General features: G+C 61.4%; 52 protein-coding genes and 1 riboswitch (2 of these 53 only partly in view). Of the genes, 16 read left to right on the top strand and 36 right to left on the bottom strand.

Annotation, left to right across the window (positions count from 1 at the left end; translation table 11 throughout):
* The 17 genes from ACLH0H_RS17425 to ACLH0H_RS17345 form a co-directional block, all read right to left on the bottom strand.
* Nucleotides 1-926: the 5' portion of a sigma-54-dependent transcriptional regulator gene (locus tag ACLH0H_RS17425; RefSeq protein ID WP_411378943.1), read on the bottom strand. 451 nt of this gene lie to the left of the window's left edge; only the first 926 of its 1377 coding nucleotides appear in the window; it begins with the start codon at nt 924-926; its stop codon lies beyond the left edge, outside the window.
* Nucleotides 927-933: 7 nt separating this feature from the next.
* Entirely contained in the window at nt 934-2145 is a 1212-nt protein-coding gene (locus tag ACLH0H_RS17420; protein ID WP_411382430.1) for a sensor histidine kinase, read from the bottom strand.
* A gap of 110 nt (nt 2146-2255) precedes the next feature.
* Nucleotides 2256-3731: a sigma-54 dependent transcriptional regulator gene (locus tag ACLH0H_RS17415; RefSeq protein ID WP_411378942.1), complete on the bottom strand. Its 1476-nt coding sequence runs from the start codon at nt 3729-3731 to the stop codon at nt 2256-2258.
* Nucleotides 3732-3896: 165 nt separating this feature from the next.
* Nucleotides 3897-4193 carry a flagellar protein FliT gene (locus tag ACLH0H_RS17410; RefSeq protein WP_411378941.1) on the bottom strand — a complete coding sequence of 99 codons (297 nt, stop codon included), beginning with the start codon at nt 4191-4193 and terminating at the stop codon, nt 3897-3899.
* Between the two features lie 25 nt (nt 4194-4218).
* Nucleotides 4219-4623 (bottom strand): flagellar export chaperone FliS, encoded by a 405-nt coding sequence (fliS, locus tag ACLH0H_RS17405; protein WP_411378940.1) that lies wholly within the window; start codon nt 4621-4623, stop codon nt 4219-4221.
* 140 nt (nt 4624-4763) lie between these two features.
* A complete protein-coding gene (gene fliD, locus ACLH0H_RS17400) occupies nt 4764-6167 on the bottom strand; it encodes a flagellar filament capping protein FliD (RefSeq protein ID WP_411378939.1) in 1404 nt (467 codons plus the stop codon).
* Between the two features lie 79 nt (nt 6168-6246).
* Entirely contained in the window at nt 6247-6597 is a 351-nt protein-coding gene (locus ACLH0H_RS17395) for a flagellar protein FlaG (protein ID WP_411378938.1), read from the bottom strand.
* A gap of 74 nt (nt 6598-6671) precedes the next feature.
* Nucleotides 6672-8090: a flagellin gene (locus ACLH0H_RS17390; protein ID WP_411378937.1), complete on the bottom strand. Its 1419-nt coding sequence runs from the start codon at nt 8088-8090 to the stop codon at nt 6672-6674.
* A 478-nt stretch (nt 8091-8568) separates the two neighbouring features.
* Nucleotides 8569-9498, bottom strand: coding sequence for a ketoacyl-ACP synthase III (locus ACLH0H_RS17385; RefSeq protein WP_411378936.1), 930 nt, complete (start codon nt 9496-9498; stop codon nt 8569-8571).
* A 276-nt stretch (nt 9499-9774) separates the two neighbouring features.
* Complete coding sequence (locus tag ACLH0H_RS17380; protein WP_411378935.1) at nt 9775-11379, bottom strand: flagellar hook-associated protein 3; 1605 nt, start codon at nt 11377-11379, stop codon at nt 9775-9777.
* A 14-nt stretch (nt 11380-11393) separates the two neighbouring features.
* The gene (gene flgK, locus ACLH0H_RS17375; RefSeq protein ID WP_411378934.1) at nt 11394-13442 is read right to left on the bottom strand and encodes a flagellar hook-associated protein FlgK; all 2049 of its coding nucleotides are present in this window, start codon (nt 13440-13442) and stop codon (nt 11394-11396) included.
* A 10-nt stretch (nt 13443-13452) separates the two neighbouring features.
* On the bottom strand, nt 13453-14724 hold the full coding sequence (flgJ, locus tag ACLH0H_RS17370; protein ID WP_411378933.1) for a flagellar assembly peptidoglycan hydrolase FlgJ: 1272 nt from the start codon (nt 14722-14724) through the stop codon (nt 13453-13455).
* 4 nt (nt 14725-14728) lie between these two features.
* The gene (locus ACLH0H_RS17365) at nt 14729-15817 is read right to left on the bottom strand and encodes a flagellar basal body P-ring protein FlgI (protein ID WP_411382429.1); all 1089 of its coding nucleotides are present in this window, start codon (nt 15815-15817) and stop codon (nt 14729-14731) included.
* Between the two features lie 27 nt (nt 15818-15844).
* Complete coding sequence (gene flgH / locus ACLH0H_RS17360; protein WP_169376323.1) at nt 15845-16540, bottom strand: flagellar basal body L-ring protein FlgH; 696 nt, start codon at nt 16538-16540, stop codon at nt 15845-15847.
* A gap of 53 nt (nt 16541-16593) precedes the next feature.
* A complete protein-coding gene (flgG, locus tag ACLH0H_RS17355; RefSeq protein WP_411378932.1) occupies nt 16594-17379 on the bottom strand; it encodes a flagellar basal-body rod protein FlgG in 786 nt (261 codons plus the stop codon).
* A gap of 66 nt (nt 17380-17445) precedes the next feature.
* Nucleotides 17446-18186 carry a flagellar basal body rod protein FlgF gene (locus ACLH0H_RS17350; RefSeq protein WP_169376321.1) on the bottom strand — a complete coding sequence of 247 codons (741 nt, stop codon included), beginning with the start codon at nt 18184-18186 and terminating at the stop codon, nt 17446-17448.
* Between the two features lie 330 nt (nt 18187-18516).
* Complete coding sequence (locus tag ACLH0H_RS17345) at nt 18517-20079, bottom strand: sigma-54-dependent transcriptional regulator (protein WP_411378931.1); 1563 nt, start codon at nt 20077-20079, stop codon at nt 18517-18519.
* A 256-nt stretch (nt 20080-20335) separates the two neighbouring features.
* On the opposite strand from ACLH0H_RS17345, the gene phhA reads away from it, so the two are divergent.
* From phhA to ACLH0H_RS17330, 3 genes are all read left to right on the top strand, one after another.
* Complete coding sequence (gene phhA / locus ACLH0H_RS17340; protein WP_411378930.1) at nt 20336-21127, top strand: phenylalanine 4-monooxygenase; 792 nt, start codon at nt 20336-20338, stop codon at nt 21125-21127.
* A gap of 99 nt (nt 21128-21226) precedes the next feature.
* Nucleotides 21227-21583, top strand: coding sequence for a 4a-hydroxytetrahydrobiopterin dehydratase (locus ACLH0H_RS17335; protein WP_010208721.1), 357 nt, complete (start codon nt 21227-21229; stop codon nt 21581-21583).
* Entirely contained in the window at nt 21583-22779 is a 1197-nt protein-coding gene (locus ACLH0H_RS17330) for an amino acid aminotransferase (protein WP_411378929.1), read from the top strand. Before ACLH0H_RS17335 ends, ACLH0H_RS17330 begins: the two co-directional genes overlap by 1 nt.
* A 128-nt stretch (nt 22780-22907) precedes the next feature.
* Here ACLH0H_RS17330 and ACLH0H_RS17325 read toward each other — a convergent pair whose 3' ends face one another.
* Nucleotides 22908-23717: a UDP-2,3-diacylglucosamine diphosphatase gene (locus tag ACLH0H_RS17325; protein WP_411378928.1), complete on the bottom strand. Its 810-nt coding sequence runs from the start codon at nt 23715-23717 to the stop codon at nt 22908-22910.
* 137 nt (nt 23718-23854) lie between these two features.
* Between ACLH0H_RS17325 and ACLH0H_RS17320 the strand changes: the two genes are divergently transcribed.
* The gene (locus ACLH0H_RS17320) at nt 23855-24604 is read left to right on the top strand and encodes an AraC family transcriptional regulator (RefSeq protein WP_411378927.1); all 750 of its coding nucleotides are present in this window, start codon (nt 23855-23857) and stop codon (nt 24602-24604) included.
* A gap of 895 nt (nt 24605-25499) precedes the next feature.
* Entirely contained in the window at nt 25500-26384 is an 885-nt protein-coding gene (locus ACLH0H_RS17315) for a DMT family transporter (RefSeq protein ID WP_411378926.1), read from the top strand.
* A 10-nt stretch (nt 26385-26394) separates the two neighbouring features.
* Here ACLH0H_RS17315 and ACLH0H_RS17310 read toward each other — a convergent pair whose 3' ends face one another.
* A complete protein-coding gene (locus ACLH0H_RS17310) occupies nt 26395-26682 on the bottom strand; it encodes a SelT/SelW/SelH family protein (RefSeq protein ID WP_411378925.1) in 288 nt (95 codons plus the stop codon).
* A gap of 84 nt (nt 26683-26766) precedes the next feature.
* On the opposite strand from ACLH0H_RS17310, the gene ACLH0H_RS17305 reads away from it, so the two are divergent.
* Nucleotides 26767-28959, top strand: coding sequence for a patatin-like phospholipase family protein (locus ACLH0H_RS17305; protein ID WP_186694530.1), 2193 nt, complete (start codon nt 26767-26769; stop codon nt 28957-28959).
* Nucleotides 28960-28991: 32 nt separating this feature from the next.
* Here the strand turns inward: ACLH0H_RS17305 and ACLH0H_RS17300 are convergent, their stop codons facing one another.
* Both ACLH0H_RS17300 and recQ read right to left on the bottom strand, forming a co-directional pair.
* A complete protein-coding gene (locus ACLH0H_RS17300) occupies nt 28992-29426 on the bottom strand; it encodes a MarR family transcriptional regulator (protein WP_076952957.1) in 435 nt (144 codons plus the stop codon).
* Nucleotides 29427-29547: 121 nt separating this feature from the next.
* A complete protein-coding gene (gene recQ, locus ACLH0H_RS17295; RefSeq protein WP_411378924.1) occupies nt 29548-31674 on the bottom strand; it encodes a DNA helicase RecQ in 2127 nt (708 codons plus the stop codon).
* Between the two features lie 277 nt (nt 31675-31951).
* Between recQ and ACLH0H_RS17290 the strand changes: the two genes are divergently transcribed.
* The 3 genes from ACLH0H_RS17290 (at nt 31952) to ACLH0H_RS17280 (ending at nt 36630) form a co-directional block, all read left to right on the top strand.
* Nucleotides 31952-32539 (top strand): UPF0149 family protein, encoded by a 588-nt coding sequence (locus tag ACLH0H_RS17290; RefSeq protein ID WP_411378923.1) that lies wholly within the window; start codon nt 31952-31954, stop codon nt 32537-32539.
* Between the two features lie 20 nt (nt 32540-32559).
* Nucleotides 32560-32943 (top strand): YbaN family protein, encoded by a 384-nt coding sequence (locus ACLH0H_RS17285; protein WP_411378922.1) that lies wholly within the window; start codon nt 32560-32562, stop codon nt 32941-32943.
* Nucleotides 32944-33159: 216 nt separating this feature from the next.
* Entirely contained in the window at nt 33160-36630 is a 3471-nt protein-coding gene (locus tag ACLH0H_RS17280) for a NahK/ErcS family hybrid sensor histidine kinase/response regulator (protein WP_411378921.1), read from the top strand.
* A gap of 104 nt (nt 36631-36734) precedes the next feature.
* On the opposite strand, the gene rmuC is transcribed toward ACLH0H_RS17280, so the two are convergent.
* Together rmuC and ACLH0H_RS17270 are read right to left on the bottom strand one after the other, a co-directional pair.
* Complete coding sequence (gene rmuC / locus ACLH0H_RS17275) at nt 36735-38099, bottom strand: DNA recombination protein RmuC (RefSeq protein ID WP_411382428.1); 1365 nt, start codon at nt 38097-38099, stop codon at nt 36735-36737.
* A gap of 175 nt (nt 38100-38274) precedes the next feature.
* Nucleotides 38275-38598, bottom strand: coding sequence for a sel1 repeat family protein (locus ACLH0H_RS17270; protein WP_411378920.1), 324 nt, complete (start codon nt 38596-38598; stop codon nt 38275-38277).
* Nucleotides 38599-39055: 457 nt separating this feature from the next.
* On the opposite strand from ACLH0H_RS17270, the gene ACLH0H_RS17265 reads away from it, so the two are divergent.
* The 4 genes from ACLH0H_RS17265 to ACLH0H_RS17250 all read left to right on the top strand — a co-directional run bounded on the left by ACLH0H_RS17265 (nt 39056) and on the right by ACLH0H_RS17250 (nt 42217).
* Nucleotides 39056-39361, top strand: a complete 306-nt coding sequence (locus tag ACLH0H_RS17265) for a hypothetical protein (RefSeq protein WP_076952950.1) — start codon at nt 39056-39058, stop codon at nt 39359-39361.
* A gap of 443 nt (nt 39362-39804) precedes the next feature.
* The gene (locus ACLH0H_RS17260) at nt 39805-40029 is read left to right on the top strand and encodes a hypothetical protein (RefSeq protein WP_005790139.1); all 225 of its coding nucleotides are present in this window, start codon (nt 39805-39807) and stop codon (nt 40027-40029) included.
* 276 nt (nt 40030-40305) lie between these two features.
* Entirely contained in the window at nt 40306-40788 is a 483-nt protein-coding gene (locus ACLH0H_RS17255; RefSeq protein WP_411378919.1) for a hypothetical protein, read from the top strand.
* A gap of 145 nt (nt 40789-40933) precedes the next feature.
* The gene (locus ACLH0H_RS17250) at nt 40934-42217 is read left to right on the top strand and encodes an OmpP1/FadL family transporter (protein ID WP_411378918.1); all 1284 of its coding nucleotides are present in this window, start codon (nt 40934-40936) and stop codon (nt 42215-42217) included.
* Nucleotides 42218-42282: 65 nt separating this feature from the next.
* On the opposite strand, the gene ACLH0H_RS17245 is transcribed toward ACLH0H_RS17250, so the two are convergent.
* From ACLH0H_RS17245 to cobO, 13 genes are all read right to left on the bottom strand, one after another.
* On the bottom strand, nt 42283-42831 hold the full coding sequence (locus ACLH0H_RS17245; protein ID WP_411378917.1) for a glutathione peroxidase: 549 nt from the start codon (nt 42829-42831) through the stop codon (nt 42283-42285).
* A 149-nt stretch (nt 42832-42980) separates the two neighbouring features.
* Nucleotides 42981-44180, bottom strand: a complete 1200-nt coding sequence (locus ACLH0H_RS17240; protein ID WP_169376557.1) for an MFS transporter — start codon at nt 44178-44180, stop codon at nt 42981-42983.
* 61 nt (nt 44181-44241) lie between these two features.
* Complete coding sequence (locus ACLH0H_RS17235; RefSeq protein ID WP_411378916.1) at nt 44242-44646, bottom strand: MarR family winged helix-turn-helix transcriptional regulator; 405 nt, start codon at nt 44644-44646, stop codon at nt 44242-44244.
* A gap of 42 nt (nt 44647-44688) precedes the next feature.
* Nucleotides 44689-45417: an adenosylcobinamide-GDP ribazoletransferase gene (locus ACLH0H_RS17230; RefSeq protein ID WP_411378915.1), complete on the bottom strand. Its 729-nt coding sequence runs from the start codon at nt 45415-45417 to the stop codon at nt 44689-44691.
* Between the two features lie 2 nt (nt 45418-45419).
* Nucleotides 45420-45995 (bottom strand): alpha-ribazole phosphatase family protein, encoded by a 576-nt coding sequence (cobC, locus tag ACLH0H_RS17225; protein ID WP_411378914.1) that lies wholly within the window; start codon nt 45993-45995, stop codon nt 45420-45422.
* Complete coding sequence (gene cobT, locus ACLH0H_RS17220; RefSeq protein ID WP_411378913.1) at nt 45992-47047, bottom strand: nicotinate-nucleotide--dimethylbenzimidazole phosphoribosyltransferase; 1056 nt, start codon at nt 47045-47047, stop codon at nt 45992-45994. Before cobT ends, cobC begins: the two co-directional genes overlap by 4 nt.
* Nucleotides 47044-47565, bottom strand: a complete 522-nt coding sequence (gene cobU, locus ACLH0H_RS17215) for a bifunctional adenosylcobinamide kinase/adenosylcobinamide-phosphate guanylyltransferase (RefSeq protein ID WP_411378912.1) — start codon at nt 47563-47565, stop codon at nt 47044-47046. The genes cobT and cobU overlap by 4 nt, the downstream gene beginning before the upstream one ends.
* Before the next feature lie 124 nt (nt 47566-47689).
* Entirely contained in the window at nt 47690-49141 is a 1452-nt protein-coding gene (locus tag ACLH0H_RS17210; RefSeq protein WP_411378911.1) for a cobyric acid synthase, read from the bottom strand.
* Nucleotides 49138-50127, bottom strand: coding sequence for a threonine-phosphate decarboxylase CobD (gene cobD, locus ACLH0H_RS17205; protein ID WP_411378910.1), 990 nt, complete (start codon nt 50125-50127; stop codon nt 49138-49140). The genes ACLH0H_RS17210 and cobD overlap by 4 nt, the downstream gene beginning before the upstream one ends.
* Complete coding sequence (cbiB, locus tag ACLH0H_RS17200; RefSeq protein ID WP_411378909.1) at nt 50120-51028, bottom strand: adenosylcobinamide-phosphate synthase CbiB; 909 nt, start codon at nt 51026-51028, stop codon at nt 50120-50122. The genes cobD and cbiB overlap by 8 nt, the downstream gene beginning before the upstream one ends.
* Nucleotides 51025-51675 (bottom strand): 5,6-dimethylbenzimidazole synthase, encoded by a 651-nt coding sequence (bluB, locus tag ACLH0H_RS17195; protein ID WP_411378908.1) that lies wholly within the window; start codon nt 51673-51675, stop codon nt 51025-51027. Before bluB ends, cbiB begins: the two co-directional genes overlap by 4 nt.
* Nucleotides 51672-53075 (bottom strand): cobyrinate a,c-diamide synthase, encoded by a 1404-nt coding sequence (locus tag ACLH0H_RS17190; RefSeq protein WP_411378907.1) that lies wholly within the window; start codon nt 53073-53075, stop codon nt 51672-51674. The genes bluB and ACLH0H_RS17190 overlap by 4 nt, the downstream gene beginning before the upstream one ends.
* A complete protein-coding gene (cobO, locus tag ACLH0H_RS17185; RefSeq protein ID WP_411378906.1) occupies nt 53072-53683 on the bottom strand; it encodes a cob(I)yrinic acid a,c-diamide adenosyltransferase in 612 nt (203 codons plus the stop codon). Before cobO ends, ACLH0H_RS17190 begins: the two co-directional genes overlap by 4 nt.
* 79 nt (nt 53684-53762) lie before the next feature.
* Nucleotides 53763-54011: riboswitch (cobalamin riboswitch) on the bottom strand.
* Nucleotides 54012-54110: 99 nt separating this feature from the next.
* Between cobO and ACLH0H_RS17180 the strand changes: the two genes are divergently transcribed.
* The 3 genes from ACLH0H_RS17180 to ACLH0H_RS17170 form a co-directional block, all read left to right on the top strand.
* On the top strand, nt 54111-55424 hold the full coding sequence (locus tag ACLH0H_RS17180; RefSeq protein WP_411378905.1) for a PQQ-dependent sugar dehydrogenase: 1314 nt from the start codon (nt 54111-54113) through the stop codon (nt 55422-55424).
* Between the two features lie 559 nt (nt 55425-55983).
* On the top strand, nt 55984-56286 hold the full coding sequence (locus ACLH0H_RS17175; RefSeq protein WP_014717988.1) for a transposase: 303 nt from the start codon (nt 55984-55986) through the stop codon (nt 56284-56286).
* A protein-coding gene (locus ACLH0H_RS17170) for an IS3 family transposase (RefSeq protein ID WP_411378539.1) crosses the window boundary here: on the top strand, nt 56283-56720 show its 5' portion. Its footprint extends 399 nt past the window's final position; the window shows 438 of its 837 coding nt (coding positions 1-438); it begins with the start codon at nt 56283-56285; the stop codon falls past the right edge of the window. Before ACLH0H_RS17175 ends, ACLH0H_RS17170 begins: the two co-directional genes overlap by 4 nt.

Here is a 56720-nt window from a genome sequence, read left to right as displayed (position 1 = left end):
ATGATGTCCGCCGGGCGCTCGCGCAACGGGCGCCAGGCCAGGGGGAACACCGACAGCCGGTAGAACAGGTCTTCACGAAAGCGCCCCGCCGCCACTTCGCCCGCCAGGTCGCGGTTGGTGGTGGCGACCACGCGAATATCCAGCTGGATCGGCTTGCGCGCGCCGACACGCTCCACTTCGCGCTCCTGCAATACGCGCAGCAACTTGGCTTGCAGGCCCAGGGGCATTTCCGAAATTTCATCGAGCAGAATGGTGCCACCGTCGGCCTGTTCGAACTTGCCCGCCTGGGCCGCGATGGCGCCGGTGAACGAGCCTTTTTCATGGCCGAACAACGTGGCTTCGAGCATGTTGTCGGGGATCGCCGCACAGTTGATCGCGATGAACGGCTGTTTGGCGCGGGTCGATTGCTGGTGAATGTAACGCGCCAGCACCTCCTTGCCGGTGCCCGACTCGCCGGAGATCAACACGGTGGAATCGCTGCGCGCCACGCGGGCCGCCAGCTCCAGCAATTGTGCGCTGGCCGGCTCGAAGGCAATCGGGCCCTCGCCTTCAGTGGCTGGTATCACGCCCAGGGCATGCCGCGCGACCAGCTCGATCAGCGCCTTGGGCTCGAACGGTTTGACCAGATAATCCGCCGCGCCTTGGCGCATCGCGTCGACCGCGCGCTCCACGGCGCCATGGGCGGTCATCAGCAACACCGGCAACTGCGGCTGGCGCGCGCGCAGCAGGCCGAGCAACTGGTGGCCATCCATGCCGGGCATGTTCACGTCGCTGACCACCAGGCTGAAGGACTCCTGCTCCACCGCCTCCAAGGCGTCCTCGGCAGAACCGACCGCCCGGTAGTCATGGCCCGCCAACAGCAGCGTGTCAGCCAATGCTTCACGCAGGGCGCGATCGTCTTCCACCAACAGAACCTTGATAGCCATATCCTCTTTACTCCGTGCTTGCCGCGCATGAAAACAGCGGCAAGGTCATCAATGCACAGGTGCCACGCCCCAGGCGCGAATGCAGCTGCAATTCTCCCTGATGCGCACGTGCCACGGCCTTGACCACGGTCAGGCCCAGGCCGGTGCCGTTGGTCTTGGTGGTAAAAAACGGCTCGCCCAAGCGGCGCAGCACGGCCGGCTCGATACCGCTGCCGCTGTCGCTGATGCACAAGCGCAGGGTTTGCCCGCGGTTGTACAGGTGCACCTTGAGCCGCGCGCCGGTGCCGCTGGCCTGGGTGGCGTTTTCGATCAGGTTGAGCAGTGAACCTACCAGCGTGTCGCGGTTGCACAGCAGCTCACCGAAGTGGCTGTCGCACTGCCAGCGCACCTGGGCCTCTTGAATATGGGTGGCGGCCGCCGCTTGCAGGGCCTGCATCAGCTCGGCCGGCGTGATGCGCTCGGTCAGCGGCAATTCGCCACGGGCGAACACCAGCATGTCGCGCACCTGGTGCTCCAGCTCATGCAGGCGCTCCTTGAGGCGACCGGCAAAGCGCTGGTGAGTGGCGGCGGGCAGTTGCTCGTCAGTCAAATGACTGGCGTAGATCAACGCGGCCGACAGTGGCGTGCGGATCTGATGCGCCAGGGAAGCGACCATGCGCCCCAGCGACGACAAACGCTCGTGGCGCGCCAGTTGGTCTTGCAAGTGTCGGGTTTCAGTCAGGTCGTTGAGCAGCACCAACTGGCCCGGCTCCGCATCCAGGGAACGGGTGGCGATGGACAAGCGGCGGCCGTCCTTCAGGGAAATTTCGTGGCCATCGTCTTCACGCGGCGCAAAGCAGCGGGTGATCACATGGCGCCAGAGCTGCCCCTCCAGCGGCAGGCCGAGCATGTCGCAGGCGGCCGGGTTGGCTTCGCGTACGCGGCCCTCTTCATCGATGACGATCACGCCGCCCGGCAACAGCGAGAGCAGGTTTTGCAGGCGGTTGGCCAGGCGTTCCTTCTCGGCCAGTTCCTGCATGCGCTGGGCGCTGACCACGGCCAGCTCACCCTTGAGCTCGGAAACCCGGGCTTCGAGCAGGCTGTAGGAGTCGGTCAGTTGGCTCGACATCTGGCTGAACTGCGAGAACGCGTGTTCAAGCCCCTGGCGGGCCAGCGGCTCTACAGACGGAATGAGCCCCTGGATGGCGGGGGTCGAAGCTACTTGGGCGGCGTGGGGCATCATGCTCTCTCGCTTGGCTGACCGTCAGTTAAACGGAACGTTGCGAGGGCTGTAGCAATACCCGTGCCGAAAAAAAACCACTGAGATTTCAGTGGTTTAAAAAACAGGCGTCAATCATCCGCCTGTTCATCACCTTCTTTGCGGCTCATGCCGTACTTGCGCATCTTCTCCACCAGGGTGGTGCGACGGATACGCAGGCGCTCGGCGGCACGCGCGACGATGCCGTTGGCGTCGTCCAAGGCCTGCTGGATAAGGCCCTGCTCAAGGTTGCCGAGGTAGTCCTTCAGGTCCAGGCCTTCGGGCGGCAGCATGGCGGTGGAACCGAAGTCCGGGGTGTGGCCGTTGATGGCGACCCGCTCTTCCATGTCGCTGCGCAGGCTGTCGACCAGTTGCTCGTCTTCGTCGTCGACGTAGCGGAATTTCTTCGGCAACTCGACCACGCCGATCACACCGTAGGGGTGCATGATCGCCATGCGCTCCACCAGGTTGGCCAGCTCACGCACGTTGCCCGGCCAGGCGTGGCGGCACAGGGACATGATCGCGGCGGAGTTGAAACGGATCGAGCCGCGCTTTTCGTGTTCCATGCGCGAGATCAGTTCGTTCATCAGTAACGGGATGTCTTCCACGCGCTCACGCAGCGGGGCCATCTCGATCGGGAAGACGTTGAGGCGGTAGTACAGGTCTTCGCGGAAGCTGCCGACCTCGATCATGCTTTCGAGGTTCTTGTGGGTCGCCGCAATGATGCGCACGTCGACGCTCTGGGTCTTGTTGCTGCCCACGCGCTCGAAGGTGCGTTCCTGCAACACGCGCAGCAGCTTGACCTGCATCGGCAACGGCATGTCGCCGATTTCGTCAAGGAACAGCGTGCCACCGTTGGCCAGCTCAAAACGCCCGGCACGGCTGGTGATGGCCCCGGTAAAGGCGCCCTTCTCGTGGCCGAACAATTCGCTTTCGAGCAGCTCCGCCGGGATCGCCCCGCAGTTGACCGGCACAAAAGGCCCGTCGCGGCGCTTGGAGTGATAATGCAGGTTGCGCGCAACCACTTCCTTGCCGGTGCCGGACTCGCCGAGGATCAACACGCTGGCGTCGGTATCGGCCACCTGCTGCATCATCTGGCGCACGTGCTGAATGGCGCGGCTGGTGCCCACAAGGCTGCGGAACAGGTTGGGTTCGCGATGGCGACCGCGTTCGCGGGCCTGGTCGTACATCTCGCGATAGACCTGGGCACGGTGCAGGGAATCGAGCAATTTGCTGTAGCTGGGCGGCATTTCCAGGGTGGAGAGCACGCGGCGACGCTGGTCTTCCGGCAGGTCGATAGAAGAAATATCGCCCATCAGCAACACCGGAAGGAACTCATCCCAGGTAGACAGTGTCTTTAACAAGCCCAAAACAGCGCCAGGAGCGTTTACCGTCCCGATCAGCACACAGATGACTTCACGGCTCGATGACAACGAGCTGACAGCCTGCTGCCAATCATGGCTGCCGCAGGGTAAATTTTCTTCGCCGAGAAAATTTAAAATCACCGCCAAATCGCGGCGGCGGACGCTATCGTCATCGATCAGCAGAATTTTGGTTTCACGCCACATGCAATAGCAACTTCCCTAGTAAAACTTCCTGCCCGTGAGAGCAATCGAGACGGCTGTAGGACTTCTTACTCTATAGACGTCTGAAATCTTAAAACAGCACTAGTTAAGTCAAAAAAGCTGGCACGGTCAAATTTATGACGCGCCGGTCGGTTTAACCGCGCCCGTTCAACCAAACAGATGGTAGACCTTTGACGCGTTTTTCGCCTGGTTGATCTGCGACATCTCTTCGAAAATCGCCTGACGCTCGCCCGTCGTCACCTCAAGCAGCTGCTGGTACACCGTCAACAGACTCTCAAGCTTCTCGCGCAGCGCATCTTCATCCACCGGCGCTTCGCTGAGCACCTCGTCAATCACGCCACGACAGCCCATGTCCAGTTCGCCGATGGCGTCCCAGTTACGGTCCGCCAGCGCGCCGATCAGCGCCTCACGGGTTTCATCAATGCGTTGCAGTGCTTGGCTCATGGCGTGTTCCTCAAGGCCTGAGGCCTTATTGTGCTGCTGCCTGTGGCGGGTCGATGGCATCCCAACCCTCTTTCACGGTGATCAGCAACTGCGCGACTTCATCAATTATGTCGGCATCATTGTGCAGATTGGCTTCCATCAGCCGGTTGGTCATGTACACATACAGACTTTCCAGGCGCTGAACGTATTCCTTGCTGTCACTTTTTTCTGCATTCAGGCCATCACGCAGACCAATAATGATATCGGTAGCCTTGCCCAACAGAAGGCCCTTCTGCGCAATATCACCACGCGCCAGGGCACCCTTGGCCTGGGCCATCCGGTCCAGGCCGCCTTCCAACAGCAGCTGCACCAGGCGATGCGGGCTGGCTTCGGAGATTTGAGCGTGGGAATTGACCTTCTGGTACTGGCGAAGGGCTCTCATGGGATTCATGTTTCTACCTCGTGGAAAGCAACAGCAAGAAGGGTTTCAATAACAATTATGTCGACTCGATTGCAAAATACTTTAGCCCAATGGCCGCATAAAGAAGAAAGCCCAGGTCAATGGACCCGGGCTTTTTTTCAACCGATCAATCAGTTGTCGCTGTTTTTCGAATTACTGATCGCACTGAGCGTGCCGAGAATACTGCTGCTCTGTTGACGCAGTTGCGCGACCAGCGTGTCCATCGCGGTGTATTTACGAGTCAGGGAATCCTGCATTGTCGTAATACGTTCATCCAGGCTGGTCTGATCCTTGATCAAGTCCTTCAGGCTTTCGGACAACGACGCAGTGCGCGTGGCCAGGATTCCGGTGGAGGGCTTGGCGTAAACATCGGTGGCCGCCGTCATACGTGCCAGCATACCGGTCTTGCCGCTGAAGATACTTGTGATATCGGCAGCATTGGTCAACACCGCCTTGTCCCACCGCTTGGCATCGATGCTCAGCGCGCCAGTGTCCTGGTCAGAGGTCACACCGAATTGCGCCAGCGACTTGAAGGTACCGTTGCCGGACAGCGCGTTGAACTCGTTGCGAATCGCCGACTGCAGCGTGCGCATGGTCGCATCGCCGGTCAGCGTCGCAGCAATGGAGTTACCCGCCGCATCCTTGGTCACCTTGGTCTCGGCGTTCATCGCCTTGAGCAACGCGTTGTAGGTGTCGACGAAGCCCTTAACCCCGGATTTGAGCGCAGTGGTGCTCGTGCTGACCGAGATGGTCAGGGCAGTACGTGTCGTGGAGTTAGCATCCGAGGGCGTGGTCAAAGGCGACACCGTCAGCAATTTGATGCTTACGCCACTCACTGCATCGGAAATGCTGTTGCTCGTGGATTCCGCCGCAATATTATCAATGGTGTACTTGGCGTTCTGAGGCACATCGACCACTTTGTAGCCGGTATCAATCCCGGAGTTGCCCGACAGTGTCAGGTCCGAGCCTACCCCGCCTTTAGTGGACGTCAGGATCAGACGCGAACCGTTGGAGTCGGTGAGGATGTTGGCACTCAGCCCCGAGGTGCCGAACGTTGAGTTGATCGAGTCGCGCACCTGTTGCAAGGTGGCCCCGGCCGGCACTTTCAGGTCGAACTTCTTGCCCGACTGGGTGATGGTCAGGGTGGTTGCCTTGTCGGTGCTGTTGACGACAGTGGACTGGCCACCGGCGTAACTGGCGGTCGACAACTTCGAAGGCATTGCCAGCTGGTTGACGATCAGCGAAAAGCTGCCGTTGGCCGCGCCCTGGTTGGCGGTCATGGTGGCCACCTTTTCGTCCGAAGACGTACCGGTCAAGCCACTGAAGCTGCTGTCGGTGCCCATGCTGGTCAGCGCACCACGGAAGGCGTCCAGAGCAGCCTGGATCTTGCCGATCGACGACAGCTGGGTCGTTGCCTTCTGCGACTGCAGGTTGATCTGCGCTTGTTTCGGCGCTCGTTCGGCATCCACCAGGGACTTCACAATCGCCTGGGTGTCGAAGCCCGACCCCACGCCAGTAATCGTTGTACCCGCCATCATCTTTCTCCTAGTTGGTGGCTGCCGTTATGTTGACGAATATCGCTTCAACGGCGACAGCAACAAGTTTCATGCCAGCTCACGCCTTGTCGTCAAACAACACGTGACTGGCACTGGACAAACTTTGCGCCAGCTTCAGGGCCGTTTCCGAAGGGATCTGGCGAATCACCTCACCGGTGTCGGTGGCAATGACCTTGACCACAACCTGGTGAGTGGAATCATCAATGGAAAAATCCAGATTGCGCTGGGCCGCTTGTACGAATTCTTTAATATCTGTGACCGCTTTTTTCAGATCGTCCTGTGAGGACGGGCCTGCAGTTGGCGCGACCGCTTCAACCTTGCTCTTATCTTTGTCCGCAATCACAGGTGCCGCAGTGCCCTGAAGGGCCAGCGGCGGATAAGACAAGTTCAGTTTTACATTCATGTCCATGCCCAATCTCCTCTGATTGGAAAAGACAAAAGGGCACGTAAACGCGCCCTTCCGTCAGTTACCCGCTACCGTTATTACTGAAGCAGCTTCAGTACAGCGGATGGCAGTTGGTTGGCCTGCGACAGGATCGCGGTGGAAGCCGACTGCAGGGTTTGCTGCTTGGTCAGTTCAGCGGCTTCGGAAGCGAAGTCGACGTCCTGAAGCGTACTACGGGCAGCCGTGCTGTTTTTCTGAATGTTGGACAGGTTATCTACAGTGCTGGTCAGACGGTTTTGTACAGCGCCCAGACCCGAACGGGAGCTGGAGATGGTAGCGATGGCCTGGTCGATCACGGAAACAGCGTTCTGTGCCTTGGTGGCATCGGTCACGTCGGTCTGCGATACGGAAGTCTTGGCCGAAGCTGCCGAAGTGGCGGCACCGAAGACACCGGTCACACCCGCGCCTTCCAGGGAGTAGCCCTTGGAGGAGTTCATGTTTACAGCACCAGTGGCGATCAAGCCGTCAGCCAGGGCGACGCCTGTGCCGAAAGCGCCGGCGCCATCTTTGGTGGCGACGGTGATGGTGCCCGCAGCGGTCGAAGCGCTGAACGCCAGGTTTTCACCGGTATCGGATTTAACCGACAGGGTATTTTTGGCTTCATCGTAGTTAACGCTGATACCCAGTTTGGCGGAGTTCGACTTCAGTTGGTCAGCCAGGCTGGCGGTATCTTTTACGCCAACGAACGTGGTGGCTTGGCCGCCAACGGTCATGGTGAACGAAGCTGGAGCAGCCGCAGCGCCAGCGCCTACTTCGAACTGAGCTTCGGTGCTGGCGGTAGCGCTCAGGCCACCGACGGCGCCGTTCAGTTGAGCGGCAATGGTTTTAGCCGATGCGCCAGCAGCCACAGTGACGCTGGAAGTCTGGCCATTACCGGTAACCGCGATTGCGCCGCCAGCGACACCCGTGGTGCTTGGGGCGATACCCAGGCTGTTGATCTGCTGCGAACCAATGTTGTTGGCTGCAACGTTCTCCAGGCTCAGGCCGATGGTTTCGTTAGCGTTGGCGCCAACCTGGATGGACTTGGTACCGTACGAACCGTCCAGCAGCTTCTGGCCACCGAAGGTAGTGGTTTGTGCGATACGGGTCAGTTCCGAAGTCAGAGCCTGGTATTCGTCGTTGTTCGACTTACGGTCGTCGTTGCTCAGGGAGCCAGTCGCCGAAGACAGAGCCAGGGTACGCATTTTTTGCAGAATGTCGGTCGAAGCCTGCATTGCGCCTTCAGCGGTCTGCGCGATGGAGATACCATCGTTGGCGTTCTTGATGGCTTGACCCAGGCCATTGATCTGGCTGGTCATACGGGTGGCGATACCCAGATCGGCTGCGCCGTCTTTAGCGCTGTTGATACGCAGGCCGGAAGACAGGCGCTGCATGGAAGTGGCCAGGGCGCCGCCAGCTTTGTTCAGGTTGCCCTGAGTAGTGATCGAAGCAATGTTGGTGTTTACTGTTAAAGCCATGACGAAATCCTCGATGGATGGATACTGCGGCTTCCGGCCCTGGCAACCGCCGGGTGTGGCCTGAGAACCTACGTAATAGTTATCGTCGTGGTAGCCGGTTGCTTGAGTCTTTTTTTGAAATTTTTTACTAGCACCGTGCCACCCCTTGCATTTCAATGGGTTACAGCGGCCCAAAGCCCCGGATTCATTGGCTTTTCTGGCGCCAATAAAAAAACGCCGATGATTGCACGATCAGTATCACCACTGAGGCGGACGACATTTCACACCTCTCCCCACCTCCTGACCTATAAGCCTGCCTCGAGTGGACATAACTTTCAGTAGCTGGCGAATCTCTTGTGGCGAGCGGGCTTGTTGTGGCAAGCCCGCTCGCCACAACAAGCCCGCTCGCCACAGACCCACAGAGATGTAGGGCAATCGCCCAATAAAAAACGCCCATGACCTTTCGGTCATGGGCGTTTTTATGCAGCCTATTAGCGTGTCACGGACGGTAAAGAATCGCCGAACCCCACGACAGGCCCACACCAAAACCGCTGATAGCCACGCGCTTCCAGGTGGCGTCCATTACGTGCTTTTCCAGCAACAACGGAATGCTCGACGACACGGTGTTGCCGGTCTCGACCATGTCCTTGATGAACTTGTCCACGGGCGCATCTTCGAAACGCCGCGCCACGGCATCGACAATCGCAGCACTGCCCTGGTGAATGCAGAAGGCATCAATGTCGTCAGCCTTGAGATCCGACTCATTGAGCAACTCGTGCAGATGCGCGGGCACCTTGAGCAAGGCGAAGTTGAACACTTGGCGACCGTTCATGAAGAACACACCGTTGCTGACCTTAAGGTGCGGCGCGCCGGAACCGTCGGTGCCGAACTTGGCCTTGCCCAACACCCATGGGGCGTCTTCGCCCATCCAGGTAGCGGTGGCGGCATCGCCGAACAACATGGTGGTATTGCGATCTTCCGGGTCGACGATCTTGGAGTACGGGTCGGCGGTGACCAGCAGGCCGTTTTTCAGGCCGGCGGCTTCCATGAAGCCCTTCATCGCGTAGATGCCGTAGACGTAGCCGGAGCAGCCCAGGGAAATATCAAACGCCGCGACATGCGTCGGCAGGCCCAGTTTGTCCTGGACGATGGCGGCGGTGTGGGGCAACCCCTCTTCATCGCCGTTCTGGGTGACGACGATCAGCGCGTCAATCGACTCGCGCTTCAAATCCGGGTTGTTGGCAAACAACGCGTTGACCGCTTCGACACACAGATCGGATGTCTCCTGCGTGGCTTCCTTGCGCGGCAGGAACGCCGAACCGATCTTGCCAATGATAAATTCTTCATCCTTGGCGAACTTGGCACCCTGGGCGTAGTTATCGATCCCGTCTACCGGCACGTAACTGGCGATGCTTTTTATGCCAATCATTGTGGCTTCCCAATACTAAATAGCTGGAGAACACCCCAGAGCCTGCGCCCGGAGTGCTGACAATAAAGGGGATAACCCCATAAAAATCTCGCTGAAAGCCGTCCCGCAAGGATCCTGTGACGCCTTATCCTTTTCACACGATACAGTGAAGATGCGCTTTATGACTCGCAGGTCACTCAATTGTGTGTGCTTTACGCAAAACCTTCAAACAATTAAACCCCGCAAACGACAACGGCCCGCCCTGTTTCCAGGGCGGGCCGCTTGACGTAACGCCACTTACATCTTGTTGAACAGGCTCAACTGCGAGATTTTCACGAAAGCCAGCTGCGAAGCCTGCAACATGGTCTGCTGCAGCGACAGGTTGATCGCTGCTTCACCCATGTCGATGTTGGCCAGTTCACTCATGGTGCTGGTGTTGGCAATCGTGAGGCTGGTATTTCCATCGGCCTGAATATCCAGCGCGTTGCCCCGCGCACCGATGGAGCCGCGCACATTGACAATCTGCGAGGTCGAGTTGGCGAGGTTGGCGATGGACGTATCCAGCACATCCTTGAGCTTGACGGTCGCCGCCGGATTGCCATCGGCGGGCATTTCCAGCGCGCGGCGCAATTGGCCCAGGGTGTCCAGCGCATTCTGGGTCTTCTGGGTATTGGCGCCGACGGAGAATTGATCACCCGCCTGCGGTGGCCCGGCACTCACGTCAAAGGTCACCCCGGCCGCCGTTACCGTGGTGCCACCGCCGGTATCGCCCGTGGCAATGGATTTGCTGTCGGAGGTGAAAGGCTGGGCATACACCTCGTAGGCCGTCGCGCTGGTGAACTTGATAATCGCCCCGCTGTTGGTCGGGAACGTGCTGGTGTAATCAGCCTGGCTGGATACGCGAGCGCCGGTCAATTGCGCACTCGACGCATTGCTGGGGGTACGCGAAACGCTGAACGTATCGGGCTTGGACTCCAGGCTGAACGTACGATCCTTGACCAGCACGTCGGAGGGGGCGCCTGGCGCGACGTCCTCGCCAAGTCGCATGGTGATATCGAATTTCACGCCGCGCAGAGCAACACTCGAGCTGCCTTCCTTGGTGGCGTCGAACGTGCCGTTGCCGGGAATCTCGGAGGTGACGTCGATGCCGTTTTTATCCGCCACCTTAAATTGCGTGCTGCTGGTGAACGTCAACTTGTAGGGCTGGCCATCGGCGAATTTACCCGCGTAGTCAGCACTGGAGGTGACCAGGCCAGCCGACAGCGCAACCTTGTTGTCGTTGATGGTCGGCGGCACGGTCTGCGGCACCGGCGCCAGCCATGGGGCCTGGGTGCGACCCGAGTTGGCCGCGCCCTCCAGGACCGTCTTGCCGGTATCGCCGGCGCTGACGGTCAGCGTATTGGAAATTTGCAGACTCAGCGGGGTTTCATCGCCCTGGTAGCTGTAGGTGCCATCGTTGTTGCGCGCATAAGGCGGCGTCTGGGTCTTGGATCCGGAAAACAAATAGTTGCCGGACGAGTCCTTGCTGTTAAGCAAGCCCAACACCTGATCCTCAATCGCACCGATCTCGCTGGCAACCGACCGGCGATCGGCGTCGCTGCCAGAACCACCGGCACGCAGGGCCAATTCAGTGGCGCGCTGCATGGCGTCACTGATCGCGCTCAAGATGCTCTCTTCGTTGTTCAGCGAATTCTTGAGAGTGGTGATATTGGCGCTGTGCTGGGTCAACATATCTTTCTGTTGCTGCAGCATCAGGAGCCGCGCCGCCGCTACCGGGTCATCAGCCGCGGTTTGCACGCGCACACCGCTGCTGGCCTGGTCTTGAGCCTTGACCACACCTGAATAGTTGCTCGAATACTTGGCGGAGCTGGTTTCGAAATACTGCTGAGTAGAAATGCGCATCGTCCCTGGCTCCCTTAAAGACTATTGATCAACGTGCTGAAGGTTTCTTGCGCAGCCTTGATGATCTGCGACGACGCCGTGTAGTACTGCTGGAATTTGATCATGTCACCCGCCTCTTCATCCAGGTTGACCTGGGACACGGAATTGCGTGCGTTCTTGTTGGCGGTCAGCAGTGCGCCTGTGGCCGTGGTGTCGGTGCCGGCCGCAGCGGCCTTGGCGCCGACAGTGGACACCAGCTTACTGTTGGCGCCCACCAGGCTGGTACCGCCGCTGCCATCGGCCGCGGTACCTACGGTCGCCTTGGTCTGCAGGGCCGACAACTGAAGGGCGTTGCGGTTGTCGGACTTGCCCGCGGCATTGAACGAGAAAGAAGTGCTGTCGCCGTCGGCCGGCGAACCGCCCACCGTGGTGTCGAAGCCGAAACTGGCAGCCGGCACCACCAAGGCACCGCTGGCATCACGCATCGGCACATTGACGGTGATTTTGTTGCCCTGGCCTGGAACAATGCTGCCGCTGCCGATCGGGTTACCCTGGGCATCGTTGAGCGCGTACGGCTGCGTGCCATCCGCCGCTGGTTTGCCGAATACCATCTTGACCGGCATCGAATGCTCAATCCCGACCTGCAACTGCGCGGTGGCGGCGCCGCCCTGGATATCCAGAGGAACGGTGAGGGTCGGCGGGGTGAAGTTGCCGGTACCCTGGTTGGTCTTGCTGCCTTCGCCCAGCAGCGGCGCGGCAAAGGCGAGCTTGGTCGCGTCGGTGAGGACGGTTCCGATCTCCTTGGCGCCGTTGGCGGTCGGGCTGACCTTGAAGCTGTCACCGACCTGCATCGCGCCCCCGGTAAGCGCCAGGGTGAAGCCATCGATCACCGCGGGCGGCGTCGCCGAAATATCAAAGTTGCCCATGGCTTTGCCATCGGAGCGCAACACCGTCACTTTGTTGGCATCGGCCGGGTCGCTGAAGGTGACCTTGTAATCGAAATTGGTCAGTTTGCTGGTGTCTTTGATGGTCACGCCCAGGCTGCCGGCGCCCTGGTTGCCTTGCGCGGCCTGACTGCGCAGGGCCACGGCCGCCGCACTGTTGATATTGGTGAACAACGAAGCGCCGAACTCGCCATTGAGGTCCAGCCCCTGGCCCAATTGGCTGTTGACGGTATCAGCCGTCACTACCGCGATGCGCCCCAGGTCATTGATCGCCGGGATCAACGCGTCGCTGCGATAACGCAACAGGCCGCCCATGCTGCCCCCGCTGAGCACGTTGCCCAGGTCGAGCTTGGTACCGCCGGGCGCATTGAGCTCGATGGTGTACTGGCTGGTGTCGCCTCTGCTCGGCACGGCGGAAATGGTGCTGAACTGGTCACCCAAAACCAGTGATTGCCCGCTGCCGGTACTGATACTGAACACACCGTTCTTTTCGGTGGCCGTCACGCCGATCAACTCATTGAGCGAACGCACGGCTTCGGCGCGCGAGTCGAGCAGGTTGGCCGGTGCGGTGTTGGTCGAACCCTGCACTTGATTGATCTGCTTGTTGAGCGAAGCAATCGATGCGGTCAACTGGTTGACCTGATCACTCATCGAGGCCAACTGGCCGTTGATGGTTTCCTTCTGCTGACTCAACTGGCTGGAGATCGTGTTGAAACGGTTGCTCAGGGTCTGCGCGCTGGTAATCAGAACCTGACGGGCGGTCACATCGCTCGGGTTACCCGAAGCCGTTTGCACCGCCGCAAAAAACGAACTGAGCACCGCCGACATACCGGTGGTCTTGTCCGACAGCGTCTTATCCACGGCGCTCACCTGGTCCAGGTAAGCCTTGGCATCGGCGTTGAGCGAGGTGCTGTTCTGGTAGGCCGTGTCCAGGTATTCGTTGTACACCCGGCGCACGTCGGCCAGGGTGGTGCCGCTGCCGATGAATACGCCGCCGAACGGGTTCGACGCGTTCGCGCTCTGGGTGGTCTGCTGACGCGAATAGCCGGCCGTATTGGCGTTGGCGATGTTATTACTCAAGACCGTCAACGATCCTTGAGCGGCGTTAAGCCCCGACATCCCGATATTGAGCAAACTCATGGTTCAGACCTTATAAAAGAGTGGTCGCGCCCGCGGCAGCGTAATTCTGGTAACTGTTCATGTTCTTGGCGATCTGCGAAATCTTGCTGGCGTAGTTCGGGTCGGTGGCGTAACCGGCCTTTTGCAACTCACGTACAAACTGTTCCGGGTTATCGGCCGAACTCAACACGTCTTTATAGCGATCATTGCTTTGCAACAACGTCACCAGGTCATGGAAGCTATCTTGGTAGGAGTCGTAGGAACGGAACTGCGCCGTTTCCTTGACCATTGCCCCGTCACGGAACTCGCTGGTGATTGCACGCGCCTTCTCGCCCTGCCAACTCTGGCCGGCCTTGATGCCGAACAGGTTATGGCTGCTGGTGCCGTCCTGGGCGCGCATCACCGATTTACCCCAACCGGTTTCCAGCGCAGCCTGGGCCACCAGGTACTTGGGATCGACACCAATGCGCTTGGCGGCCGCTTCGGCCATCGGCAACATGGTGGCGACGAATTCATCCTGCGAACTGAAGGCTTTCTTCGCCGGCGCCAACGGTGGCTGGGCCACGGCGCGGCTGTAAACCTGCATGCGGTCGCTGGGCACGCCAACGCGGCGCGCGGTGCTGTTGACCACATTGTCTTGCAAGGCGCTGTTACGCAGCGGCGCGGCCTTGGCTTCGGTGGCGACCTGGGTGGTCGGCACGATGCCGGCGAGCAGACGATCGGTCAGCTTGCTCGGCAAGGCGATACGACGCTGGTTCATCAAGGCGATGTCGTTGCTGTGGGAGGCCGCGGCGCCGCCCTGCGGTTCAGCCACGCGTATCGCCCACAGCGGCCGCTGGCCGTTGGAGCGGCCCAGTGGACCTTGTGCCTGGGTACCGGCGGCAATCTCGGTCGGCACATTGGCCTTCTTCGCAGGCTCAACCGCTGCCGGGCCCTGCAGGGTGGCGGCCTGGGCCTCCACCGGTTTGTTTTTTTGCATCTGGCGCATCAGCACGTCGGCCAGGCCGATACCGCCGCCTTCGCGAGACATCGAGACCGCCAGTTGCTGATCGTACATTTCCTGGTACTGTTTGGCCGCCGACGTGTTCATCGGGTTATCTTTGCCCAAAGTCTCGGTAGCCGAACGCATGGATTTGAGCATCTCGTTCAAAAACAGCGACTCGAACTCCTGCGCCACTTTGCGCATGTTGCCTTCGCTGTTCTTGTCGTCACCGACCTTCAGCTGGTTAAGCCGGTTCAAGTCGGAGTAAGACCCCGAGTCCGCCGTGCTGCTGATACCACTTTTGCGCATATCCATGGCCATGGCCTCAGATCACGATCAGGTCGGCTTGCAAGGCGCCGGCCTGTTTCAAAGCTTCGAGGATTGCCATCAAGTCGCCGGGCGCTGCGCCCACCTGGTTCACCGCGCGGACAATCTCATCCAGGGTGGTGCCGGGGCCGAACTTGAACATCGGCTTGGCTTCTTGCTGTGCATTGACGCGCGAACGCGGGACCACGGCAGTCTGGCCGTTGGACAACGGCCCAGGCTGGCTGACGATCGGGTCTTCGGTGATGGTCACGGTCAGGCTGCCGTGGGTCACCGCCGCCGGCGAGACCTTGACGTTCTGGCCGATCACGATGGTACCGGTACGCGAGTTGATGATGACTTTGGCCACCGCCTGGCCCGGGTCGACCTCGAGGTTTTCCAGGATCGACAGGTAGTCGACACGCTGGCTTGGGTCCAGCGGCGCCGTCACACGGATCGAGCCGCCGTCGATGGCCTGGGCCACGCCAGGGCCAAGCATGTCGTTGATCTTGTCGACCACGCGCTTGGCGGTGGTGAAGTCGGAGCGGTTGAGGTTCAAGGTCAGGCTGTTGCCCTGGTTGAAACCGCTGGGCACGGTGCGTTCAACCGTGGCGCCGCCGGGAATTCGCCCCGCCGACGGCACGTTGACGGTGATCTTCGAACCGTCGCGACCTTCGGCATCAAAGCCGCCCACCACCAGGTTGCCCTGAGCAATGGCGTAGACGTTGCCGTCGATACCCTTGAGGGGCGTCATCAGCAAGGTGCCGCCACGCAGGCTTTTGGAGTTACCGATGGACGACACGGTGATGTCCACCACCTGGCCCGGCTTGGAGAACGCCGGCAGGTCGGCACTGATCGACACCGCCGCGACGTTCTTGAGCTGCACGTTGCCCGAACCCGCCGGTACCTTGATGCCGAACTGCGAGAGCATGTTGTTGAAGGTCTGCAGGGTGAAAGGGGTCTGAGTGGTCTGGTCACCCGTACCGCTGAGCCCCACCACCAGGCCGTAACCGATCAACTGGTTGGAGCGCACGCCGGAGATGCTGGCGATGTCTTTCAGGCGTTCGGCCTGGGCGACGACGCTCAGGCTCAGCAACAATGCGGCCGCCATCAGCTGTTTGAGTTTCAAAGTGGCCACCTAGAAAGGGAACAGCGGGCTGAGGAAGAAACGGTCGAACCAGCCTGGCTGACTCGCATCGGCAAAAGCACCGGTACCGGAGTAGGTGATGCGCGCATCGGCAATCCGCGTGGACGGCACGGTGTTGTCGGTGGAGATGTCATCGGCGCGGACCATGCCGGCAATGCGCACCAGCTCGTCACCGGTATTGAGGGTCATCCACTTCTCACCGCGCACGGCGATGATGCCATTGGGCAATACATCGGCCACGGTCACGGTGATCGAACCGGTCAGGCTGTTGCCCTGCCCTGCCGCGCTCTTGCCGTTGGTGGCACGGTCGCCGCTGTAGCCGGCGTTCAAGCTCAAGTCGCCATCGCCCAGCGGGTTGTTGACGTTGGGCACGGCGCCGAACAGCGAGGTCAGGCTCAGACCGGCCTTGCTGGTCTTGCCGACCTGGGAGTTGGCATTCTTGCTGGCCTGGGTACGCTCGTTCAGGGTGATGGTAATGATGTCGCCGACCCGGAACGCCTTGCGGTCGCTGTACAGGTTCTGCTCGAAACCTGCCTGGTAAATCGAGCCATTATTGGCCGCAGCCGGCAGCGGCGTGCGCGGCAACACCGGCGCATAGTACGGGTCATTGGGTTTTGGCGTCGGGGCGACACAGCCCGCAAGCACGGCGATCCCACTCAATGCCAGAACAGAAACAAAGCGATTCATGACCCTAACCTCACGGTGTTGCCGGCGCCCCCGAGGGCGCCCATAGACTTGATTTACAGATTCTGCGTGACGAACGAGAGCATCTGGTCGGCGGTGGAGATCACCTTGGAGTTCATCTCGTAGGCGCGCTGGGTGGTGATCATGTTGACCATCTCCTCAACCGTGCTCACGTTGGAGGTTTCCAGGGTGCTTTGCAGCGTGGTGCCGAAACCGTTCAGGCCGGGGGTGCCGATTTGCGGCGCGCCGCTGGAGGCGGTTTCCAGGAACAGGTTGCCACCCATGGCCTGCAGGCCGGCCGGGTTGATGAAGTCGGCGGTCTGCAGGTTGCCGATCACCTGGGACGCCGGGTTGCCGGCCACGGTGATCGAGACGGTGCCATCGTTGCCGACGGTGAAGGTCTGCGCATCGGCTGGCACCACAATCGCAGGTTCCAGCGCGAAGCCGTTGGCGGTAACGATCTGGCCGTTGGAATCCAGGTGGAAAGTACCGTCACGGGTGTAGGACGTGGTCCCATCCGGTTGCAGGATCTGGAAGAAGCCTTTGCCGTTGATCGCCATGTCCAGCGGTTGGCCGGTCTGCTGCAGGTTACCGGCGGTGAAGTTCTTCTGGGTGCCGACGATTTTCACACCGGTACCCAGTTGCAGGCCCGATGGCAGCTCGCTGTCCTGGGTCGACTGGGCGCCAGGCTGGCGCTTGATCTGGTAGAGCAAGTCCTGGAACTCGGCGCGATCACGTTTGAAACCCGTGGTCGATACGTTGGCCAAGTTGTTGGAAATGGTGGTCAGGTTGGTGTCCTGGGCGGACAAACCTGTTTTGGCAACCCATAGAGCCGGAAGCATGCTGTTCTCCTCTGCGCGCCTGTTTGTTGGCGGCGCGTTACACAATTAGAATTCGGTGATTGCTCGTCAGCTCATTTGCATGACGCGCGTCATGGCCTGGTCATCTTCCTTGGCGCTGTTCATCATCTTGATGTGCAGCTCGAACTGTTTGGCGAGCGCCAACACTGCGGTCATCTCCTCCACCGCATTGACGTTGCTCGCCTGCAGGAAGCCCGAGTTCAGCGTGACGTTCGCGTCGGCCTGGGCCGGCTGGCCATCCTTGGTGTGGATGGTGCCGTCCAGGCCCTTGGTCATGTTCTTAAGGTCAGGCTGGACCAGCTTGATGCGGTCCACTTCAGCCATCACCCGTGGGCCTTCACCCATGGCGCGGATGCTGATGGTGCCGTCGGCGCCCACTTCGATCTTCTGCTGGGGCGGCACGGCAATCGGGCCACCGTTGCCCATGATCGGCATGCCGTTGCCGGCGCGCAGCACGCCCAGCGCATCAACGTTCATGCTGGCGCTGCGCACATAGGCTTCACCGCCATCCGGGGTCTGCACGGCCATCCAGCCGTCGCCGCTGACGGCCACGTCGAGGTCGCGACCGGTTTCGATCATCGCGCCGGGCGTGAAGTCAGTGGCCGGACGTTCGGTGAGAGCAAAGGCCCGCGCCGGAAAGCTGTCACCGAACACCGGCATCGAACGCGCCTGTTCCAGGTCACGTTGGAAACCATTGGTGGAAATGTTCGCCAGGTTGTTGGCATGGGCCTTCTGCGCCAGTGCATTCTGGCTGGCGCCGGTCATTGCCACATAAAGGTACTTGTCCACGCTTCTTCCTCTTTCTGACGGACGCTTGCCGCCCACCGCTGTACTGATGAGGCTTAAGCAATTTGCGAACCAACTTTGAAGAAGACGGTGAAGTGCAGGCGGGACGGGGGTTTGCGGGCAGGTATGCAGATTTAAGGGTCAGGTGAGAGTCGAAAAAACGGCGGACTACTGCCGCTTACGGCAAGTAGCGGTCCTACAAACGACAAAGATTCAATGTGGGAGCTGGCTTGCCTGCGATAGCGGCACTTCAGCTACTCCTGTAGTGCCTGGTCCATCGCTATCGCAGGCAAGCCAGCTCCCACAGTTTTCTGACCGTGTTCAGTCAGCTGATTATTTGCCAGCCTTGAGAATGTCGTAATCACGCAGCTTGTTGGCGATGGTGGTATGTGACACCCCCAACCGCTTGCCCAACTGCCGGCTGCTGGGATGCTGCGCATACAAACTTTCCAACACCGCCTTCTCGAAACGGCCGACGATCGCTTCAAGCCCTCCCTCCAGCGAAAAATCGCCAAGCGGCTGACGCACGCCGTAATCGGGCAAACGAATATGCTCAGCCTTGACCGTGCCGCCTTCGCACAGCGACACCGCTTGAAACAGCACGTTTTCCAACTGCCGCACATTGCCGGGCCAATGGTAGTGGCTCAAGCGATCCATCGCGGCGGGCGCCAGCTTGGGCAATGGGCAACCGATCTGTCGGCTGGCCTGGTCGAGAAAGTGCTCAACCAAAGGCGCCAAGCCATCCAGGCATTCACGCAAAGGCGGGATATGCAAGGACAGCACATTGAGCCGATGGTAGAGATCCTGGCGGAATTCACCCCGTGCGCAGAGTTCGGACAAGTCCACCTGGGTCGCACAGATCACCCGCACATCCAGGTACACCTCTTCATCACTGCCGACCCGCCGAAAGCAGCCGTCCTGCAAAAAGCGCAGCAATTTCACCTGCAAGCGCGCGCTCATCTCCCCGACACCGTCAAGAAACAAGGTACCGCCCGCCGTCAGCTCCAGCAGCCCCAGCTTGCCTTCGGCGCGTGCGCCTTCAAAGGCGCCGGGGCCGTAGCCGAACAGTTCGGTCTCGGCCATCGACTCGGGCAGGCCGGCGCAGTTAAGCGCCATCAACGGCGACTGCCCACGCGGGCTGGCCAGGTGGCAGGCGCGGGCCAACAGCTCTTTGCCCGTGCCGGTTTCGCCTTCTATTAATAGAGGCGCATCCAGCGGCGCCATGCGTCGGGCTTCACGGACCACGGCGGCCATGACCTTGGAACTTTGGAAGATGCTGTCAAAGCCGCGCAGTTCCTGTTTGCGCACATTGTAGATGCGCTCCCCCACGCGATCGGCACGGTGCAGGGTCAGCACGGCACCGGCCATGGCCTCGCTGTCATCGTGTTCGGAAGACTGCAGCGGCGCGATGTCCGCCAGGAACACGTCACCCTTGACCTTGACGCGCAGGCCATTGATTCGCGATTTGCTCGCTCGCACCAGCTCCGGCAAGTCAAAGTCCTCGGCATAGCGCGACAACGGAATGCCCGGCACCTCATCCACCCGCACCCCAAGCAACTGCGCCGCGGCGCGGTTGGCAGCGACGATGGAGCCGCCCATGTCGATCGACAACACCGGGAACTCCAGGGCACCGAGCAGTGCATTGAGCTCCATGTGCCGGCGCTCGCTGGGCATCAGCCCTACCCTTTTCACGCCAAATACGCCGGCAATCGCCTCGAACTGCGGGCGCAGCGCCTGGAACTGCATGTTCACAAGGTTAGGGCAGTACAGGTAAATGGCGTTGCCATGCTCACCGCCGACCTCGCCCTTGGCAACGTTGACGCCGTACTCCACCAGCAGGTTGAGAATGTCCCGCAGGATGCCGATGCGGTTCTGGCAGTGCACTTTGATACGCATGAAGAGGCTCGAAAGGTGGGTAGGCGCAGTGTCTTTTTGTCGCTGGCGCAGATAGTCGTCAAGATTATGTGACAGTCCCGAGGGATTTCCCAGCCCAACACCACGGTCATCCGCCTAAACGTAACGAATACTTTACGATAATCGGTAATTTTTCCTACATGTTGGCTGTTCAGGCGGATGGAATCTTGCCGCGCACGGGTTATCAATAAGCCCATAGCAGGACATAACAAGAACGAATGCCTAGCAGGAGAGCCGTATGAAGCAGACGCAATACGTGGCCCGCGAACCCGACGCGCAAGGCTTTATCCACTACTCGCCGGAAGAACACGCGGTGTGGAACACCTTGATCACTCGCCAGTTAAAAGTGATCGAGGGCCGTGCCTGCCAGGAATACCTGGACGGCATCGATAAGCTCGGCCTGCCACATGATCGCATTCCGCAACTCGGCGAAATCAATAAGGTGTTGGCCGAGACCACCGGCTGGCAAGTCGCCCGCGTACCGGCACTGATTCCCTTCCAGACTTTTTTCGAGTTGCTCGCCAGCAAGCAGTTTCCCGTGGCGACCTTTATTCGTACCCGTGAAGAACTGGATTATCTGCAAGAGCCGGATATTTTTCACGAGATCTTCGGCCACTGCCCTCTGCTGACCAACCCCTGGTTCGCCGAATTCACCCACACCTACGGCAAGCTCGGCCTGGCGGCCACCAAGGAGCAACGTGTCTACCTGGCGCGCCTGTACTGGATGACCATCGAGTTCGGCCTGGTGGACACGCCCCAAGGCCGGCGCATCTACGGTGGCGGCATCCTGTCGTCGCCCAGGGAGACGGTGTATAGCCTGTCTTCAGAGCCCGAGCATCAGGCGTTCGACCCGCTGGAAGCGATGCGCACGCCGTATCGCATCGACATTCTGCAACCGCTGTACTTCGTGCTGCCCGAACTCAAGCGCCTGTTCGACGTGGCGCAAGAAGACATCATGGGCATGGTCGAGCGCGGCATGCAGCTTGGGTTGCACGCACCGAAGTTTGCGCCCAAGCCCAAGGCTGCGTGAACCTCATATTTTGTGGCCAGGTGAGTCTTCTCCCTGGCCCCGCGTTGCTTTAGGGTGACGCCCACTGATCTTCAATCATTCGAATTCAGGACACCTCCCATGACCACCTTGAACCAAGCCCACTGCGAAGCCTGCCGCGCCGATGCCCCGCAAGTCAGCGATGAAGAGTTGCCGGTACTGCTCAAGCAGATCCCCGACTGGAACATCGAAGTGCGCGACGGCGTGATGCAATTGGAAAAGGTTTTCTTGTTCAAGAATTTCAAGTTCGCCCTGGCCTTTACCAACGCCATGGGTGAAATCTCCGAAGCCGAAGGCCATCACCCCGGCCTGCTTACCGAATGGGGCAAGGTCACCGTGACCTGGTGGAGCCACTCGATCAAGGGCTTGCACCGCAACGATTTCATCATGGCCGCGCGCACCGACGAAGTGGCCAAGGATGCCGAGGGCCGCAAGTAATGCACTTCGATGCCATTGGCCGCGTGCCCGGCGACCCGATCCTCGGGCTGATGGACCTGTACGCCCAGGATGCCAACCCGAACAAGTTCGACCTGGGCGTGGGCGTCTATAAGGATGACCAGGGCCTTACACCCATCCTGCATGCGGTCAAACTCGCCGAGCAGCGCCTGGTCGACACCCAAGCCACCAAGACCTACATCGGCGGCCACGGCAATGCCGCGTTCGGCACGCTGATCAGCGAACTGGTACTCGGAGCCGATTCCGCGCTGATTCGCGAACGCCGCGTCGGCGCCACCCAGACCCCGGGCGGCACCGGCGCGCTGCGCCTGAGCGCCGACTTCATCGCCCAGCACCTGCCCGGCCGTGGCGTATGGCTGAGCAACCCGACCTGGCCAATCCACGAGACCCTCTTTGCCAAGGCCGGCCTCAAGGTCAGCCATTACCCGTACGTGGGCGCTGATAATCGCCTGGACGTGACGGCGATGCTCGTCGCCCTGTCCAGCGTGCCGAAGGGCGATGTGGTGCTGCTGCACGCCTGCTGCCACAACCCGACCGGTTTCGACCTGTCCCAGGCTGACTGGCGCCAGGTGCTCGAGATCGTGCGCGAGCGCCAACTGTTGCCGTTGATCGACTTTGCCTACCAGGGCTTCGGCGATGGCCTGGAGCAGGACGCCTGGGCGGTGCGGCTGTTTGCCGCCGAGTTGCCGGAAGTCCTGGTCACCAGTTCCTGCTCGAAGAACTTTGGCCTGTACAGCGACCGCGTCGGCGCGTTGATCGTGTGCGCCGCGGATGCCGAGAAGCTGACGGATGTGCGCAGCCAGTTGGCGAATACCGCGCGCAACCTGTGGTCGACGCCGCCGGATCATGGCGCGGCAGTGGTCGCGGCCATCCTGGGCGATGCCGAGCTGAAAAAGCGCTGGAGCGAGGAAGTCGAAGCCATGCGCTCGCGGATTGCGCACTTGCGATCAGGTTTGGTGGAAGCGCTGGCGCCCCATGGTTTGTCGGAGCGGTTTGCGCACATTGGGGCGCAGCGCGGAATGTTTTCCTACACCGGTTTGAGCGCCGAGCAGGTCAGGCAACTGCGCGAGAAACACAGCGTATACATGGTCAGTTCCGGGCGGGCCAATGTGGCGGGGGTTGATGCGACGCGTCTTGCGGCGCTGGCTGAAGCCATCGCCGATGTCTGCAACTTGTAGCTGACGAAACACAATAAAACTGTGGGAGCGGGCTTGCTCGCGAATGCGGTGTATCAGCGAGTGCATCTGTAACTGACACACCGCATTCGCGAGCAAGCCCGCTCCCACAATTTGAACCGAGTTCGGCTTTAGCCCGCCACCATCTCGGCTTTCAGCAGCGCCGCTTTCGCCTGCGCATCCGCCAGCCGATACAACTCGATACTCCCGTCCCAGTGCTCGATCAACGCCGTGCACGACTCCACCCAATCCCCGCAGTTGAGGTAATCCACCTCGCCCACCTTGCGAATTTCCGCATGATGGATATGCCCGCAGACCACGCCATGCAGCTCGCGCTTGGTCACTTCGTGGGCGATGGCTTCTTCAAAATCGCTGATAAAGCTCACCGCCGTCTTGACCTTGTGCTTGAGGTACGCCGACAGCGACCAGTAACCGTAGCCATACCGCGCACGCCAATGGTTCAGCCAGCGGTTCAGCGTGAGGGTGAACTCGTAGGCCGAGTCGCCGAGGAACGCCAGCCAGCGGTGATAGCGGGTGATCACGTCGAATTGGTCACCGTGGATCACCAGCAAGTGGCGGCCATCGGCGGTCACGTGCACCGCTTCGTCCACCAACTGGATATTGCCCAGGATCAGCTTGGAGTAACGGCGCAGGAATTCATCGTGGTTGCCGGTGACGTAGATCACCTCGGTGCCGCGCTTGGCCATGGTCAACAGGCGGCGGATCACGTTGGTGTGGGCCTGGGGCCAATACATGCCGCTGCGCAGTTTCCAGCCGTCGATGATGTCCCCTACCAGGTACACCTTGTCGGCATGGTAGCCTTTGAGGAATTGCGATAAGTGTTCGGCCTGGCAATCCCGGGTGCCCAGGTGCACATCGGAAATCCACAGGGTTCGAACCCGTTGCTTGCGGCTGGGCTTGACGAACTCGGCACTGGTCATGGGCATCCCTCGACGGTGTTTTCGCGAGCTTGCGCCACAGCGGTTAATAGCCCATGACAACTGTGCGTCAGTCTGATGACAGCGCTCGACAACCGCGAAGCGTTGTAGATTGGCCGCTTGCCGCCCTGGAGAACGCGATGAGCCCTGCTCTCACGCTACGCCATTACCTCGAAGCACCGATCGTGCACAGCCACGACCATGCGCAATTGGTGTTCGGCCTGTCCGGGCACCTGGACCTGGAAGTCGAGGGGCGTGGCAGCCAGGTGCGCGAAAGCAGCGTGATGGTGCTGCCCTTCAGCGCCCACCATGCGTGCGGCAGCCGTGATGGCAGCCGCTGCCTGGTGCTGGATGTGCCCACCGAGCACTGGGTATTGCAATCATTGGGCGAGCACGCCGACGCCAGTCGCCGCCTGCTCGCCCAACCCGCTCGGTTGACGCTGGACTCGCGGCAAAACCAATTGGTGCAGTGGCTGGCACAGAGCCCGGTGGAGGACCCGCTGATCGTGCAGCAAGGCGCGGTGCTGTTGCTGGCCAGTCTCAATCATCCGCTGGCCCATCCGCCGGCCAGACGGCGCCTGCCGTACGCGGCGTTCAATGCACATATCGAGCGGCACGCGGCGCACCCGCTGCAAGTGGCTGACCTGGCGCGCCTCGCCGACCTGTCGGTGGCGCGTTTGCATGCGCGCTTCATGGTCGAATGCGGGCAGACGCCGATGGACTATATCCGCAGCCGGCGCCTGCATATGGCCCTGGACCTTTTGCGCAAGACGCCGCTGCCTATCGGCGCGATTGCCGAGCGGGTCGGCTATACCTCGCAGAGTGCGTTTGCTGCGGCGATGTTGCGTGAGTTTGGGGCGTCGCCGAGTTCTCTGCCGCGTTATGTGTAGGGATTGTTGCCGTGGCGGCCTTTGGGCCGACCATGTCGTTGGGGGGGTGACCGTGTACATATCCGTTCCTGCGGTCACGGCGGCTATTGGTTCCGCTCTTACAGCGGCTCACTTTTGAAAAGCGCAAAAGTAAGCAAAACGCTCTTGCCCCACCACTCGGTGCCTCGCCTAGGCTCGGCATGCCCTCACTCCGGCTTGAATCCGTGGGCCGCCGTCATGGGCCATCCATGGCCCAGGACGGCTAACCCGGCGTCCTGCCGGGTTACCCACGGATTCAAGCCTGCGTTCGGCCAGCGTGGTTGACGGGGCGCCTGAGATCAAAATCAAAAGCCAGATCAAGAGCCAGAGCCAATCTGAGGTCTATCTGATGTATGGAGATCAAACTGTGGGAGCGGGCTTGCTCGCGAAGGCGGTGTGTCAGCGAGTGCATCTGTAACTGATCCACCGTATTCGCGAGCAAGCCAGCTCCCACAGTTTTAACCGAGCTCGGCATGAACTACCGGTCGGCTCTAAGGCCGCCGCGCTTTTGCTTTTGATCTGGGATCGCCCCGTCAACCACGCTGGCCGTAATTCGACATTGATTTGGGGGGTAAACCGGCATGGATGGCGCGTGGCGGCGGCCCCCCAAATCATTGTCGGATTACGGGCATGCCGAGCCTAGGCGAGGCACCGAGTGGTGGGGCGAGGACTTTTTGGTTACTTTTTGGTCCTTCAAAAAGTGACCCGCTGTAAGAGCGGAACCGCCAGCCGCCGTTACCTAAATAATGGATATGTACACGCTCAACCAACACACGTAGGACGAGCCTGACGCTAAAAATCGCGAGCCGGACGACAGACACCGACAAGCCGCCCCACTAGACTGCGCTTCTGTCACCCGCTCGATACAAGGATCCCAATGACTCCCCGCTCAGCCCTCGGCGCCCTGCACATCGGCGCATTGATGTTCGGCCTTACCGGCGTGTTCGGCAAGCTGGCGGCCGCCTCACCGGCGATCATCGTGTTTGGTCGCGCCGTGTTTGCCGTGGCGGCCCTGGCGATATTTGCACGGTTCGCCAGCAACACCGCCTGGAAAAAGCTGGAGCTGCGCGACTGGCGCCGGCTGCTGGTCAGCGGCGTGTTGCTGGCGGCGCATTGGGTGACGTTCTTTATTGCCGTCAAAGTGGCCGGCGTGGCCGTTGCGACGCTGGGCTTCACGGCTTTCCCGGCCTTTACCGTGATCCTTGAAGGGTTGATTTTCCGCGAGCGCATCCGCGCCAATGAAGTGCTGCTGGTGGTGCTGGTCAGCATCGGATTGGTGCTGGTCACGCCGCACTTCAATCTCGCCAGCGAAGCCACCGGCGGGCTGCTGTGGGGAATCGCTTCGGGGCTGCTGTTTTCGCTGTTGTCGCTGAACAATCGCGCCAGTTCCGGGCGTATTCCGGCGGTGCAGGCGGCGCTGTGCCAGAACGTGGTGGTTGCAGCGTGCCTGCTGCCTGTGGCCGCGCCTGGGCTGGCGGAGGTGCGTGCGATCGATTGGCTGTGGATCGGTTTGCTCGGCGTGTTCTGCACTGGCCTGGCCCACAGCCTGTTCGTGGCCAGCCTTGCGGTGATCAAGGCGCGCACCGCTTCGGTGGTGTTTGCCATGGAGCCGGTCTACGGGATCACCGCAGCCTGGCTGCTGTTTGCCGAAACCCCGACGCTTCGCATGCTGCTGGGGGGCGCGCTGATCATCGTAGCGATTGTGCTGTCGGGGTTGATGGGCAGCGCCAGCCAGGCCAAACAGCCGGCTGCGGCGGCCTGATTGCCGACGGCTATTTCGTACGGTCGTTGTGCCCCAAGTCGCGCGGCGGGTCGATCTGGTCGCGCACGCGCTGCTTGAGCACCTTGGCTTCGGGGAAGCCGCCGTCGGCCTTGCGTTCCCAGATCTGCACGCCATCGCAGGTAATGCAAAACGCGCCACCGGTGGCTGGCGCCAGGGACACTTTGCCAAGATCATCGGCGAATGTGCTCAACAATTCCTGCGCCAGCCACGCCGCGCGCAGCAGCCACTGGCACTGGGTGCAATAGGTGATGACAATCTCGGGTTTGCTCACGGACATTATTTGTCTGACTCCAGGCATAACGAGGGATGAGGATCGAGTGGCTATAATACCGGCCTTTATCGCCCAGCCTCGAGATTCATGATGCGCCGCCTGTTGTCCTGCCTGCTTCTGTGCCTCTTTCCTCTTCTTGCCGACGCCATTGAACCGCCACGTCCGAAAATCGGCCTGGTGCTGTCGGGCGGTGCGGCCCGTGGGCTGGCGCATATCGGCGTGCTCAAGGCCCTGGAGGAGCAAGGTATCCAGATCGACGCGATTGCCGGCACCAGCATGGGCGCGGTGATCGGCGGGCTGTACGCGTCGGGCTACAAGATCGACGAACTGGAAAAGCTGGCGTTGAGCATCGACTGGCAACAGGCGCTGTCCGACGCGCCGCCGCGGGAAGACGTACCGTTCCGGCGCAAGCAGGATGACCGGGATTTCCTGGTCAAGCAGAAACTCAGCTTTCGCGACGACGGCAGCCTCGGCCTGCCACTGGGCGTGATCCAGGGCCAGAACCTGGCGTTGCTGCTCGAAAGCATGTTCGCCCACAGCAGCAACACCCGTAACTTCGACAAGTTGCCCATCCCCTTCAGGGCCGTGGCCACCGATATCACCACCGGTGAAAAGGTGGTGTTCCGCAAGGGCCACCTGCCCCAGGTGATCCGCGCCAGCATGTCGATCCCGGCGGTGTTCGCGCCGGTGGAACTGGACGGGCGGCTGCTGGTGGACGGCGGCATGACCGATAACATCCCGCTGGATGTGGCGCGGGAAATGGGCGTGGATATCGCCATCGTCGTCGACATCGGCACCCCGCTGCGCTCGCGCAAGCAACTGGCCACGGTGGTCGATGTGCTCAACCAATCCATCACTCTGATGACCCGGCGCAACTCGGAAGAACAACTCAAGGACCTGCACCCCAGGGACGTGCTGATCCAGCCGCCGCTGGCCGCGTATGGCGTGACGGACTTCGGCCGCGCCAAGGACATGATCGACGCCGGCTACCGCGCCACCCTTGCCCTCGATGCGCGCCTCGCCCACCTGCGCCCCGCCGGTCAGGTCGACCCACAATTGATGGCCGCCCGCACCCCGGGCGAACGTACGCCGGTCATCACTGCCATCGATGTGGAAAACGACTCGAAAGTCAGCGACGACGTGATCCGCTACTACATCCGCCAACCCCTGGACGAGCCGCTGAACCTGGGCCGCCTGCAGTCGGACATGGGCACGCTCTATGGCCTGGATTACTTCGAGCAGGTGCAATACCGCGTGGTCAAGAAAGGCCAGCAAAATACCCTGGTGATCAGCGCGCGCGGCAAACGCAGCGGAACCGATTACTTGCGCCTGGGCCTCAACCTGTCGGATGACATGCGCGGCGACAGCGCCTTCAACCTGGGCGCGAGTTACCGCATCAACGGCATCAACCGCCTCGGCGCCGAATGGCTGACGCGGGTGCAGATCGGCGATCGCCAAGAGCTGTACAGCGAGTTCTACCAGCCGATGGACACCGGTTCGCGTTACTTTGTCGCGCCTTACATCAGGGCCCAGGCGCAGAACGTGGAGCTGATCCTGGACAACGATCCCATCTCCGAATACCGCCTGGAACGCTACGGTTTCGGCCTGAACGTCGGCAGGCAGATCGGCAACAGCGGCGAGATCCGCTTCGGCGTCGGCGAGGCCTGGGGCAAGGCGGATGTGCGCATCGGCGACCGCGATTTGCCCAGCGTGAGTTTCAGTGAGGGCTTCTATGAGCTCAAGTACTCCTTCGACTCCCTGGACAACGTATATTTCCCCCATACCGGCGAAGACATCGGCCTGGCCTACCGCGAATTCGAACCGGGCCTGGGCTCGGACCAACGCTACCGCCAATGGGAATTCAAGCTGGACAAGGCCATGAGCCACGGCCCGGACACTCTGGTGCTGGGCGGACGCTATGGGCGCACCCTGGACGATTCGGAAAATGTGGTGAGTTCCAGTTTCCTGCTGGGGGGCGCCCGGCAGTTGTCGGGCTTCCGCCAGGATGCGATCTCGGGCCAGAACATCAGCCTGATGCGGGCGGTGTACTACCGCAGGCTCACGCCACGGTCGTATTTGCCGCTGGATTTCCCGCTGTACCTGGGTGCGTCACTGGAACGTGGCCGGGCGTGGAACAACGACAATGAATTCGACAGCGGCTACATCAACGCAGCGAGTATTTTCCTGGGCTTTGATACGCCGTTGGGGCCGCTGAATTTCAGTTATGGGTTCAATGATGATAATCAGAAGGCGGTGTATCTGAACCTGGGGCAAACGTTCTAGAGCCCCACAACCCAATGTGGGGCCCTCACAGATCAGGACTTTTCCAGGTTCGCCAGGATGCGCCCGTGCACGCGCATGCACACGCTCAAATCGGCTTCGTTCACGCCCTCAAACAACTCATGCCGCAGCTCGGTGGCGATGGTTTCGATCTGTTCGATCAACGGCCGGGCGGTGTCACACAACAGGATGCGCTTGGCGCGACGGTCTTCGACCACCGCCTGGCGTTGCACCAGGCCTTGGCCCTCGAGGCTGTCCAGCAGACGGGCCAGTGTCGGCCCTTCGACGCCAACGCTTTGCGCCAGCTCACGCTGAGTGGGCGCTTCTTCGAAACGCGCAAGGTGCAACAGCACCAGCCAGCGTGCCTGGGACAGGCCCAGCCCCGCCAAACGGCGGTCCAGCTCGGCACGCCAACCACGGGACATCTGCGCCAGCTGCATACCAAATCGGTGTTGATCGGTTAACGGCATAAAAAACTCTTGTTTTAGACTGAAAATAAAGTTTGGCTAATTATTAGTCAGCTAAGCATGAGCGTTGCCGCGAGGCAAGAGGTGCTCTGTACTGATCTGTTACATTGTCGTTATTGGCACACTAAATTTCGAATTCCGACTGCAAGGCGGCCCGCACGCAGTACAGGACACCTTCAGGAACACGCCCGGTAAACAGCGGTGCAATCTCCGCAACGGGTGGCAATTCGCCCTCTCCGTCAAGGAAGGCGTCCTGGATCTCGCCGAGCAAATCCTCCGGCAAATCAAGGGCCTGCTCCAACGACAACTGCTGCTTGCCAATGGATTCGGCGAGCAGGGTATAGACGTTCTTCTCCGAGCACTGCAACTGGCCGGCGATCTGGATCGGCGTCATGCCGGCGCGTGCCAGGCTGATCAGTTCGTGGCGTATGTCGGCGACTTCCTTCGGCGCTTCGGCCTGGCCGCCGAGCACTTCGAGGAAGGCCTGCCCGTAACGCTCCAGCTTGCGCGCGCCCACGCCGCTGACCCGCGCCATCTCGGCCATGCTGGTCGGTTGCTCGCGCAACATTTCCAGCAAGGTGGAGTCCGGGAAAATAACGTAGGGCGGCACGCTGTGTTCCTGCGCCAGTTTGCGGCGCAGGGTGCGCAAGGCTTCCCACTGCTCGCGTTCCTCAGAGCGCACCAACTGGCTGGCCTGGCTGGTGCTGCTTTTGGCGGTGGTCTGCGGCTTGAGGTCGCGGCGCAGCTCCAGGGTGACCTCGCCCTTGAGCAACGGCCGGCAACTGTCATTCAGGCGCAGGCCGCCATACCCTTCGATGTCGATGTCCACCAGGCCGCGCGCCACCATCTGCCGGAACAATGAGCGCCACTCGCCTTCGGCGCGGGCTTTACCGACACCGTAGACCGAGAGTTTCTCGTGGCCGAAGCTGCGGATCTTCTCGTTGTCCTTGCCCAGCAGCACGTCTACCAGATGCCCCACGCCATAACGCTGGCCGGTGCGGTAAATGGCCGAGAGGCCCTGACGCGCCGGCTCGGTGGCGTCCCAGGTCTGCACGCCGTCAATGCAGTTGTCGCAATGGCCGCATGGCTCGGGCATGTCTTCGTCGAAGTACGCCAGCAAGGTCTGGCGACGGCAACGGGTCTCCTCGCACAGCGACAGCATCGCGTCGAGCTTGTGTTGCTCCAGGCGCTTATGTCGCTCGTCGCCTTCGGAGTTCTGCAGCATCTGCTTGAGCATCACCACGTCTTGCAGGCCGTAGACCATCCACGCATCCGCCGGCAGGCCGTCACGGCCGGCGCGACCGGTTTCCTGATAGTAGGCCTCGAGGGACTTGGGCAGGTCCATGTGGGCCACGAAGCGTACGTTGGATTTATCGATGCCCATGCCGAACGCGATGGTAGCCACCATGATCAGGCCTTCTTCGTTGAGAAAGCGCTTCTGGTGAGCCGAGCGCGTCTCGTTGGGCAACCCGGCGTGATACGGCAGCGCCGGGTAGCCTTGTTCGCAGAGGAACGCGGCAACTTCGTCGACCTTCTTGCGGGACAGGCAATAGACGATGCCCGCATCGCTGCGCCGTTCGGAGAGGAATGCGAGCAACTGCTTGCGCGGCTGCTCCTTGGGCACGATCCGGTAAAAAATATTCGGCCGGTCAAAGCTCGACAGGAACCGCTCGGCGTTCTGCAGATGCAGGCGCTCGACGATTTCTTCGCGGGTACGCTTGTCGGCGGTGGCGGTCAGGGCGATGCGCGGCACATCGGGAAACAGCTCTGCCAATTGGCCGAGCTGCAGGTATTCGCGGCGGAAATCATGCCCCCATTGCGACACGCAGTGGGCTTCGTCGATGGCGAACAGCGCGATTTCCAGGCTTTGCAGGAAAGCCAGCATGCGCGGCTGCACCAGGCGCTCGGGGGCGAGGTAAAGCATCTTCACTTCACCGCGCTTGATCCGCGCCGCCAGGTCGCGCTGCTGCTCCGCGCTGAGGGTGGAGTTCAAGGCGGCAGCGGCGACGCCCAGTTCTTCCAGGGTGGCCACCTGATCATCCATCAACGCGATGAGCGGCGACACCACCACGGCCAGGCCATTGCGCAACAGCGCCGGCACCTGGAAGCACAACGATTTGCCACCGCCGGTAGGCATCAGGACCAGCGCATCACCGCCACTGGCCACGCGCTCAATGATCGCACCCTGGCGGCCACGAAAACTGTCGTAGCCGAAGATGTCCTTGAGGACGCGTTGTGCCTGCTCGAGCATGTATAACTCCAAAATAGTGCCGCAATTTCCTCTGTACAGGCTGGTCGAAAAAACACGGCGTCAGGAAAAAAAATCCGTAAGCGAAGTTTTCTCGGACTGGCGCTTGGCCTGCAAGGGCATCACAAAACGCGGCAGTATACCCGAGCGTCATCCGGCAAAGGGCGCCGCTGACGAATTGCAGCCCGTCTCTAAAACCTGGCAAATCTGCATGGCGGCTGGCCTGGGCGCTCAAGAAGGCCTAGAATTCAGCATCGTTTATTTCCAAGGTAGTCCTTCAATGTCCTTCGCTGAGCAACTAACCCGCCTGCAAGCCTTCCTCGACGCCGATGAGCTGCATGACGAGGCGCTGGACTACGTGGCCGCCCACGGTTACCTGACCGCCCTGTCGATCTGCTCCGAGGTGGTGCCCGACCGCGAATGGATCGACGCGCTGTTCGCCGAAGAGCCTCACTACACCGACGACGCGCACCGCGAAGAAATCGAATCGACCCTGGTGGCCCTCAAGGCCCACATCGGTCGCCAGCTGGCGTCCGACGAGGAATTCGAGCTGCCGTGCGAGCTGGACCTGGGTGACGACCCGGACGATTCCGACCTGCGCGGCTGGTGCATCGGTTTCATGGAAGGCGTGTTCCTGCGCGAAGCCGCCTGGTTCGAATCCGCCGAGGAAGAAGTCAGCGAGATGCTGCTGCCGATCATGGTCGGTTCGGGTCTGTTCGAAGAAGAAGCAGAGTTCTCCGACATCGCCGCCGACGCCAACCTGATGGATGACATGATCGTACAGATCCCGGAAGCCCTCACCGCCCTGTACCTGCTGTGCAACGCCCCTGACGAAAAACCGGCGATCCTCAAGCCACGTCACCACTGAGCCGCTTGCCCGTGAGACCCATGGGCAATCGCTCGCCGCTCCTGCGTTACGCGCTGCTGGCCATTGGCTGGCTCAGCGTAGCGCTGGGTGTGATCGGCATTTTCCTGCCGGTGCTGCCGACCACGCCCTTCCTGCTGCTTGCCGCCGCCTGCTTCGCCCGCAGCTCCCCGCGCTTCTACCACTGGCTGGTGGAACACCCGCGACTGGGGCCGTGGATCCGAGATTATCTGGACGGCAACGGCATCCCGCTCAAGGGCAAGGTCTACGCAATCGGCCTGATGTGGCTGAGCATCGGATTTTCCTGTTACCTGGTGCCGCTGCCGTGGGCACGGGTGTTCATGCTGACCAGTGCGGTGCTGGTGACTGTCTATATCCTGCGCCTGAAAACCCTGCCACCAAGGTAGGAGCGAGCTTGCTCGCGAAAAACCTGAGAGCGCCGTTGGGTGTCAGGTTCCCCGTGTCATCGTTAACGTTTTTCGCGAGCAAGCTCGCTCCTACAGTAAACATCCTGCGTCATTCGCCCTCACGCGACCTTGGTCGACACTGACTAACCCCAGGCATCATGCGAGACTGTCCGACCGGGCCCGGAATGCCCGGGCGTTCCCATGCTCGGAGTTACCATGACGCTGTCCAGCGGGCTGATCGCCGCCGTTGCCCTGGCCTATATGGCCATTATGTTTGCCATCGCTTTCTACGGTGACCGCCGCCGCGCGCCATTGCCGCCGCGCATGCGTGCCTGGGTGTACAGCCTGTCGCTGGCCGTCTACTGCACGAGTTGGACGTTTTTCGGCGCGGTAGGCCAGGCCGCCGAACAGTTGTGGGCCTTTTTACCGATCTACCTGGGACCGGTGTTGCTGCTGGTGTTGGCGCCCTGGGTGCTGCAGAAGATGATCCTGATCAGCAAGCAGGAAAACATCACCTCCATCGCCGACTTCATCGCCGCGCGCTACGGTAAATCCCAGTCCCTGGCGGTGGTGGTCGCGCTGATCTGCCTGGTGGGCGTCCTGCCTTATATTGCCCTGCAACTCAAAGGCATCGTGTTGGGGGTCAACCTGCTGATCGGCGCGGGCGCCGACACTACGGGCACCCGTGCACAGGACACGGCCCTGATCGTGTCGCTGGTGCTGGCGCTGTTCACCATTGTCTTTGGCACGCGTAACCTCGACGCCACGGAGCACCACCGTGGCATGGTGCTGGCGATTGCGTTTGAATCGCTGGTCAAGCTGTTCGCCTTTCTCGCCGTCGGCGCGTTTGTGACCTACGGCTTGTACGACGGTTTCGGTGACCTGTTCAGCCAGGCCATGTTGGCGCCCCGCCTGGAGGAATACTGGAAAGAGACCGTCAACTGGCCATCCATGGTGGTGCAGACCGGCGTGGCCATGATGGCGATCATCTGCCTGCCTCGCCAGTTTCATGTCACGGTCGTGGAAAACATCGACCCCCAGGATCTGCGCCTGGCCAAATGGGTGTTTCCTGCGTATCTGATTCTTGCCGCACTGTTTGTGGTACCGATCGCCTTGGGCGGCAAGATGATGTTGCCCAGCTCGGTGCTGCCGGACTCCTACGTGATCAGCCTGCCGATGGCTGAAGCCCATCCGGCCCTGGCGGTACTGGCGTTCATCGGCGGCGCTTCGGCGGCCACCGGCATGGTGATCGTGGCGAGCATTGCCTTGTCGACCATGGTCTCCAACGACATGTTGCTGCCCTGGCTGCTGCGTCGTTCCAGCGCCGAGCGCCCGTTCGAAGTGTTCCGACACTGGATGCTGTCGGTGCGGCGGGTCAGTATCGTGATCATTCTGTTGCTGGCCTACGTGAGCTATCGATTGCTCGGCTCCACTGCCAGCCTGGCGACCATCGGCCAGATCGCCTTCGCCGCCGTGACCCAACTGGCACCGGCGATGCTCGGGGCGTTGTATTGGAAACAGGCGAACCGACGCGGCGTGTTCGCCGGGCTGGCGGCGGGCACCTTTCTATGGTTCTACACCCTCGTCCTACCGGTCACGGCGAAAAGCCTGGGTTGGTCGCTCAGCCTTTTCCCAGGCCTGACGTGGTTGCATTCCCACCCGTTCGGTTTGTCCGTCACCTCGCTGACTCTGGGCACCGTGTTTTCCCTGGCCGGTAACTTCACGCTGTTTGTCTGGGTATCGATGTTCTCGCGCACGCGGGTGTCCGAGCACTGGCAGGCCGGGCGCTTTATCGGCCAGGAGATCAGCCAGCGCGCCAGCGCCCGCTCGATGCTGTCGGTGCAGATCAGCGACCTGCTCAGCCTGGCCGCGCGTTTTGTCGGCGAAGAGCGCGCCCAGCAGAGCTTTATCCGCTTCGCTTATCGCCAGGGCAAAGGCTTCAACCCCAACCAGAATGCCGACAACGATTGGATCGCCCACACCGAACGCTTGCTGGCCGGTGTACTTGGCGCGTCGTCGACCCGGGCCGTGGTGAAAGCCGCCATCGAAGGGCGGGAAATGCAGCTGGAGGATGTAGTACGCATCGCCGACGAAGCGTCGGAAGTGCTCCAGTTCAATCGCGCATTATTGCAAGGCGCCATCGAGAACATCACCCAGGGCATCAGCGTAGTCGACCAGTCGCTCAAGCTGGTGGCCTGGAACCGGCGCTATCTGGAGCTGTTCAACTACCCGGAGGGGCTGATCAGCGTAGGCCGGCCGATTGCCGACATTATCCGCTACAACGCCGAACGCGGACTGTGCGGGCCGGGCGAGGCCGAGGTGCATGTGGCGCGACGACTGCATTGGATGCGCCAGGGCCGTGCGCACACCTCCGAGCGTTTGTTCCCCAATGGACGGGTGATCGAGCTGATCGGCAACCCGATGCCAGGCGGCGGTTTCGTCATGAGTTTCACTGACATTACTGCATTCCGCGAAGCCGAGAAGGCGCTTACCGAGGCCAACGAAGGCCTGGAGCAACGCGTCACCGAGCGCACCCATGAACTGTCGCAGCTCAACGTGGCGCTCACCGATGCCAAAGGTGTGGCCGAGTCCGCCAGCCAGTCGAAAACCCGCTTCCTGGCGGCAGTCAGCCATGACTTGATGCAGCCACTCAATGCCGCGCGGCTGTTCTCCGCCGCCCTCTCCCACCAGAACGATGGCCTGTCCAGCGAAGCCCGGCAACTGGTGCAACACCTGGACAGTTCGCTGCGCTCCGCCGAAGACTTGATCAGCGATTTGCTGGATATTTCGCGCCTGGAAAACGGCAAGATCAATCCACAGCGCCAGCCGTTTATGCTCAACGAACTGTTCGACACCTTGGGCGCGGAGTTCAAGGCGCTCGCCCAAGAGCAAGGTCTGCGCTTCCGTTTACGCGGCAGTCGGTTGCGTATCGACAGCGACATCAAGTTGCTGCGGCGAATCCTGCAGAATTTTCTCACCAACGCCTTCCGGTACGCCGACGGCCCGGTGCTGCTTGGCGTACGCCGAAGCGAGGGCGAGCTGTGCCTGGAAGTGTGGGATCGCGGCCCAGGCATCCCACTGGACAAACAAAAGGTGATCTTCGAAGAATTCAAGCGCCTGGACAGCCACCAGACCCGCGCGGAGAAAGGCCTGGGGCTTGGCCTGGCGATCGCCGATGGCCTGTGCCGCGTGCTGGGCCACCGGCTGAGCGTGCGTTCTTGGCCGGGCAAGGGCAGCGTATTCAGCGTGCGCGTGCCGCTGGCGCGCAACCAGGCCAACCCGGCGCTCAAGGCACCCCAGGAAACCGGCTTGCCGTTGAGCGGCGCACGGGTGCTGTGCGTGGATAACGAAGAGAGCATCCTGATCGGCATGCGCAGCCTGTTGACGCGCTGGGGCTGTGAGGTATGGACCGCCACCGACCAGGCGCAATGCGCGGCGCTGCTGGCCGAAGGCATGCGCCCGCAACTGGCGCTGGTGGACTATCACCTGGACCATGGAGAAACCGGTACTGAGCTGATGGGGTGGCTGCGCGCGCAACTGGCCGAGCCGATTCCCGGCGTGGTCATCAGCGCCGACGGCCGCCCGGAGACGGTGGCGCAGGTGCATGCGGCGGGGTTGGATTACCTCGCCAAGCCGGTGAAGCCGGCGGCGTTGCGGGCGTTGTTGAGTCGGCATGTGCCGTTGTAACCAGACCCTGATCGGTCAACAGGTGGGAGCTGGCTTGCCTGCTATGGCGGTGTTGAATTCAACATTGCTATCGCAGGCAAGCCAGCTCCCACAGGAACCGAACTCTATTCAGGCAGGTGGGCTACGCCATCGGAATCGGTCATCGCCCGTTCCAACAGATCCGCGGGCAAGCTTTTACTCGCCCGAGCACCGAGCAGCCGCAATTGCTCGGTCCGGCTGACCAGATTCCCGCGTCCATCTGTCAGCTTGTTTCGCGCCGCGCTGTAAGCCTTATCCAACTGCTGCAAACGATTACCCACTTCATCCAGGTCTTGGATAAACAGCACGAACTTGTCGTAAAGCCAACCGGCGCGTTCGGCAATTTCCCGGGCGTTCTGGCTCTGGCGCTCTTGCTTCCACAGGCTGTCGATCACCCGCAAAGTGGCAAGCAAGGTGGTCGGGCTGACGATCACGATATGGCGGTCGAACGCTTCCTGGAACAGGTTCGGTTCAGCCTGCAACGCGGCGGAAAACGCCGCTTCGATCGGCACGAACAGCAACACGAAATCCAGGCTGTGCAGGCCTTCGAGGCGTTTGTAATCCTTGCCGGCCAGGCCTTTGACGTGATTACGCAGCGACAGTACATGCTGTTTCAGCGCTGCCTGGCCAATCACTTCGTCATCTGCCGCCACGTACTGTTGATAAGCGGTAAGGCTGACCTTGGAGTCCACCACCACCTGCTTGTCGCCGGGCAGCATGATCAACACGTCTGGCTGGAAACGCTCGCCGTCCGGCCCCTTAAGGCTGACCTGGGTCTGGTACTCGCGGCCCTTTTCCAGGCCTGCGTGTTCCAGCACCCGCTCCAGGATCAGCTCGCCCCAGTTGCCTTGGGTTTTCTGCCCCTTGAGGGCACGGGTCAAGTTGGTGGCCTCGTCTGACAGGCGCAGGTTCAGTTGCTGCAGGCGTTCCAGCTCCTTGGCCAGGGAAAAACGCTCGCGCGCCTCGTTCTGGTAACTTTCTTCCACGCGTTTTTCAAACGACTGGATGCGCTCCTTCAACGGGTCGAGCAACTGGCCCAGGCGTTCCTGGCTGGTTTCAGCGAAGCGCTGTTCGCGCTCATCGAAGATCTTGCCGGCCAATTCGGCGAACTGTGCACGCAGTTCGTCCCGCGAGCCCTGCAGGTCGGCGAGGCGTTGTTGATGGCTTTCCTGCTGCTCGCGCAGTTCGGCGCGCAAGGCCGCCGACAACGCATCGAGGCGGCGCAGCTCGGTCTCCTTGGCGCTGCGGTCGAGGTTCCACGCGTGGGCGGCGTCGCGGGCATTGTCGCGGTCGATCTGCAGCAATTCGACTTCGCGGCGCAAGGCAGCCAGGTCAGCTTGCTTGGCCGCATTGGCCTGGCTCAGGTCACTGATTTCATCGCGGCTGGCATCCAACTGCGCGGCGAGGCCTTCCTGGGCCAGCAGCGCGGTGGCGAGGCGTTCTTCGAGCAGTTCCCAACCGTTCATGCGCGCGGTCAGTTTCCGCTGAAGCTGCCAGCACGCGACTAACAAAGGCACGGCAGCGCCAGCGAAGCCCAAGGCAATACTGGTCCAGTCAAAAACCATAGACGATTCTGCCATTACCGAAAAAAAACAAGGTTAACGGAGCACAGGGTCTGAGGACAGCTCAGTCTTCGACCTGGCCCAGTTCGCGCTGGGCGCGCAGGTCACCGGCGCGCGCCGCGAGGCGCAGCAGGTCATGGCCAATGCGGCGGTCACGGGCATTGCCGCATTCACGGCACATCAGTTGGCCCAGGCGGCTTTGAGCGACAACCACCCCTTCACGGGCTGGCTGCTTGAGCAAACGCCCGGCGAAGTGCTTGACGTTGGTGCTGTGACCCAGGCGCGGACTGTCGAGTAACCACAAGGCAACTTTCAAAGAGAAGCGCTTTGGGGCGGTAACAGTGTGTGGGGTGTCGGTAACAGGAGGTGATACTGAGCGAAACTTCATAAAGCACTGTGGGACAGAACGGAAGGCGCGCCACTCTACTCTTTTTTTCGCACAGGTAAAGCTGAAAAAACCCTGCACGCCCGTGCTAGAGCAAGCGCTTGGGACAATCCACAGAAGCTGTGGATAACTCAGTGGACAACCCTCTTCCAACCCGCGCAAAGCCCCATGGAACGGGGGCCGCAGTCAAACTGACGATTTTTTCACCAATAAAAAAAAGCCCGATTTTTCATTGACTTAAATTTCCATTGCAGGCAAATGGCGGCGTTACGGCACCGTTGGCGGTGGGGTTACAGGCGCTGCCACCAATGTGCACAAGTACCCAACCGATCGTTATATCGGCGGCGTTCTTTGAAGCCGTTTGCCGCAAAATTGTTACGGCCAGGGCAAACCAAATACTTTTCAAATCGGTGCCGGCTCGCCACACTCCCCGCCCTACAGCGAAACGGTGGGTGGGTCGATGAAAGGAATGCTGGTGTTCGCCGTATTGCTACTGGCGATCTGCGCTGTCTCCCTGGGGATCAACGCGGCACTGCCCTCCCCGGATGGGGCGCTGTTCGCCATTGCGATCCTGCTGTCGGCGGCGTTTACTGCCGTCAGCCTTTGCATCGAACTGGGTGAAGGCCGGATCAATGACATGGGCGACGTGATGAAAGTGGTCGAGACCGGCCAGTCCCTGCGCCTGACCCTCGCCGCCTACGGGCTGGGCTGCTCACTGGCGGCAGCGACGGCGGTGCTGGTGTACCAGGGCCTGCTGGGCGGCTGATTGAAGTTTTTTGTCAAGACGCTTCCCTTGCTCGCTTCAATCCGTTACTATCCGCGGCGTTAGTACCAAGCTGAAAGTCAATTCTGGTCGAACCATTCCCATGCACCACACGGGATCGACCACCTCGATGGTTTCCAGGTATCACTTGCGACGGCACTGCCTTTGAACAAGCAAAGGGTGTCGCGAAGTTTCAATACTCTGACCGAACCAACCTGCAGATTGATCAGGATCTTCACCCTGGGCCCAGAACCTTTGCCCCTGTTGTGTTGCCTGCCCTCCTAAGTACCTACCTGCCAGCCCAAGCGCGCCTAATTTAATAGCGCTTCAAACTGGCTGCTTTGTTCCAGTCGGGTTCTTCGTTTGATCAATGGTGATCAACGTCACTGGAACGTTTTAATACGGCACGGTTCTTATCTGTGTCATTTGTAGGAACACCAATAATTATGAACGCTCAAATCCATACTCAGGATGCCATCCGCACCCTCACCAACGCTTTTGCTCCAATGAACTGCCTGATCATGGCCGCTCGCAAAGGCTGCTTCAGCTTCACCCTGGTCAACGAACACGGCATCGCTCGTCACAGCGAACGCCTGTACCCCGATCAATACTCCAGCGCAGAACCGCTGCAGGCCGTGATCGAGCGTACCCGTCAGGCATTGACCGCCTGACCCGACCCGAGTCGCTGAAACACAAAAACCCTGTTTAACAAGCAGGGTTTTTTATTGCCTGTAATTTGTCCGTTGAGTTTCGCGCTAATTTCAGAACGATATAACCGTTATAACTGAATGAAGAAGATGATTTAAAAACAATCCTTTACACCACAAATATGACACTACACTTCAACTTGAGCGGTATGATCCGCTTCCGGCGAGCCTGAGATCCGATCCACCGCTGCCAAGCCCCTCCTCAGGCCTCGCCGACCACTCTCATGGGTTGAGGCGTGTATGGGTATCGCTGCCAGCGAACTGTGTCGTTATGTGATCAGGCCAACTTTGTCGTACCTTGGCCGCCAGGACCCGACGGCCGAGGCCTTGCTGCTGGGCATTGCCGCCAGCCAGTCGGAACTGGGTTCCGCCCTGCACGACCGGCGCGGGCACGGCCTGTACAGCATTACCGAACCGCGCCATCGCGCCTTATGGGACGGCTACCTGGCGCTGGACCCCGAGCGCGCCAGCCTGGTGCGTGGGCTCGCGAGCCAGCATGCATTCTTAAGCGCGCCGCAGCTCGAATTGACCGTAAACCTGCGTTACGCCACGGCCATCGCCTGGCTTCTGGTGGAACAACACAGCCCCGCACTGCCACCGCCAGGAGATGTGCTGGCCATGGCGCGTATCTGGAAAGAAATATTTCACCCTCAAGGTCGACTGCGCGATTTCACTCAAGCGTGGCGAACCTGTGTTTCACCCATGAATCACGTCGCTTGCTGACCGGGCAACTTGCAAGATTCGTCAAAACCGCGGAATTCTGGTCGGATTGTCCTACAAAACCGCTCTATCTCCTGCATTACAGCCTATAGCGCGATCTCAAAATTATTGTTACTTTCCGCAGCGGTGATCACACGGAGTTCTAATAATGAAAAAAGTAATGCTCAAGACCACACTTAGCCTCGCCGTTGCCATGGCATCCTCCCACCTGTTTGCAAGCGGTTTTGCACTGAACGAACAGAGCGTCAGCGGGATGGGTACGGGCTTCGCGGGTCGCTCTTCTTCTGCCGATGATGCAAGCACTGTGTTTGGCAACCCTGCCGGTATGGCTCGCCTGAATGGGCAGCAGATCACCGGTGGCGTTGCGGCGATCGATGCGTCGACCGATATCAGCGATACCGGCGGCAACTCTCGCGGCTCCAACAAAGGTGACATGGTTCCGTTCACCGCGGTGCCATTTGGTTTCTACACCAACAAACTCAACGATCAGTGGGCTGTCGGCTTCGGGGTCTATGCGCCGTTCGGCCTGGTGACCGATTATGAAAACGGCTTCCAGGGCCGTGGCTTCGGCAGCAAGAGCGAAGTGAAGGTGATGACCTTCCAGCCGACGGTCAGCTACGCGTTCAACGACCGCGTATCCATCGGTTTCGGCCCGACCTTCAACCGGATTTCCGGCGTGCTGGAATCGGATCGGACGCTGAACCCCGCCGTCAGCGACACCAACGTTAAAATCAAGGGCGACGATACTGCGCTGGGCTTCAACGTCGGCGTCCTGGTCCAGGCCACCGATACCACCCGCGTCGGCCTGACCTACCACTCGAAGGTCAAGTACAAGCTGGAAGGCCACACCACCGTCAGCGGCCCGGCGGCGACCCAGCCATTCCTGCGTAACAACCGCTACGACGCTTCCCTGAAGATCGATACCCCAGAGTCCTACGACCTGTCGGTCACTCAAGACCTGACCGATGCCTGGAAACTCTATGGCGGTGCGACCTGGACGCGTTGGAGCCGACTGAAGGAAATCACCGTCGACAACGAAGGCGTATCGGCTGCCGGCGGCTTACTGGCGCCCGGCCAACTGCGCTCCATCACCGAAGAGCAGAACTGGCATGACACTTGGGCCTACGCGGTGGGTACCTCGTACCAGCTGACCAAGCAAGTGGTGCTGCGTACCGGCTTGACGTTCGACCAGTCGCCGACCAACAACACCGATCGTTCGCCGCGCATTCCGACGGGCGACCGTACGATCTTCAGCGTCGGCCTGGGCTACAAGGTCATGGATAACATGACCATCGACCTGGCGTACTCTTACCTGAAAGAAGAGGACGTCAAGATCAACCAGACCGCGGACGCTCCGTCGACCGCCAGCTACCGCGCCAAGTACGAAAACAGTGCCAACGGTTTCGGCCTGGGCATGACCTACACCTTCTGATCCAGACCGGTGTAAAAAAGCCCCGCTCTCCTGCAAAGGAGGCGGGGCTTTTTAATGGCTGACCCTCAAGGCTTGGACGCTATCGCCTCTTCCACTGCCTTGAGCAGCTCCGGACTGTCCGGCTTGGTCAAACTGGAAAAGTCGGCAATCACTTTGCCCTGCCGATCTACCACATACTTGTAGAAATTCCACTTCGGCGCGTTGCTCTGCTGCGCCAATACCTTGAACAGGTGCACCGCATCCGGCCCCTTGACCTTCTGGGGCTCGGTCATGGTGAAGGTCACGCCGTAATTGACGTAACACACCTTGGCGGTCTCCTCGCCCGTCTTGGCTTCCTGCTTGAAATCATCGGACGGCACGCCAATCACTTCCAGCCCTTCGTCCTTGTAGCGTTGATACAACGCTTCGAGGCCTTTGAATTGCGGGGCGAAACCGCAAAAGCTGGCGGTGTTGACGATGACCAGGGGCTTGCCGGCAAAGCGCTGGCACAGCTCGATGGATTCTTTCGCACGCAACTTGGGCAATTGCCCTTCGAGCAACGGCGGGCAACCGGCAGCCATGGTGGCACTGGCAACGGCCATGAGGACGGGTACAGCGAGCCAACGCATCGGCATAGTTATGTCCTTGTCTGTATTCAGGCTACGAACTTAACAGATCGACATACCCAGTTGCATCAACGCCAACCCGCCGTGTTGCCAGCCCAGCCAGGCCAGCAGGAGCAAACCCAGCCCCGCCAGGAGTATCACACCGCGCACCGCTCTGCTCATGCCGCCTCCATCTGCGCCTGCAATCGCGCCACGGGCCGCTCGCGCACCGGCCAGTTCAGGGCGGCGGCGAGCAGGCTCAATAGAATCGCCACCTGCCAGATCAAATCGTAGTTGCCGGTGCGATCATAGACCACTCCGCCCAGCCAGCCACCCAGGAACGAACCGATCTGGTGAAACAGGAACACGATCCCACCGAGCATCGAGAGGTTTCGCACACCAAACAGCGTCGCGACGGTGCCGTTGGTCAGCGGTACGGTGGACAACCATAAAAAGCCCATGGCCATGCCAAACAGGTAGGCCGTGACTTCGGTGACCGGCGCCCACAGGAACAGCACGATCACCACCGCCCGCAGCACGTACAAACCGGTCAGCAAGCGCGGCTTGGACATGCGCCCACCGAGCCAGCCGGCGGTGTAGGTGCCGAAGATATTGAACAGGCCGATCAGCGCCAGCACCGTGGTACCGGTGGTGGCCGGCAGGTGCTGATCCACCAGATAAGCCGGCAGGTGCACGCCGATAAACACCACTTGGAAGCCACAGACAAAAAAGCCAAAGGCCAACAGCCAGAAACCGGAGTGGGAACAGGCTTCCTTCAACGCTTCACGCAAGCTTTGCTGACCGACCATTGCCGGCAACGGCCGGTCCTTGAGCATGGCGACCAGCGGCAGGATCAACGCCACCATCAGGCCCAGCGCAAGCAATGCGGCCGACCAGCCCAGCCAACTGATCAACCCCAGTGTGCCCGGCACCATCGCAAATTGACCGAAGGAGCCCGCAGCACTCGCGATACCCATCGCCATGCTGCGTTTTTCCGGCGCAACCGCACGGCCGACCACGCCCAGGATCACCGAGAACGAAGTGCCGGACAGGCCGATACCGATCAGCAAGCCTGCGCTGAGGGACAGCGTCAACGCTGAATCGGACATGCCCATCAGCACCAGGCCCACCGCGTACAGGACGCCGCCGACAAACACTGTTTTAGTCGCACCAAAACGGTCGGCCAGGGCGCCGGTGAACGGCTGCGCCAGGCCCCAGATCAGGTTCTGCAAGGCGATGGCAAAGGCAAAGGTTTCACGGCCCCAGCCGAACTCGCTGCTCATCGGCGCCAGGAACAGGCCGAAACCATGCCGCACGCCCAACGACAGCGCCAGGATCAGCGCACTTCCTAAAAGAATCCAGCCACTGGTGCGCCACATCGAGGTCATTTCTTATTCTCCGCCGCGGGTATATACCCGCTTGTAGGCGAACAAACCCGCGTCAGGCGAGTTCGTCCAGCAAGGCCAACAGGGTTTCGCGTTTTTGCGCGCCGAGTCGATCGATCAATTTCTGTTGCGCCGCTTCCCAGGCGGGTAATGCCGCAGCGAGTCGTGCTTCGCCGTGCTCGGTCAACACCACCAGGCGATTGCGCAGGTCATCGCCCTCCACCAACCGCACCAGACCTTCGCCTTCCAGCACCCGCAGGTTGCGACCCAAGGTGCTGCGGTCCAGGCCCATGGCGTCGGCCAGGCTGGAAATGCTCGGCTGGTCGAGTCGCTGCAGGTTGCACAGCAAAGAATACTGGGCGACGTTGATCCCGAAGCCATCAAGGGCGCCGTCGTAGTGCCTGCTGACGCCACGGGCGGCACGTCGCAGGTTGGTGCACAAACATTGGGAGGCAAGCATGGAACGTGTATATACCCGCGATTAAGGAAACGCAAGAAAGTGTTACAGCGCCAGCGCGACGACAACCGCCGTTTCGAGCAGCTCCAGCAGCGCCCCGGCGGTGTCGCCGGTCGTGCCGCCCAAGCGCTTTATCATCAACCGGCGTAGCGCCAAAAAACAGAGGGCGGCGAACAATACGACGATCCCGCCGTTGAAGCCGCCGATCAGGATGCAGGCCAGGCCACTGAGGATCAGTACCTGTTGGCCGACCACCCTCGGTAAATGATCCGACAATGCCTGGCCCAATCCGCCGACGCGCACGTAGCGCGTGGTGAGAAACAGCGCCAGCATCGATGCGCGCCCGATCAACGGCGCCAGGATCAGTGCAGCGCCGTTGTGTTGCTCGATCAAGGCCACCAGCGCGGCGAATTTGAGCAGCAGCACCAAACCCAGGGTGACCACGGCAATCGGTCCACTGCGCGGGTCTTTCATGATCGTGAGGGTACGCTCGCGATCGCCGAAGCCGCCCAGCCAGGCATCGGCGCTGTCCGCCAGGCCGTCCAGGTGCAGGCCGCCGCTGAGTAGCACCCAGGCCGTCAGCAACAGCGCTGCGTGCAGCAACAGCGGTGCGCCCATCAAGGCCGTACTCAAGGCCCAAAGCGACAGCCCGAACAACAAGCCGACCACGGGATAAAACAACAGCGAGCGGCCCACTTCCTGAGGTTGCGGCATGCCCGGCAGCCGAATCGGCAGGCTGCTGAGAAATTGCAGGGCAATCCAGAATGGCAGCATGGCTACACAACTTCCTTGAGCACGCCGTCCGCGCAGATCTGCAGGCTGAATAACCCCCCGTGAACGACCTCGACGTTCAACAGTTGCTCCCGAGCCAAGCCTCGCGCCTGCGCCAGCAAAAGCCGCATCACGCCGCCATGACTGATCAGCAACACACGCTCTCCGGCATGAGCCCGATGCAAGCAGGCGATTGCGCCGTGCACCCGCTGGGAAAACTCAGCGACAGGCTCGCCCTGCGGCGGCGTAAAACCGTAGGGATCGGCCCAGAACAGACCCAGCCCTTTCGCGTCGGTCTCCATCAAGGCCGCCGCACTCTGCCCTTCCCAGGCGCCGAAGTGCAGCTCTTGCAGGTCTTTTTCCAGGGTCACCGGCAGGTTGAGCCGAGTGCCCAGTTCTTCGGCAAACCGCGCGCACCGTTGCAGCGGCGAACTGACCAGGCGGTCCCATGGCCCCTGCTGCACCACCGCCGCGCGCATCTGCGCCCAGCCCTTGGCGGTGAGGGCGTCGTCCAGGCTGCCGCGCAAGCCGCCGCCCAGTTCGGTTTCGCCGTGGCGCAGCAGGTCCAGGCGCAAGGTCATGCCGGGCGTTCCGCCACGGCGGCTTCGGCGAACGTCGCCATCTGCCCGTGCAGCGCACAGGCCAGGCGCAACAACGGCACCGCCAATGCCGCACCGCTGCCTTCACCCAGGCGCAAGCCCAGTTCCAGCAGCGGTTGCGCATCAAGGCTTTGCAGCACGTGATGATGGCCAGGCTCGGCGCCGCGATGGCCAAACACCAGCCACTCACGGCAGGCCGGGTTCAAGCGCGTGGCGACCAGCGCCGCGACGCTGCAGATAAACCCGTCCACCAGCACCACCACGCCGTCCTGGGCACACGCCAGGTAGGCGCCCACAAGCGCAGCAATCTCAAAGCCGCCGAGGTTGAACAGTGTGTGCAATGCATCACCGCGCTGCCCGGCATGCAAGGCCAATGCACGCTCGATCACCGCCACCTTGCGGCTGACGCCTTGGGCATCCAGCCCGGTGCCTGGCCCCGTGAGGTCACTGACCCGGCAATCGAGCAACGCACAGGCCAGCGCACTGGCGGCAGTGGTGTTGCCGATGCCCATCTCGCCGCCGATAAACAGCTGCGCCCCCGCTGCCAGCGCGCGCCGCGCACTGTCGCGACCGGCCTGCAGGGCGAGTTGCCCCTGGGCCTCGGTCATTGCCGGGCCGTTGACGAAGTTGGCGGTGCCCGCGCCGATATTCAAGTGACGCACACCGCGCAGGTTCAGGGCTGGCGTCACCGTGCCCAGGTCGACCACTTCCAGCGGTGCATCCAACTGCCGCGCCAATACGCTGATGGCCGCGCCGCCGGTGACAAAGTTATGCAGCATCTGCCCGGTGACCGCCTGGGGAAACGCCGACACGCCTTCGGCAACCACGCCATGGTCACCGGCGAAGATGGCGATCCACAGCTGATCCACCGACGGCTTGACTTGGCCCTGCAGGCCGGCCAACTGCACCGCCAGGGCTTCCAACAGGCCGAGAGAGCCGGCCGGCTTGGTCAATTGCTGCTGGCGTGCCAGGGCTTCTTCGTACGCTTGAGCGTCAACCGTCTTACACGGGTTGAGCCACCAGGTGTCCGTCATAACGCAGTACCTTTCAAAATCAGGGGCAGGCCGGCAACGGTCAGGACTACACGCTGACAGCGCTCGGCCAAGGCTTGATGCAGCCAACCGGCTTCATCCACATAGCGGCGAGTCAATTCGCCCAGCGGCACGACACCCAGACCGGTCTCGTTGCTGACAAAAATGATTTCACACGGCAGCGCGGCCAGGTTTTCCAGCACTTGATCGCGCTCGAACGCCAAGCGCACAGGGTCTTCGAGCATCAGCAGGTTGGTCAGCCACAGGGTCAGGCAGTCCACCAGCAGGCACTGCCCAGGCGCCGCGTTTTCACGCAGCACGCGCGCCAGTTCGATGGGCTCTTCGATCAGGCCCCAGTGGTCCGGGCGACGTTGGCGATGCAGGGCGACACGCTCATTCATCTCGCCATCCAGCGCTTGGCTGGTGGCGATGTACGTGACGGGCAAGGCGCTGTCGCCGGCGAGTTTTTCGGCGAGACGGCTTTTGCCGGAACGGGCGCCGCCGAGGATTAGTTGATGCATGGCGCCACACCTCTATTTACAACTCGGTCAAATGTGGGAGCTGGCTTGCCTGCGATGGCATCAACCGGTTGCTCCTGATACACAGAGGTGCCCGCATCGCAGGCAAGCCAGCTCCCACACACAGTCAAACCCCGCATAGTTTGCGCAACAATTCAGTGTCCAGATGGTTTTCCACCAGGTCGGCCAAGCGCTCGATATCCCGCTCGCGCAACGCGTGGTAATCCACTTCCTGCACGTCCTGCAAACCCGCCCAGCGCAGCAAGGCGCTGCACGCGGCCGGGGTTTCGAACAGGCCATGCAGGTACGTCCCGAGAATTTGCCCGTCCGCGCTTTGGGCGCCATCGCTGCGCCCGTCGTCCAGGCGCACCGCCGCGTTCGCCAAGGCTTCGCCGCACGTCACGCCCGCATGGATTTCATAGCCGCTGACCTCGGCGTCCTCCAGCAACAGGCGACCGCGCACATTGCGCAGCTGTTTCTCTTGCGCAAGCGTGGTACTGAACGCCAGCAACCCCAGGCCGTCGCTTGAGCCTGCCGGCCCTTCCAGGCCCAGCGGGTCGTGCACCTGCTCGCCGAGCATCTGCAGGCCGCCGCAAATGCCGAGCACTTTGCCGCCATAGCGCAGATGCCGTGACACAGCGACATCCCAGCCATTGGCGCGCAGATAGGCCAAGTCGTTGCGCACGCTTTTCGAGCCGGGAAGGATGATCAGGTCGGCAGCGGGGATCGGCTGGCCTGGCCCGATGAATTGCAGGTCCACCTGGGGATGCAGGCGCAGCGGGTCGAAATCCGTGTGGTTGCTGATGCGTGGCAACACCGGCACCACCACCTTGAGCACCTGGGCAGCCTTGTCGACCTGACGTTTGTCGATACCGTCTTCGGCTTCCAGATGCAAGTCCATCACGTAGGGCAACACACCCACCACGGGTTTTCCCGTGCGCGCCTGCAGCCAATCCAGGCCCGGCTGCAGCAGGGCGATGTCACCGCGAAAACGGTTGATGATGAACCCCTTGACCCGCGCCTGCTCCGTTGGTGAAAGCAGCTCCAGTGTGCCAACCAAATGGGCAAATACCCCACCGCGATTGATATCGGCGATCAGCAGTACCGGGCAATCCACTGTTTCGGCAAACCCCATGTTGGCGATGTCATTGGCGCGCAGGTTGATTTCCGCGGGCGATCCCGCGCCTTCCACCATCACCACGGCGTAGGCCTGGCTCAACCGTGCATGGGAGGCCAGCACCGCCTGCATCGCGATGGCTTTGTAGTCGTGATAGGCCACCGCGTTCATGCTGGTCACGGCGCGGCCGTGGATGATCACCTGGGAGCCGGTGTCGCTGTTGGGCTTGAGCAGCACCGGGTTCATGTCGGTGTGCGGCGTCAGGTTGGCGGCCTGGGCCTGCACCGCCTGGGCGCGGCCGATTTCGCCACCTTCGGCGGTCACCGCACTGTTGAGCGCCATGTTCTGCGGTTTGAACGGCACAACCGTTATACCCTGGCGCACCAGCCAGCGACACAGCGCCGTCACCAACGTACTCTTGCCGGCGTCAGAGGTGGTGCCTTGCACCATCAAAGTACTCATGTCGCGTCCTTGTAGGCGGCCAGGGCCTGGTTCAGGCGCAGCCAGTCGGCCTCGGTGCCGGGCAGGCCGAAACGCAGGCTGCTGTCATGCACGAACAGGCGCAGCAGAATGCCGCGCTGGGCCATGAACTCGTGCATGCGCTCGGCGTGAGGCGTGATCAGCCACTGGAACAAGGCGCAGCCACCCTGGGGATGGAAGCCGTGGCCCTCAAGCACGTCGAACAAGCGCTGGGCGGCCTCGATGCACCGCGCGCGCTGCCGTGCATGCCCGGCGCTGTCGCGCAGGCACACCTGGCCCAGCACCCGCGTCGGCCCGCTGACCGCCCAAGGGCCGACCTGTTCGGCCAGCAACTTGAGCAGCTTGCGCTCGGCCAATACGAAGCCCAGCCGCACGCCGGCCAGGCCGAAGAATTTACCGAACGAGCGCAACACAATCAGGCCGACCTGATGCGCCTGGCCCGCAAGGCTCAGTTCGGGAGTCATGTCCATGAACGCTTCGTCCACCACCAACCAGCCGCCGCGCTGGGCCAGCCGCGAGTGCCAGTCCAGCAAACGCTGTGGAGCCAGGCTCAAGCCGGTGGGATTGTTGGGGTTGACCACCACCAGCACGTCGAGCACATCGAGAAAGAAATCAACTTCCTGCTCTTGCACTTCGCGCACCACGTAACCGGCTCGGCGCCAGGCCTCGGCGTGTTCGGCATAGCAAGGCGAGAGGACGCCGACTTTGCCCGAGCGGCGCAGGCGTGGCAGCAACTGGATGGCCGCCTGGGAACCAGGCACCGGCAATAAATGCGCGGCGCCGTAATAGGCGCTTGCGGCCTGCTCCAGGCCGTCGTCGGTTTCCGGCAGACGCGCCCAGGCGCGCAAGGGAATCTCGGGGATCGGCCAGGGCCAGGGCGCGAGACCGCTGGACAGGTCCAGCCAGTCGGCCTCGGCTATCCCGTACTGAATCGCTGCCTTGCGCAGCCGGCCACCGTGTTCAAGCATAGTATTGCGCCCCCACGCACAGGATCAGCAGCCACAACCATACGCCGCGCTGCACCAGTTGCCAGCCTCGATCAATCGAATCGGCGTCCGCCGCCGGACCTTCGCCCAGCGGCGGACGCTGGTGCACTTCGCCGTGATAGATCGCCGGGCCGCCCAGCTCAACGCCCAAGGCTCCCGCACCGGCGGCCATCACCGGCCCCGCATTGGGGCTGTCCCAGGTCGGCCCCTGGGTGCGCCAGCAACGCAGCGCCAGGCGCGTCTTGCCCAGCACGGCGTAGGTCAATGCCACCAGGCGCGCGGGAATATAGTTCAGCACATCGTCGATTTTTGCGGCGGCCCAACCGAAGCGTTCAAAGCGTTCGTTGCGATAGCCCCACATGGCGTCGAGGGTATTGCTCAGGCGATACAGCACCACGCCCGGCACGCCGGCGACCACAAACCAGAACAGCGCGGCGAACACCGCATCGCTGCCGTTTTCCAGCACCGATTCGGTGGCCGCGCGGGCGACTTCGGTAGGGTCCAGCTCACTGGTCTGGCGGCTGACCAGGTAGCTCACGCGCGTGCGCGCCTCCTCCAGGTCATCGCCGCGCAGGGCCTGGGCCACCGGGAGTACATGCTCGCCAAGGCTGCGCATGCCAAGGGCGAGGTACAACGCCAGGATCTCCAGGACCCAGCCGATATAAGGCGCCCACGACAATGCCGTGGCCAAGAGGGTCAGCGGCACCACGGCAATGAACCACGCGGTCACGCCATGGCTGCGCCAACCGCGCCCACCACTGTTGAAACGTTGTTCGATGCGCCCGGCGAAATTGCCGAACGCCACCAGCGGATGCCAGCGCCTGGGCTCGCCCAGCAGCGCATCCAGCGCCACTGCAGCGACACACAGCAAGGCCACACTCATTGACTCACTCCCCACACATTCTCATACAGCATGTCGCTCAGCGGCCGAGGTTCGGTCCAGCCTTCGAGCTGCAACATAGGTGCCGGGTAGAACTCGGTCACCGGGCCCAGGCACAGCACGGCCAAGGGTTTAGCGCCAGGCGGCAAACCCAGCAGGTCGGCGAGCGCCTGTGGCTCGAACAGCGAGACCCAGCCCATGCCCAGCCCTTCGACGCGGGCTGCCAGCCACAGATTCTGGATGGCACAGGACAGCGAGGCCAGGTCCATTTCCGGCAAGGTACGACGGCCGAAAATGTGCCGCTCGCGATCGTCCATCAACGCGGCCACCAGCACCTCGGCGCAGTCGTGGATGCCTTCGACCTTGAGTTTCATGAACGCATCGGAACGCTCGCCCAAGGCGTCGGCGGTGCGGATGCGTTCTTCTTCCACCAGTTGCTGGATTTGCCCGCGCAGTTGGCGGTCGCTGATACGGATAAAACGCCAGGGCTGCATCAAACCGACGCTGGGGGCCTGGTGCGCGGCCTGGAGCAGGCGGTGCAGCAATTCGGGAGCTACCGTGCCGCCGCTGAAGTGGCGCATGTCGCGGCGTTCGGCGATGGCGCGGTAGACGGCGTCGCGGTCGGCCTGGGGGAAGGCGTTGTCAGTCATGGCTCTATCGCGGGCAAGTCGAATCGTCGCACCGCCGCCCCCACATTTTGATCTGCGAACGCTGCCGATGTGGGAGCTGGCTTGCCTGCGATAGCGGTCTCAAGGTCCGGCGCAAATAATGCGGCCACCGCCGATGGATTGGATGGAAAGTAAAAGTGCACGTAGGAAGCTGTCATCCGCCCTTGTCGATAAACCGCCTCCGCCCCACGCCCGCCATTGGGGCTCAGGCCACGGGCAATCGGTTGGCATTCGGTACTGGTCAGGGAATGGTGATAGGTATGGCCACGCAACGTGCCTTCCGGCAGCTCGACACTTTGCAACGCCAACGCCGCCAGCTTCTTCTGCATCACCGCATCGCCCTGCAACAGACCGAGCAGTTCGGCGCGGGTGCCGTCGACATCGGTGAGCGAGTCGAGCAGATAGAGCATGCCGCCGCATTCGGCGAGCAAGGGTTTGCCGGCGCCATAATGAGCGCGGATCGCCTCGAGCATCGGCGTGTTTTGCGACAGGGCCTGGTGATGCAGCTCCGGGTAACCGCCGGGTAGATAGAGGCTGTCGGCTTCAGGCAAAGCGTGATCATGGATGGGGGAAAAGAAACTCAACTCGGCGCCCATTGCCCGCAGCAGGTCAAGACTGGCGCCATAGGTAAAGGCGAAGGCTTCGTCACGGGCCACGGCGATACGCACGCCATCGAGCAGCGGCTCAGCATTGACCACCTGTGGCGCAGCGAAGGTTACCGGCGGCGGCAAGGCCACTTCGCAACTGCTGCCCAAGGCCTGGGCGGCGGCGTCCAGGCGTACATCGAGGTCATTGAGTTCGCTGGCCTGCACCAGACCCAGGTGACGGCTGGGCAACTCGATACCGGTTTCGCGGGACAGCGCGCCGTACCAACGCAGGCCTTCGGTGAGACTGCCTTCCAGCAATTGCGCATGGCGCAGGGTGCCGACGCGGTTGGCCAGCACGCCGGCGAACGGCAGATCCGGCTGATAGCGCGCCAGGCCCAATGCCAGCGCGCCAAAGGTCTGGGCCATGGCCGTGCCGTCGATCACGCCCAATACCGGCACGCCGAAGTGGCGCGCCAGGTCAGCGCTGGAAGGTGTGCCGTCGAACAGGCCCATCACGCCTTCGATCAGGATCAGGTCCGCCTCACCGGCGGCCTCCCACAGCAAACGACGGCTTTCCTGCTCGCCCACCATCCACATGTCCAATTGATACACCGGCGCACCGCTGGCGCGTTCGTGGATCATCGGGTCGAGGAAATCCGGGCCGCATTTGAACACGCGCACCTTGCGCCCCAGGTTGCGGTGCAAACGGGCAAGCGCGGCGGTGACGGTGGTTTTGCCCTGGCCGGACGCCGGTGCGGCGATCAATACCGCCGGGCAATGACGGGGCTGATTCAAAGTTCGACGCCCTTCTGTGCCTTGATACCGGCCTGGAACGCGTGCTTGAGCATGCCCATGTCGGTGACGGTGTCGGCCAGCTCGATCAACTCAGGCTTGGCGCCCCGGCCGGTGACCACCACGTGCTGCATCGGCGGCCGGGCCTGCAGGTCGCCGAGCACATGGTCGAGGTCCAGGTAGCCGTGCTTAAGGGCGATGTTGAGTTCATCCAGCACCACCATGCCAATGCTCGGGTCTTGCAGCATCGCGCGGGACACCGCCCAGGCCGCCTCGGCGGCGGCGATATCGCGCTGGCGGTCCTGGGTTTCCCAGGTGAAGCCTTCGCCCATGACGTGGAAGCGTACCTGCTCGGGGAAGCGGCGGAAAAACAATTCTTCGCCCGTGCTGTGGCGTCCCTTGATGAACTGCACCACGCCGCACTGCATGCCGTGGCCCATGGCCCGGGCGAGCATGCCGAACGCGGAGCTACTCTTGCCTTTGCCGTTGCCGGTCAGCACCAGGAGCAAGCCGCACTCGTTGGGGGAATTGGCGATGCGTTCGTCGATCACGGCTTTTTTGCGCAGCATGCGCGCCAGGTGGCGTTCGTCGCGGTCGGGGGAATCGGTCATGGCAGCTCTCCGTTGGGGCTGGACAAAAACGGCGGGCAGGAAAAAACAAAAAACAGACAGCCAAGCATCGCCCACCGTGATGCTGTTGGATGTTTCAGGCCGGTCTCCGGGCTCATGAGTGGCCGCTGCATGCACAGCAGGCCAACGCTGCGCCTTCCCATATCACACGGATACAGTGGCAATAAAGGCAGCGTCTTGACTCATTTACCGTTGCGGGGGCAGCGCCGGGATCGCGGCAGCACTGTGTACAAGTGCGCTCGCTCACCGGCTTCCCTGTTTCACTCTGTCGACGCGCACGCCACAGAGCACCTGGAACACGCCGCGAAGGTTAGTGGGTTGGGGGTGGAGCGTCAATTAAAGCTGATGGCGCACTTGAACCATCGCACCGTCGCCCTCCTCTACCCTTACAAGTATCAAGGAGTACACCATGCACAAAACAACACTCGCCCTACTCATCATGGTCGCCGGCACCCTCGCGGCCTGCGGTGAAAGCTCCACCCTTCAGGTCTCCGACGGTACCGGGCCGTCGCCCCAGTTACCCGAACCGAACAAAACCCTGATCCCCACCGTCAATATCGCCCCGGCCATCGGCTGGCCCGAGGGCGTGAAGCCGACAGCCGCCGCCGGCACCCAGGTGGCGGCGTTTGCCGAAGGCCTGGACCATCCGCGCTGGCTGTATGTGCTGCCCAACGGCGATGTGCTGGTGGCGGAAACCAACGCGCCGCCCAAACCGGACGACGCCAAAGGGATCCGGGGCTGGGTCATGGAGAAAGTCATGAGCCGTGCCGGCGCCGGCGTGCCAAGCCCGAATCGCATCACGCTGCTGCGTGACGCCGACCACGACGGCGTCGCGGAGACACGCAGCGTGTTCCTGGAAAATCTCAATTCCCCCTTTGGCATGACGCTGGTCGGCAACGACCTGTACGTAGCCGACTCGGACAAGCTGCTGCGCTTCGCCTATCAACCGGGTGAAACCGCGATCAAGGGCGCCGGCACTAAAATCATCGATCTGCCGGGCGGCCCGCTGAACCATCACTGGACCAAAAACGTGGTGGCCAGCAAGGACGGCAGCAAGCTGTACGTGAGCGTGGGGTCCAACAGCAATGTCGGCGAAAACGGGCTTGACGCGGAACAGGGTCGCGCCGCGATCTGGGAAGTGGATCGCGCCAGCGGCCAGCACCGTATCTTCGCCTCCGGCCTGCGCAACCCGAACGGCATGGCGTGGGAGCCAAAGAGTGGCAAACTGTGGACGGCAGTGAACGAGCGTGACGAGATCGGCAGCGACCTGGTGCCCGACTACATCACCTCGGTCAAGGAGGGCGGCTTCTATGGCTGGCCGTTCAGTTATTACGGCCAGCATGTGGATGTGCGTGTCACCCCACAGAATCTGGATTTGGTAGCCAAGGCGATTGCGCCGGACTACGCGGTCGGCCCGCATACCGCTTCGTTGGGCCTGACCTTTGCCGAAGGCAGCAAACTCCCGGCGCCGTTCACCCAGGGCGCGTTTATCGGGCAGCACGGCTCATGGAATCGCAAGCCGCACAGTGGTTATAAGGTGATCTTCGTGCCGTTTGAAGGTGGCAAGCCGAAGGGGCAGCCGGTGGATGTGCTGACCGGGTTTCTCGATAAGGATGAAAAGGCCATGGGCCGGCCGGTGGGTGTGGTGATTGACCAGCAGGGGGGGTTGCTGGTGGCGGATGATGTGGGGAACAAGGTGTGGCGGGTGTCGGCGACTAAATAACCGCCCCCGAATGAGGGAGCTTGCTATAGAACGTGGCGGCCTTTGGGCCGACCATGCTGGTGGGTTTGGCGGGGTACATATCCGTTATTTAGGTAACGGCGGCTTAGGGTTTCGCCCTTACGGCGACTCACTTTTGGAAAGGCCGGAATGCCGGCCCAGCCAAAAGTAAGCAAAAAGCCTTCGCCCCACCACTCGGTACCTCGCCTAGGCTCGGTATGCCCTCACTCCGGCTTGAATCCGTGGGCCGCCGTCATGGGCCATCCTTGGCCCAGGACGGCTAACCCGGCGTCCTGCCGGGTTACCCCACGGATTCAAGCCTGCGTTCGGCCAGCGTGGTTGACGGGGCGCCTGAGATCAAGATCAAAATCAAAAGCCAGAGCCAGAGCCAGAGCCAGAGCCAGAGCCAGAGCCAGAGCCAGAGCCAGAGCCAGAGCCAGAACAGCCTGAGGTCTACCTGATGTACAGAGATCAAACTGTGGGAGGGGGCTTGAACTGGCCTAATGATTTTGGACACTTCAATCGGGCGCTATGATAGCGCCCAAATTTGAGGTGTTTGGATATGCGTAAATCTTATTCGAGTGAGTTCAAGCTCAAGGCCGCCAGCATGGTGTTGGATGAAGGTCAGCCAGTTACCGAAGTCTGTGCCAGCCTGGATATCGGCCCCACAGCGCTGCGTCGCTGGGTCGATCAAGTGCAAAAAGAACGCTTGGGCTCGACTCCCGTAGGGGCCAAGGCGATTACCGCTGATCAACGAGAAATCCAGAGGCTCAAAGCTCTGCTCAGAGAGAAAGACCTGGATATCGAAATCCTAAAAAAGGCCAGTGCTCTCCTGCTTTTGGACGCCAAAGATCATTCACGTTGATCGATGAGCTGGACGAGCAGTACGGCGTTAAAAGGTGTTGCCGGGCGTTCGGGGTCAACCGCAGTAGTTTCTACGCTTGGCGCCAGCGCCAGGGCAGAGCAAATCCTGAACGGGACAAGCTCAAGGCCGCGCTGGTCAGGCACCACAAGGCGTCCAGAGAGTCGGCCGGCGCACGTACATTGTCCAAGGAGCTACAAGCCAAAGGGCATCGTATCGGACGTTATATGGCTCGCAGTTTGATGCGCGAAGCTGGCATCGCTAGTCGTCAGCGCAGGCGCCATAAGTACAAGTCGCCGGGCGCGGAGGCCTTGGTGGCGCCACACGTGCTCAAGCGGAAATTTGATGTGACGGCGGTTAATCAGGTGTGGTGTGGCGACGTGACTTACATCAAGGTCGGCAAGCGGTGGATGTACTTCGCCGCCGTTCTGGATTTG

It is taken from the genome of Pseudomonas sp. MPB26 (assembly GCF_046605355.1).
In the GTDB taxonomy this organism is placed as follows: Bacteria; Pseudomonadota; Gammaproteobacteria; order Pseudomonadales; family Pseudomonadaceae; genus Aquipseudomonas; species Aquipseudomonas cedrina.
Note: the sequence above shows the minus strand (reverse complement) of the source record. Positions and strands in the feature narration are given on the sequence as shown.

Excerpts from the sequence above, each read along its gene's own strand:
- ACLH0H_RS17420 (WP_411382430.1), bottom strand. The coding sequence starts at position 2,145 with ATGCCCCACGCCGCCCAAGTAGCTTCGACCCCCGCCATCCAGGGGCTC.
- ACLH0H_RS17415 (WP_411378942.1), bottom strand. The coding sequence starts at position 3,731 with ATGTGGCGTGAAACCAAAATTCTGCTGATCGATGACGATAGCGTCCGC.
- ACLH0H_RS17410 (WP_411378941.1), bottom strand. The coding sequence starts at position 4,193 with ATGAGCCAAGCACTGCAACGCATTGATGAAACCCGTGAGGCGCTGATC.
- fliS (WP_411378940.1), bottom strand. The coding sequence starts at position 4,623 with ATGAATCCCATGAGAGCCCTTCGCCAGTACCAGAAGGTCAATTCCCAC.
- fliD (WP_411378939.1), bottom strand. The coding sequence starts at position 6,167 with ATGGCGGGTACAACGATTACTGGCGTGGGGTCGGGCTTCGACACCCAG.
- ACLH0H_RS17395 (WP_411378938.1), bottom strand. The coding sequence starts at position 6,597 with ATGGACATGAATGTAAAACTGAACTTGTCTTATCCGCCGCTGGCCCTT.
- ACLH0H_RS17390 (WP_411378937.1), bottom strand. The coding sequence starts at position 8,090 with ATGGCTTTAACAGTAAACACCAACATTGCTTCGATCACTACTCAGGGC.
- ACLH0H_RS17385 (WP_411378936.1), bottom strand. The coding sequence starts at position 9,498 with ATGATTGGCATAAAAAGCATCGCCAGTTACGTGCCGGTAGACGGGATC.
- ACLH0H_RS17380 (WP_411378935.1), bottom strand. The coding sequence starts at position 11,379 with ATGCGCATTTCTACTCAGCAGTATTTCGAAACCAGCTCCGCCAAGTAT.
- flgK (WP_411378934.1), bottom strand. The coding sequence starts at position 13,442 with ATGAGTTTGCTCAATATCGGGATGTCGGGGCTTAACGCCGCTCAAGGA.
- flgJ (WP_411378933.1), bottom strand. The coding sequence starts at position 14,724 with ATGGCCATGGATATGCGCAAAAGTGGTATCAGCAGCACGGCGGACTCG.
- ACLH0H_RS17365 (WP_411382429.1), bottom strand. The coding sequence starts at position 15,817 with ATGGCGGCCGCATTGTTGCTGAGCCTGAGCGTCGTCGCCCAGGCCGAA.
- flgH (WP_169376323.1), bottom strand. The coding sequence starts at position 16,540 with ATGAATCGCTTTGTTTCTGTTCTGGCATTGAGTGGGATCGCCGTGCTT.
- flgG (WP_411378932.1), bottom strand. The coding sequence starts at position 17,379 with ATGCTTCCGGCTCTATGGGTTGCCAAAACAGGTTTGTCCGCCCAGGAC.
- ACLH0H_RS17345 (WP_411378931.1), bottom strand. The coding sequence starts at position 20,079 with ATGCGTATCAAAGTGCACTGCCAGAACCGCATCGGCATCCTGCGGGAC.
- phhA (WP_411378930.1), top strand. The coding sequence starts at position 20,336 with ATGAAGCAGACGCAATACGTGGCCCGCGAACCCGACGCGCAAGGCTTT.
- ACLH0H_RS17335 (WP_010208721.1), top strand. The coding sequence starts at position 21,227 with ATGACCACCTTGAACCAAGCCCACTGCGAAGCCTGCCGCGCCGATGCC.
- ACLH0H_RS17330 (WP_411378929.1), top strand. The coding sequence starts at position 21,583 with ATGCACTTCGATGCCATTGGCCGCGTGCCCGGCGACCCGATCCTCGGG.
- ACLH0H_RS17325 (WP_411378928.1), bottom strand. The coding sequence starts at position 23,717 with ATGACCAGTGCCGAGTTCGTCAAGCCCAGCCGCAAGCAACGGGTTCGA.
- ACLH0H_RS17320 (WP_411378927.1), top strand. The coding sequence starts at position 23,855 with ATGAGCCCTGCTCTCACGCTACGCCATTACCTCGAAGCACCGATCGTG.
- ACLH0H_RS17315 (WP_411378926.1), top strand. The coding sequence starts at position 25,500 with ATGACTCCCCGCTCAGCCCTCGGCGCCCTGCACATCGGCGCATTGATG.
- ACLH0H_RS17310 (WP_411378925.1), bottom strand. The coding sequence starts at position 26,682 with ATGTCCGTGAGCAAACCCGAGATTGTCATCACCTATTGCACCCAGTGC.
- ACLH0H_RS17305 (WP_186694530.1), top strand. The coding sequence starts at position 26,767 with ATGCGCCGCCTGTTGTCCTGCCTGCTTCTGTGCCTCTTTCCTCTTCTT.
- ACLH0H_RS17300 (WP_076952957.1), bottom strand. The coding sequence starts at position 29,426 with ATGCCGTTAACCGATCAACACCGATTTGGTATGCAGCTGGCGCAGATG.
- recQ (WP_411378924.1), bottom strand. The coding sequence starts at position 31,674 with ATGCTCGAGCAGGCACAACGCGTCCTCAAGGACATCTTCGGCTACGAC.
- ACLH0H_RS17290 (WP_411378923.1), top strand. The coding sequence starts at position 31,952 with ATGTCCTTCGCTGAGCAACTAACCCGCCTGCAAGCCTTCCTCGACGCC.
- ACLH0H_RS17285 (WP_411378922.1), top strand. The coding sequence starts at position 32,560 with ATGGGCAATCGCTCGCCGCTCCTGCGTTACGCGCTGCTGGCCATTGGC.
- ACLH0H_RS17280 (WP_411378921.1), top strand. The coding sequence starts at position 33,160 with ATGACGCTGTCCAGCGGGCTGATCGCCGCCGTTGCCCTGGCCTATATG.
- ACLH0H_RS17270 (WP_411378920.1), bottom strand. The coding sequence starts at position 38,598 with ATGAAGTTTCGCTCAGTATCACCTCCTGTTACCGACACCCCACACACT.
- ACLH0H_RS17265 (WP_076952950.1), top strand. The coding sequence starts at position 39,056 with ATGAAAGGAATGCTGGTGTTCGCCGTATTGCTACTGGCGATCTGCGCT.
- ACLH0H_RS17260 (WP_005790139.1), top strand. The coding sequence starts at position 39,805 with ATGAACGCTCAAATCCATACTCAGGATGCCATCCGCACCCTCACCAAC.
- ACLH0H_RS17255 (WP_411378919.1), top strand. The coding sequence starts at position 40,306 with ATGGGTATCGCTGCCAGCGAACTGTGTCGTTATGTGATCAGGCCAACT.
- ACLH0H_RS17250 (WP_411378918.1), top strand. The coding sequence starts at position 40,934 with ATGAAAAAAGTAATGCTCAAGACCACACTTAGCCTCGCCGTTGCCATG.
- ACLH0H_RS17245 (WP_411378917.1), bottom strand. The coding sequence starts at position 42,831 with ATGCCGATGCGTTGGCTCGCTGTACCCGTCCTCATGGCCGTTGCCAGT.
- ACLH0H_RS17240 (WP_169376557.1), bottom strand. The coding sequence starts at position 44,180 with ATGTGGCGCACCAGTGGCTGGATTCTTTTAGGAAGTGCGCTGATCCTG.
- ACLH0H_RS17235 (WP_411378916.1), bottom strand. The coding sequence starts at position 44,646 with ATGCTTGCCTCCCAATGTTTGTGCACCAACCTGCGACGTGCCGCCCGT.
- ACLH0H_RS17230 (WP_411378915.1), bottom strand. The coding sequence starts at position 45,417 with ATGCTGCCATTCTGGATTGCCCTGCAATTTCTCAGCAGCCTGCCGATT.
- cobC (WP_411378914.1), bottom strand. The coding sequence starts at position 45,995 with ATGACCTTGCGCCTGGACCTGCTGCGCCACGGCGAAACCGAACTGGGC.
- cobT (WP_411378913.1), bottom strand. The coding sequence starts at position 47,047 with ATGACGGACACCTGGTGGCTCAACCCGTGTAAGACGGTTGACGCTCAA.
- cobU (WP_411378912.1), bottom strand. The coding sequence starts at position 47,565 with ATGCATCAACTAATCCTCGGCGGCGCCCGTTCCGGCAAAAGCCGTCTC.
- ACLH0H_RS17210 (WP_411378911.1), bottom strand. The coding sequence starts at position 49,141 with ATGAGTACTTTGATGGTGCAAGGCACCACCTCTGACGCCGGCAAGAGT.
- cobD (WP_411378910.1), bottom strand. The coding sequence starts at position 50,127 with ATGCTTGAACACGGTGGCCGGCTGCGCAAGGCAGCGATTCAGTACGGG.
- cbiB (WP_411378909.1), bottom strand. The coding sequence starts at position 51,028 with ATGAGTGTGGCCTTGCTGTGTGTCGCTGCAGTGGCGCTGGATGCGCTG.
- bluB (WP_411378908.1), bottom strand. The coding sequence starts at position 51,675 with ATGACTGACAACGCCTTCCCCCAGGCCGACCGCGACGCCGTCTACCGC.
- cobO (WP_411378906.1), bottom strand. The coding sequence starts at position 53,683 with ATGACCGATTCCCCCGACCGCGACGAACGCCACCTGGCGCGCATGCTG.
- ACLH0H_RS17180 (WP_411378905.1), top strand. The coding sequence starts at position 54,111 with ATGCACAAAACAACACTCGCCCTACTCATCATGGTCGCCGGCACCCTC.
- ACLH0H_RS17175 (WP_014717988.1), top strand. The coding sequence starts at position 55,984 with ATGCGTAAATCTTATTCGAGTGAGTTCAAGCTCAAGGCCGCCAGCATG.